The 57,671-nt window shown below is 68.0% G+C and carries 47 protein-coding genes and 2 pseudogenes (1 of these 49 running past the window's edge); 31 read left to right on the plus strand and 18 right to left on the minus strand.

Translation table 11 applies throughout. The annotated features are described in order from the left end of the window. The first annotated feature begins 520 nt into the window (after positions 1–520). Positions 521–1,279: a GntR family transcriptional regulator gene (locus KUM39_RS18820; RefSeq protein WP_217786868.1), complete on the plus strand. Its 759-nt coding sequence runs from the start codon at positions 521–523 to the stop codon at positions 1,277–1,279. A 29-nt stretch (positions 1,280–1,308) separates the two neighbouring features. Beyond that, positions 1,309–1,833, plus strand: coding sequence for a P-loop nucleotide/nucleoside kinase family protein (locus tag KUM39_RS18825; protein ID WP_246620386.1), 525 nt, complete (start codon positions 1,309–1,311; stop codon positions 1,831–1,833). Positions 1,834–2,251: 418 nt separating this feature from the next. Here the strand turns inward: KUM39_RS18825 and KUM39_RS18830 are convergent, their stop codons facing one another. Then, positions 2,252–3,715: a P-loop ATPase, Sll1717 family gene (locus KUM39_RS18830; protein ID WP_217786870.1), complete on the minus strand. Its 1,464-nt coding sequence runs from the start codon at positions 3,713–3,715 to the stop codon at positions 2,252–2,254. Between the two features lie 358 nt (positions 3,716–4,073). On the opposite strand from KUM39_RS18830, the gene KUM39_RS18835 reads away from it, so the two are divergent. The 4 genes from KUM39_RS18835 (at position 4,074) to KUM39_RS18850 (ending at position 11,681) form a co-directional block, all read left to right on the plus strand. Next, positions 4,074–4,700: a hypothetical protein gene (locus tag KUM39_RS18835; RefSeq protein WP_217786871.1), complete on the plus strand. Its 627-nt coding sequence runs from the start codon at positions 4,074–4,076 to the stop codon at positions 4,698–4,700. A 1,070-nt stretch (positions 4,701–5,770) separates the two neighbouring features. Continuing rightward, complete coding sequence (locus KUM39_RS18840; RefSeq protein ID WP_217786872.1) at positions 5,771–7,324, plus strand: type I restriction-modification system subunit M; 1,554 nt, start codon at positions 5,771–5,773, stop codon at positions 7,322–7,324. Then, on the plus strand, positions 7,317–8,600 hold the full coding sequence (locus KUM39_RS18845; RefSeq protein WP_246620383.1) for a restriction endonuclease subunit S: 1,284 nt from the start codon (positions 7,317–7,319) through the stop codon (positions 8,598–8,600). The genes KUM39_RS18840 and KUM39_RS18845 overlap by 8 nt, the downstream gene beginning before the upstream one ends. 3 nt (positions 8,601–8,603) lie before the next feature. Continuing rightward, positions 8,604–11,681 carry a type I restriction endonuclease subunit R gene (locus tag KUM39_RS18850; protein WP_217786873.1) on the plus strand — a complete coding sequence of 1,026 codons (3,078 nt, stop codon included), beginning with the start codon at positions 8,604–8,606 and terminating at the stop codon, positions 11,679–11,681. Positions 11,682–11,806: 125 nt separating this feature from the next. Here KUM39_RS18850 and KUM39_RS18855 read toward each other — a convergent pair whose 3' ends face one another. The 3 genes from KUM39_RS18855 to KUM39_RS18865 all read right to left on the minus strand — a co-directional run bounded on the left by KUM39_RS18855 (position 11,807) and on the right by KUM39_RS18865 (position 14,568). Next, a complete protein-coding gene (locus tag KUM39_RS18855; protein WP_217786874.1) occupies positions 11,807–13,573 on the minus strand; it encodes a tyrosine-type recombinase/integrase in 1,767 nt (588 codons plus the stop codon). After that, positions 13,570–13,866 (minus strand): helix-turn-helix domain-containing protein, encoded by a 297-nt coding sequence (locus tag KUM39_RS18860; RefSeq protein ID WP_217786875.1) that lies wholly within the window; start codon positions 13,864–13,866, stop codon positions 13,570–13,572. The genes KUM39_RS18855 and KUM39_RS18860 overlap by 4 nt, the downstream gene beginning before the upstream one ends. Positions 13,867–14,028: 162 nt before the next feature. Beyond that, positions 14,029–14,568, minus strand: a complete 540-nt coding sequence (locus KUM39_RS18865) for a helix-turn-helix transcriptional regulator (protein WP_217786876.1) — start codon at positions 14,566–14,568, stop codon at positions 14,029–14,031. Positions 14,569–14,847: 279 nt separating this feature from the next. Between KUM39_RS18865 and KUM39_RS18870 the strand changes: the two genes are divergently transcribed. The 5 genes from KUM39_RS18870 to KUM39_RS18890 all read left to right on the plus strand — a co-directional run bounded on the left by KUM39_RS18870 (position 14,848) and on the right by KUM39_RS18890 (position 20,644). Next, positions 14,848–16,368, plus strand: a complete 1,521-nt coding sequence (locus tag KUM39_RS18870) for a DnaB-like helicase N-terminal domain-containing protein (RefSeq protein WP_217786877.1) — start codon at positions 14,848–14,850, stop codon at positions 16,366–16,368. Positions 16,369–16,792: 424 nt separating this feature from the next. Continuing rightward, positions 16,793–17,737: a DUF2637 domain-containing protein gene (locus KUM39_RS18875; RefSeq protein ID WP_217786878.1), complete on the plus strand. Its 945-nt coding sequence runs from the start codon at positions 16,793–16,795 to the stop codon at positions 17,735–17,737. Between the two features lie 362 nt (positions 17,738–18,099). After that, positions 18,100–18,441, plus strand: coding sequence for a plasmid mobilization relaxosome protein MobC (locus KUM39_RS18880; protein WP_217786879.1), 342 nt, complete (start codon positions 18,100–18,102; stop codon positions 18,439–18,441). Beyond that, a complete protein-coding gene (locus KUM39_RS18885; protein WP_308288175.1) occupies positions 18,438–20,162 on the plus strand; it encodes a relaxase/mobilization nuclease domain-containing protein in 1,725 nt (574 codons plus the stop codon). Before KUM39_RS18880 ends, KUM39_RS18885 begins: the two co-directional genes overlap by 4 nt. Positions 20,163–20,269: 107 nt before the next feature. Then, the gene (locus KUM39_RS18890; protein WP_217786880.1) at positions 20,270–20,644 is read left to right on the plus strand and encodes a hypothetical protein; all 375 of its coding nucleotides are present in this window, start codon (positions 20,270–20,272) and stop codon (positions 20,642–20,644) included. 84 nt (positions 20,645–20,728) lie between these two features. On the opposite strand, the gene KUM39_RS18895 is transcribed toward KUM39_RS18890, so the two are convergent. From KUM39_RS18895 to KUM39_RS18905, 3 genes are all read right to left on the minus strand, one after another. Further along, entirely contained in the window at positions 20,729–21,133 is a 405-nt protein-coding gene (locus KUM39_RS18895; protein ID WP_217786881.1) for an NUDIX hydrolase, read from the minus strand. 61 nt (positions 21,134–21,194) lie between these two features. Beyond that, positions 21,195–22,148 (minus strand): FAD-dependent oxidoreductase, encoded by a 954-nt coding sequence (locus KUM39_RS18900; RefSeq protein WP_217786882.1) that lies wholly within the window; start codon positions 22,146–22,148, stop codon positions 21,195–21,197. 10 nt (positions 22,149–22,158) lie between these two features. Beyond that, positions 22,159–23,604 carry an NsdA family TPR-like regulatory protein gene (locus KUM39_RS18905; protein ID WP_217786883.1) on the minus strand — a complete coding sequence of 482 codons (1,446 nt, stop codon included), beginning with the start codon at positions 23,602–23,604 and terminating at the stop codon, positions 22,159–22,161. A 203-nt stretch (positions 23,605–23,807) separates the two neighbouring features. Here KUM39_RS18905 and KUM39_RS18910 point away from each other — a divergent pair, with 203 nt between their 5' ends. From KUM39_RS18910 to KUM39_RS18955, 10 genes are all read left to right on the plus strand, one after another. Then, the gene (locus KUM39_RS18910; protein WP_217786884.1) at positions 23,808–24,335 is read left to right on the plus strand and encodes an ATP-binding protein; all 528 of its coding nucleotides are present in this window, start codon (positions 23,808–23,810) and stop codon (positions 24,333–24,335) included. Between the two features lie 39 nt (positions 24,336–24,374). After that, on the plus strand, positions 24,375–25,685 hold the full coding sequence (locus tag KUM39_RS28700; RefSeq protein ID WP_217786885.1) for a glycosyltransferase family 4 protein: 1,311 nt from the start codon (positions 24,375–24,377) through the stop codon (positions 25,683–25,685). Beyond that, the gene (locus tag KUM39_RS18920) at positions 25,682–26,680 is read left to right on the plus strand and encodes a D-2-hydroxyacid dehydrogenase (protein ID WP_217786886.1); all 999 of its coding nucleotides are present in this window, start codon (positions 25,682–25,684) and stop codon (positions 26,678–26,680) included. The genes KUM39_RS28700 and KUM39_RS18920 overlap by 4 nt, the downstream gene beginning before the upstream one ends. A gap of 3 nt (positions 26,681–26,683) precedes the next feature. Then, positions 26,684–27,793 (plus strand): radical SAM protein, encoded by a 1,110-nt coding sequence (locus tag KUM39_RS18925; protein ID WP_217786887.1) that lies wholly within the window; start codon positions 26,684–26,686, stop codon positions 27,791–27,793. Next, positions 27,793–28,911 carry a hypothetical protein gene (locus tag KUM39_RS18930; RefSeq protein WP_217786888.1) on the plus strand — a complete coding sequence of 373 codons (1,119 nt, stop codon included), beginning with the start codon at positions 27,793–27,795 and terminating at the stop codon, positions 28,909–28,911. Before KUM39_RS18925 ends, KUM39_RS18930 begins: the two co-directional genes overlap by 1 nt. Positions 28,912–28,927: 16 nt before the next feature. After that, entirely contained in the window at positions 28,928–29,725 is a 798-nt protein-coding gene (locus KUM39_RS18935) for a radical SAM protein (protein ID WP_217786889.1), read from the plus strand. A 23-nt stretch (positions 29,726–29,748) separates the two neighbouring features. Further along, positions 29,749–31,467, plus strand: a complete 1,719-nt coding sequence (locus KUM39_RS18940) for a carbamoyltransferase C-terminal domain-containing protein (RefSeq protein ID WP_217786890.1) — start codon at positions 29,749–29,751, stop codon at positions 31,465–31,467. A gap of 4 nt (positions 31,468–31,471) precedes the next feature. Continuing rightward, the gene (locus tag KUM39_RS18945; RefSeq protein ID WP_217786891.1) at positions 31,472–32,086 is read left to right on the plus strand and encodes an HD domain-containing protein; all 615 of its coding nucleotides are present in this window, start codon (positions 31,472–31,474) and stop codon (positions 32,084–32,086) included. Further along, entirely contained in the window at positions 32,083–33,069 is a 987-nt protein-coding gene (locus tag KUM39_RS18950) for a glycosyltransferase (protein ID WP_217786892.1), read from the plus strand. Before KUM39_RS18945 ends, KUM39_RS18950 begins: the two co-directional genes overlap by 4 nt. 85 nt (positions 33,070–33,154) lie before the next feature. Further along, entirely contained in the window at positions 33,155–33,808 is a 654-nt protein-coding gene (locus tag KUM39_RS18955; RefSeq protein WP_217786893.1) for a hypothetical protein, read from the plus strand. Between the two features lie 70 nt (positions 33,809–33,878). On the opposite strand, the pseudogene KUM39_RS28800 reads toward KUM39_RS18955, so the two are convergent. The 7 genes and pseudogenes from KUM39_RS28800 to gltX all read right to left on the minus strand — a co-directional run. After that, positions 33,879–34,328: pseudogene (locus KUM39_RS28800) on the minus strand (IS3 family transposase); the annotation flags it as partial. Positions 34,329–34,349: 21 nt separating this feature from the next. Next, positions 34,350–34,742 carry an IS3 family transposase gene (locus KUM39_RS28805; protein WP_372455784.1) on the minus strand — a complete coding sequence of 131 codons (393 nt, stop codon included), beginning with the start codon at positions 34,740–34,742 and terminating at the stop codon, positions 34,350–34,352. A 26-nt stretch (positions 34,743–34,768) separates the two neighbouring features. After that, on the minus strand, positions 34,769–35,059 hold the full coding sequence (locus tag KUM39_RS28810) for a transposase (protein WP_372455785.1): 291 nt from the start codon (positions 35,057–35,059) through the stop codon (positions 34,769–34,771). 247 nt (positions 35,060–35,306) lie between these two features. After that, positions 35,307–36,353 carry an IS630 family transposase gene (locus KUM39_RS18965; RefSeq protein ID WP_443732239.1) on the minus strand — a complete coding sequence of 349 codons (1,047 nt, stop codon included), beginning with the start codon at positions 36,351–36,353 and terminating at the stop codon, positions 35,307–35,309. Further along, positions 36,346–36,798, minus strand: coding sequence for a plasmid transfer protein KilB (gene kilB / locus KUM39_RS18970; protein ID WP_217786894.1), 453 nt, complete (start codon positions 36,796–36,798; stop codon positions 36,346–36,348). The genes KUM39_RS18965 and kilB overlap by 8 nt, the downstream gene beginning before the upstream one ends. 526 nt (positions 36,799–37,324) lie before the next feature. Further along, a pseudogene (locus tag KUM39_RS18975) lies at positions 37,325–37,526 on the minus strand (cold-shock protein). Positions 37,527–37,575: 49 nt separating this feature from the next. Then, complete coding sequence (gene gltX / locus KUM39_RS18980) at positions 37,576–38,949, minus strand: glutamate--tRNA ligase (RefSeq protein WP_246620391.1); 1,374 nt, start codon at positions 38,947–38,949, stop codon at positions 37,576–37,578. 140 nt (positions 38,950–39,089) lie between these two features. Here gltX and KUM39_RS18985 point away from each other — a divergent pair, with 140 nt between their 5' ends. Next, a complete protein-coding gene (locus KUM39_RS18985) occupies positions 39,090–39,782 on the plus strand; it encodes a hypothetical protein (protein WP_217786896.1) in 693 nt (230 codons plus the stop codon). 705 nt (positions 39,783–40,487) lie between these two features. On the opposite strand, the gene KUM39_RS18990 is transcribed toward KUM39_RS18985, so the two are convergent. Continuing rightward, a complete protein-coding gene (locus tag KUM39_RS18990) occupies positions 40,488–41,144 on the minus strand; it encodes a Pycsar system effector family protein (RefSeq protein ID WP_217786897.1) in 657 nt (218 codons plus the stop codon). Continuing rightward, entirely contained in the window at positions 41,144–42,076 is a 933-nt protein-coding gene (locus tag KUM39_RS18995) for a hypothetical protein (RefSeq protein WP_217786898.1), read from the minus strand. Before KUM39_RS18995 ends, KUM39_RS18990 begins: the two co-directional genes overlap by 1 nt. A gap of 666 nt (positions 42,077–42,742) precedes the next feature. Here KUM39_RS18995 and KUM39_RS19000 point away from each other — a divergent pair. The 4 genes from KUM39_RS19000 to KUM39_RS19015 all read left to right on the plus strand — a co-directional run bounded on the left by KUM39_RS19000 (position 42,743) and on the right by KUM39_RS19015 (position 46,563). Beyond that, the gene (locus KUM39_RS19000) at positions 42,743–43,144 is read left to right on the plus strand and encodes a WXG100 family type VII secretion target (protein ID WP_217786899.1); all 402 of its coding nucleotides are present in this window, start codon (positions 42,743–42,745) and stop codon (positions 43,142–43,144) included. Further along, positions 43,141–44,409: an RNase A-like domain-containing protein gene (locus tag KUM39_RS28705; RefSeq protein ID WP_217786900.1), complete on the plus strand. Its 1,269-nt coding sequence runs from the start codon at positions 43,141–43,143 to the stop codon at positions 44,407–44,409. Before KUM39_RS19000 ends, KUM39_RS28705 begins: the two co-directional genes overlap by 4 nt. Positions 44,410–44,443: 34 nt before the next feature. Further along, positions 44,444–45,115, plus strand: coding sequence for a contact-dependent growth inhibition system immunity protein (locus tag KUM39_RS19010; protein ID WP_217786901.1), 672 nt, complete (start codon positions 44,444–44,446; stop codon positions 45,113–45,115). 428 nt (positions 45,116–45,543) lie between these two features. Beyond that, a complete protein-coding gene (locus KUM39_RS19015) occupies positions 45,544–46,563 on the plus strand; it encodes a tryptophan--tRNA ligase (protein ID WP_217786902.1) in 1,020 nt (339 codons plus the stop codon). Between the two features lie 546 nt (positions 46,564–47,109). Here the strand turns inward: KUM39_RS19015 and KUM39_RS19020 are convergent. Next, the gene (locus KUM39_RS19020) at positions 47,110–47,925 is read right to left on the minus strand and encodes a phosphotransferase family protein (RefSeq protein WP_217786903.1); all 816 of its coding nucleotides are present in this window, start codon (positions 47,923–47,925) and stop codon (positions 47,110–47,112) included. A gap of 69 nt (positions 47,926–47,994) precedes the next feature. Continuing rightward, positions 47,995–49,104 (minus strand): endonuclease NucS domain-containing protein, encoded by a 1,110-nt coding sequence (locus tag KUM39_RS19025; RefSeq protein WP_217786904.1) that lies wholly within the window; start codon positions 49,102–49,104, stop codon positions 47,995–47,997. 745 nt (positions 49,105–49,849) lie between these two features. Between KUM39_RS19025 and KUM39_RS19030 the strand changes: the two genes are divergently transcribed. The 5 genes from KUM39_RS19030 to KUM39_RS19050 form a co-directional block, all read left to right on the plus strand. After that, positions 49,850–50,212 carry a hypothetical protein gene (locus KUM39_RS19030; protein WP_217786905.1) on the plus strand — a complete coding sequence of 121 codons (363 nt, stop codon included), beginning with the start codon at positions 49,850–49,852 and terminating at the stop codon, positions 50,210–50,212. A gap of 35 nt (positions 50,213–50,247) precedes the next feature. Further along, positions 50,248–51,501 carry a WXG100 family type VII secretion target gene (locus KUM39_RS28265; protein WP_246620385.1) on the plus strand — a complete coding sequence of 418 codons (1,254 nt, stop codon included), beginning with the start codon at positions 50,248–50,250 and terminating at the stop codon, positions 51,499–51,501. A gap of 22 nt (positions 51,502–51,523) precedes the next feature. Further along, positions 51,524–52,513 carry a hypothetical protein gene (locus KUM39_RS19040; RefSeq protein WP_217786906.1) on the plus strand — a complete coding sequence of 330 codons (990 nt, stop codon included), beginning with the start codon at positions 51,524–51,526 and terminating at the stop codon, positions 52,511–52,513. Positions 52,514–52,873: 360 nt separating this feature from the next. Beyond that, positions 52,874–54,541: a hypothetical protein gene (locus KUM39_RS19045; RefSeq protein ID WP_217786907.1), complete on the plus strand. Its 1,668-nt coding sequence runs from the start codon at positions 52,874–52,876 to the stop codon at positions 54,539–54,541. Positions 54,542–54,734: 193 nt separating this feature from the next. Next, positions 54,735–57,671: the 5' portion of an FtsK/SpoIIIE domain-containing protein gene (locus KUM39_RS19050; RefSeq protein ID WP_217786908.1), read on the plus strand. It continues 1,845 nt past the right edge of the window; the window shows 2,937 of its 4,782 coding nt (coding positions 1–2,937); its start codon is at positions 54,735–54,737; its stop codon lies beyond the right edge, outside the window.

Genomic DNA, 57,671 nt, shown 5'->3' on the forward strand with positions numbered 1-57,671 from the left:
TGGAGCGTCGGACTGTCCGGCTCCCCTCGACGCCGCTCGTACGAGACGAGCAGCGCGGGCAACCGGCCGCAGCACTGCGGCTTCACCCTGCGTGCTGCGTAACCCGGCCAAAGTCGGACCACGGAGCACGCGGAGCGGGCTGAGATGACTCAGAGGGCATGGCCGCTCGCGCCGGTCCAGCGCGACGACGCCCACCTACTTCTTGTGATGTGCATGAAGCCTCCAAAGGTGGAAGCGGATGCGACAGATCTCCTTCGGGGACACGAGCCCCCGTTTCAGGCACATGGAGATGACCTCTCGGTCTAAGCCCTCCGGTTGACCAGGGGTCCGGGTCCCTCGGCCTGATCTGTCCCAGGCCCCTTGACCGTGACGAGCCGAGTGGAACAGGCACGTCAAGGTCCCGCGCCCTTCGGTCAGTTGGACTGACCGGCGGGCACATCCCTAAGGTTCCCTAGGGTTCCCTGCGGTGTCAAGCGGTAAGCTAGGGAACCTCAGGGAAGTTTCGGAGGGAGCAGCAGAAGTGGCAGGTCAGGCCGATAATCGGGCGCCGTACGCAAGGATTGCCGCTCACTACGCGGAGCAGATTTCGTCCGGCCAGCGCCAGCCGGGATCGCTCCTGCCCAGCATCAAGACGCTCGCGGAAGAGTGGAAAGTCAGCACCGCGACAGCCGAAAAGGCGTTGCGCAAGCTGCGCAACGACGGCTTCGTGCGGGGCATCCACGGCATTGGCACCGAAGTGCTGGACCGGCCGGGCTCCATGTCCTCGGGCTCGCAGCGCCTGGACCGGGGGCGGCGCACGGGATCGAGCTGGGGAGAAGGGGAGAGGTCCGACTCGCACGAAGCTGGCGTCGTTCCCGCGCCGGCCGACGTGGCACAGGCCCTAGACACCGAGACAGGGGCCGACGTGATCCGCCGCAGCAGGGTCTACCGGGACCGGCACGGCATCGTGGCTCACAGCACGTCGTGGATTCCGGCGAGGTACGGCAAGCTGATCCCCCAGCTAGCGGCGAGCGAACGCCTGACCGGCGGAACATCACTCCAACTCATCGCCCAAGCGACCGGCCACCCGATCAGTCACCGGATCGACACCGCGTCAGCACGCACGCTTACACCGGAGGATGCGCGCCTGTTGGAGCTTGACCCCGATGACCTGCCCTCGGAACCGGTGGTCGTGATGACCGCGAAATTCATCGACAGCCAGGGGGAAATCGTGGAGTACGGCGTGGACCTGGGCGGTCCCGGCCGCACATGGCGCACAGAGTCGGAGGTCTCTGCGTGACGGCTTCTCGCCCGCCGTTCTGTGTCCTGATGGTGGGACTACCCGGCTCCGGCAAGACGACCCTGTCCCGCGTCCTCACGGAACGCGGGTTTATGCGCCTGTGCCCGGACGAAGAGATGTACCGCCGTCATGGCGTCTACGGCGTGGACTTCCCGCGAGGCACCTTCCCTACCCTTGAGCGGCCGGTCCTCGAAGACGTGGCCGTCGAGCTGAGAAACCAGCTCAAGGCGGGGCACGACGTAGTGGTGGACCACGGCTTCTGGACCCCGGAGGAACGAGCCAGATGGAAGACCATCGCCCTCGACGCCGGCGCAGTTCCGATCCTCGTCTACCTCGCGGTCAGCCACGATGAGTTGTGGGCGAGGATCAGTAAGCGCAACGATTTCCACGAGGGCGATCCGAACTCCATCTACTTCTCAGAGAACGACCTCAAGCGCTACCGCACCCGGTTCATCCCGCCTCAGGATGACGAACCTCACCTGTTGTACGAGGGCGACGCTACAGCCGTGCTCGCGGCGCTGGAAACTCCCCCGCCTGGCAGCACAGAGAGCTGAGCTGCAGGTCATCTGGGGAACACTCGTCTCAGTCCCCGTCTTATTCAGAGCCGCGCAACCCGGCGCACACAGAAGCTAAGCCGCAGCAAGACTTTCCCTACCTCGCTCAAGGCCCGCGCACGGCGCGGGCGCGCGCCGCCTCTACGGCGCGGCCTGCCTCCTGTCTTCGCCCCGGCTGGCCGCGCCCGGCGGCGCGCTCGGCGGCTGCGGGCGGAAGTGGGGAGAGACCCTCTGTGGCTGGGGCGGTCGGTTCCACGGCTTTAGGCAGCCACTTTGGGGCGAGCCTCTAAGATCTTGGCCCCAACGTCGTGCTTTAACGGGCAGGTCCACAGACTGCCCGACTCGCCATCAGCTTACGGGGCCAAGATCACTCGCCCCAAAGCAGCTCCAGCCCAAAGCCGCTCCACCGACCTACATGTCAGCTTCGGCCGGTCAGTAGGTCCAGAGCTTCCTTGAAGCCAGGGTGCACACGGAATGATTCGGACGCCGCATTGAAGCGGGCACGGGGGTCCCGATAGCGCCATACGTATTCGGATCCGCCGCCACGTCCGCCAGGCTTCAAGTAACCGACCACCGAGAACTCGAACAGCTGCCCCAGGCCTACAGCGGGGTCGATATCGGTCAAGGTTGCCCTTCTCGACCAGGCGGTCGAAAAGTTATCCAACGTGAACGAAAGGGAGCCGAGCTCCTTCACGACCTCCAAGTATTCCTTGTACTGAGGAACATGCTTCGCGATTTCGTCGTCTAGCTCATTCAGTAGGTAGTCGGAGTAGCCGGATCGCGCCTCATGAATGGCTTGGTTATCGAACTGACCCTCACCGCCCATCAGCTTATACTGCTTCAGAATTTCGTTGCAAAACTTGATGATGTCACGCGGGCGCAGAAACGTACGGTCGCAAATGTGCTTGTATTTTGTCTGCCTGCTGGGCATCTCGCGAGTCTCATCAAAAATACTGTCCCAGCCGACTTGCCCGGATCCGTTACTCAGTGCTCGACTGAAGCGACTTTCCATCAGTCTTTTCAGTGTCAAGCCTCCCGATGATTCATGCCATTCAACCCGTTCCATCAGGTTTTCGGTGATCTTGTTTTTGTCCTCGAAGTGCAGATCTTGGTAAATGTCATCCCGTAGGAATACGACGATATTGAGCTTCTTGCCTCTATCCCGCCCAGAGAGGAAGAGGTCGCGGGCCGCAAGGATTAGACCGATAAGTCGCTGCGAGTATGCTTCGTCAGTCTTTCCGAACCCTAGGTCAAGCTCGTCAAAGCAAACATAGTATGAGTTTTCGGGATTTAGTGAGCGAAGCACGTGCTCCTGGATCACCTGGTTTACTTCCTGAATGTGAGGAGGAAGCTCCCTAACTCGAACTCGCTCGCCCGAAATTTCAAGGAATGGAATCTTTAGTGCCCCCTTGAATCGCAGTTCCTTCTCCGGGCTAAAGATCTGTCGCACATCAGGGTCGCGGGATCCGTACGAGTCGACCACGAAATCTTCAAGTGCCTGCATGGACTCGGAAGACTGCTCACTCCATGGCTGACTCTGGTCTTGATTCAAAAGAATTTTAGCGAGCCCCATAAGGATAAGATACTTCCAACTGTGAAAGAACCTCCTCTCCTCCGGGACGCCAGTCTGGGCTTGGAGGTCATGATGCTGCCACGGGTAATCGTTAAAGGAATGACCGTAGGAGAATTCGTTAGGGTTTCGTTCCGTAAGGAAGCGCTTGAAGATGGCGGTTTTCCCGGAACCCTTACGTCCGAGGATGAGCAATTTCTCATTCCTCTTCGCCGCAATGTAAGCCGGATGATCCTGGAAGCATTCCCGCAACAATGTGTCGGCATCCGCGTCAATCGCACCGAAGTTGCTGGCTTCCGAAATATTGAGCATTTCCCCCCCAGGGATACGCCGCGACCTTGAGTAGGCATGTTAGCGCTAGTCGTGACGATCGGGGGGCAGTTCATGACGGATCATCGTCGCGTTCGACATTACTTCAGATGTCTGCGTGCTCACTCATGGGCGCCCTCCCGGACCGTCCCCGGGATCCGGATCGGTGCTCAAGGCTGACCAGCGTCGAGTTGCTGCCGACGGCTCAGCAGCAGGTCAGTGAGTTGATCCGTGAGACGGCCGCAGGTGGTCAGCTCTGATCTGTTTTGAGGCACGGGAACCACCCGTGGCCGGATTGCCTCCTTGTGTCCCCTTCGTGGGCGTGTCACACAGAGGGTGGGGATCGGCGGAGGGGGAGGACGTGTCAGTACCGGAGGCTCACGTGGTGGGACCGTCGGCTTGGGCCGTCGAGCGGTTCGGGCGGCATGCTGGCGTGGTTGCCGCTGCTGTTCCGGAGCAGCTAGCCAAGGCGCACGCGAAGGCGCACGCTGCGCACCTTGCAGCGGGACTGAAGAAGCGGAGTCCCTACGGTGTAGCCCTGGCGGGGGTGGTGCGCGAGAACCTGGCGGAGACGGCGCGGGAGCTGGGTGAGTCCGTGCGGGATGTCCGCGGGTACGAGTATGCGGTGATCAACGGTTACGCGCTCTTCCCGTTTCGGTACGCCGACAGGCCGAGGCCTCTGGACCGAGCCCGGTTGCCTGCCAACGTGTCGCCCACTCGCCGACGGCTGTTCCAGGCACACGGGCCGGATTCCCCGGACGGTCTGTTCGAGGTCGACGGCGGCCTGGCGACGGAGGAGTACCTCGGACTGCACGAAGCCTTCGAGGAACTGGGATCCTCCACCCGACTCGTCTGCGTGTTCTTTACTGCGGACGCGGAGAAGGGCATCCACGTCATCCACTGGGGAGAGGCCCACCTCGAACCGGACCGCACCTTCACCTGGCCCTACAGGGAACAGCTCCCGGTCGCTCCTGTGCCGCTCCAATGAGGGGAAGCGGTCGGCTGGCGCTTGGCTGCTACGGCCGTGTCGGCTGAGTCCTGGGCCGTCTCTGGGCCGTCCGAGGCCGCTCAACAGTGACCACCGACGACCAGCAGTGACAGGGGTCCTACCCGACGACCCCAGGTCACGCCCATCTGTCTGCGACACTGGTACCACCATGCCCAAGCCCGGAGAACTCAGCAGACGCACGCTGCTCCCGCGCACCGGGAGCCGTACCAAGTGAGTGCATAACTGCGTGACAACGCCGACAGACAGCGGCGGACAAGCGCGGACGTCTGCGAACCATCGGAGCAGGTGAGAGACGCAGCGGCCTAGGGCAGACCTCCACTCAAGTTGCCTCGGGACGAAGAAGTCGCTGCACAGTGCCTCGCTACCGCGGCTTCGTCGTCGTAGCTTGCTCTGATAAACACCGATCGAGCAGCGTGGCTGATGCCGATAGGGATCGCGGTACACGCGCGGCTGATCGTCCGACGCACCCCCGTCGTGGCTGAGGTTGCCGCTGGAGGGCGTTGTCCTGGTTGTTGTCCAGTTCGCTGGTGGACAACCCCGTTCACCGTCGTACGCGCACCCCCTCTGAGCTGCCGGGCGAACGCTCGCGGACGCTGCCGGACTGCCGTGCGGACAGTTGGAAAGCGTGTTGGGGGCAACCCCTCACGAGTTCGAATCTCGTATCCTCCGCCAGTGCCTCACCGGGCACGATGTCGAAGGGCCCCACCGTTCGCGGTGGGGCCCTTCGACATGCGTGGTCTCAGTTTTGGTCTCAGTTGCGCAGGACGGACACCCGTGGACTTCCACGGACAGGCTCTGACTGCTCTTCGCTGACGATCAGGGCAACCGGGGTCATGATCGGCGGCCGCATGGAGCCCAAGATTTCCTGGGTGACCCACATGGAGCTTCGCGGCAACCTGCGTGCCGCAGCAGCCCACGCCTGCTCCTTGAACCGGTCAGCAGAGAGATCGACCACAGCCTCGCTGTCAGAGGGACAAAATAGGATGCCCGGCGGAAGCTCCACGGCCCTGAGATCGCCACCCGGACACGAGCAAGGACACCCCCAACTGATGGCAGTGACCCAGCAGGAGATCGAGAACCGGTTGTGGGACGCCGCCGACGAGCTGCGCGTGGCGATGCCCGAAGCGCAGTACTCCTCGGTCGTCTTCCCGCTGATGTTCTGGAAGTACCTGTCGGATACCTGGGAGCACAACCACCAGGAGTTCCTGGCCCAGTACGAGGGCCTGGACGGCCTCTCCCCCGAGGAAGCCCGCGAGATCGAGTACCGCGACCACCAGTCGTTCGAGATTCCGTTCATCCACGCTGGCACCGTCCAGGAGCGTCGCGCTTCTTGGTCGTCCATCCTCGCCACCGTCGCTCAGCACGGCCTTGGGCAGCGGGTTCGCGCTTCCCTCCAGGCCATCGAGTCGGCCAACCCTGACAAGTTCTCCCGTCTGTTCGGGTCCATGACCTGGACCTCTGAAGCGGTGCTGCCAGGGGAGGTGTTGGCGTCGGTCATGCGGGCGATGGACCGCACCCCCAAGATGCACGAGGGCAACATGTCCCACGACGTGCTCGGCGGAGCGTACGAGTACCTACTTAAGCGCTTCTCCGACGGGTCAGGCACCCGCGCGGGCCAGTTCTTCACCCCGCGTGAGGTCGTCGAGCTGATCATCGAGCTGCTGGACCCCAAGAACCACGAGTCGGTGTACGACCCGACCTGCGGGTCTGGTGGCATGCTCATTGCCGCCGCCAGCCTTCTGAAGGCCCGCGGCGGGCGTGGGTACACACTCAGCCTGAACGGTCAGGAGGCGGTAACGGATACCGCAGGTGTGGCCCGCATGAACCTCTTCATGCACAACCTGACTGAGTTCAAGGTCGAGGTCGGCGACACCTTGAGGGACCCGCGCTTCAAGAAGCCGGACGGGTCCGTCAAGCAGTTCGACGTGATTGTCGCCAATCCGCCCTACAGCCTGAAGTGGAAGCCCTGGACCAACGACTCGCGCGCCATCGGAGGGGTCGCCCCGCAGTCGTCGGCGGACTGGGCATTCGTGCAGCACATGATCGCCAGCATGGATCCGAAGAAGGGTCGTGCCGGCGTCGTCCTGCCTCACGGCGTCCTCTTCCGAGGTGGCCAGGAGGCAGCTATCCGCCGGCGTGTCCTGGACGATGACCTCTTGGAAGCCGTGATCGGGCTGCCGTCGAACCTCTTCTACAACACGACGATTCCGACCTGCATCCTCGTATTCCGTGCGCCTGGCACCAAGGCCCCAGAGCGGCAGGGCGGCGTGCTGTTCATCGACGCCTCCACACGGTTCACCAAGGCCAAGAACCGCAGTGTCCTCGCTCACGCAGACGTCGCCGACGTGGTGACGGCCTACCACTCGGACTCCGACGACAACGGAGAGGCTGGCCTTTCCGCACGGTTTGTCCCCGCCACAGAGATCGCGGCGCACGGATACGACCTCAACATCGGCCGCTACATCAAGCAGGCCGCCGCCGAGCAGGAGGACCTCGGCACCCTCATCGACGCCTACAACATCGCCCGCGCCGAGCGCCAGAAAACCGAGCAGCGCATGCTCGAAGTCCTCTCTGCCGCCGGGATCGAGGGCTTCGATGAGTGACTGGCAGCAAATCAGCATCGGCGACTTGGAGACTTCCGCACGTCGCAAGGTGGCCGTTCCACCGCAGAGACCGAAGGCTTCGGTGAGTAGCGGCTATCCGCTTCGTCCGCTCGGGGAAGTGATGCGCCTCGACATCCAGCGCACACCGATGAAGCCTGGAACTACCTACCGCCTAGCCGGGGTCCTGAATGCAGGAAAGGGGGTTATCACTAAAGGTGAACTCGACGGCGGAGACACAGAGTACGCAGCGATGAACGTCCTGCGCGCCAACCAGGTCGTAATGCGAAAACTGACTGCGTGGGAAGGACCAATCACCGTAGTACCTGCCGAGTTCGACGGATTCGTCGTCAGCAACGAATTCCCGACGTTCACGCTCGGGCCAGAACTGATGCCCGACTGGATGAGGCACGTCTGTGGCTCACCGCGGCTGTGGGCAGAGATGAAAAACCGAGTAAGCGGGACAGTTCAACGGCGCAAGCGTCTCAACCCAGAGCAACTCTTGCAGATCCAACTCCCGGTCCCGCCCTGCGAGGTACAAGCTCGGATCGTCGAGATGCTCGACGCAGTTGATGACCAGATTGCCGCGCTGGACGCTGAGTCCGAGGCGTTGGAGGGGGTTCTAGAGGCGCTGCGCTCTAACGTGCCAGACACGGATCATCAGCCCATCAGCGACGTACTGCTGGGAATCGACAGCGGTAAGAGCGTCCAGGCTGGAGGGGAAGCCTCTGCTGAGGACGAGTATCGAATCCTGAAGCTCAGCGCAGTGCAGCGTGGTTGGTTCAAAACTTCCGAGGCCAAGACCGTTACGGAGGTCGCCGCGTTCTCGCCTAGTCATGTGGTGAAGAACGGCGACCTACTCATCACGCGGGCCAACACTCCGGAGCGCGTTGGCTTCGTTGCTATCGCAAGGAACGTGCCCGCAGGGACATTCATGCCTGACCTCATCTGGCGCCTTCGTGTCGACGAGTCTCGCGTTCGCGCGGACTACCTGGAGCACGCCGTGTCGTCGCGCGAACTGCGGACCAGCATCTCCGGTACTGCCGGTGGAACGAGTAAGTCGATGGTCAAGATCAATAAGCGCGGTTTCGGTACTGTTCGGGTGCCCATTCCGTCGCTTCCAGAGCAGGGGGAGTACGTCCAGCGGTGCGACGCCGTGGCCCGCGGGATCATGGCAACCCGTGCTGAGGAGGCCCGTCTCCGTCGAGTCCGGGCGGGGCTGCTGTTGGGGTTGCTGGACCGCACTATCGAGATTGAGTCTGCCGAACTGGGGGTCTGAGCCGTGGCAAAGGGCATTCGGGAACGCGAGTTCCAGAACTTGATGATCCAATGGTCCTTGCCAATGGGCTGGAACTTCACAGCCGGTAGGTCGCTGCCGCGTGAGACGACCCAGACTGTGATCGTCGGTCACCTGCGGGACGCCATCGTCCGGCTTAACCCTGAGGTGATCGACGGGTTCGACGTGGACGCCGTGGTCGAGGAGATCGTCGCCACGGTCAACGCCGTCGAGGGCGGGCTGGTACGGGCCAATGAGCAGGTGCTGAAACTGCTGCGCGGGCAAAAGGAGTTCCGGCACGCCGACGGCGCGTGGCACGCCCTGAAGCTCGTCGACTTCGAGCATCCAATCGCCAACACGCTGGTCGTGTCGGACGAGGTGACCATAACCATCCCTGGCAAGACCCCCCGACGGTTCGACCTCGTCTACTGGGTCAACGGCCTGCCCCTAGTTGTCGTAGAGGTGAAGTCACCGACCGCGAAGTCCGGGTGGGCCGGCGCCGCCCGCGAGATCAACGAGGTGTACGCCACCGATTACCCATGGTTCTTCACCCCCAACGTCTTCGCCATCGCCTCCGACGGACTGAAGCTGCGATTCGGTGCCGCCGGTGCGCCCCTGAATTTGTGGCAGCCGTTCCGGTCCACTGCCGACGATGAAGCCCTTTCCGGGCAAGCCGACGTGCAACGCTCCGTCGAGCTGCTGCTCGCCCCGGCCACGGTCCTGGACATGCTCGCCAACTTCACCCTCTTCAGCACCTCCGGCGGCGGGGTGGACAAGAAGTACCTGCCCCGCTATCCGCAGATGGAGGCCGCGCATCTGATCCACGAGCGGGTTCTGGCCGACGGCCGGAAGGGTCTGATCTGGCACCACCAAGGCAGTGGAAAGACACTGCTGATGGTGTTCGCCGCCTCCCTGCTGCTGGCCGACACTCGCACCGATTCGCCAACGATCATCCTGCTCTCAGACCGCACCGACCTCGTCCGGCAGACCTCTGGAGTGTTCACCTCCGCGATGGGGGACGCCTACTTCCACCAGCCCGCCACTAGCAAGAAGCTGCGTTCCCTGTTGGCCGACGACGTACGCGGCGTTATTTCCACCACCGTCCACAAGTTCGCCGACGCCGGCAAGAATCTGTCGACCCGCCGCAACATCATCGTGCTGGTCGATGAGGCACACCGCACCCAGTCCTCCAAGGAGGACTCTCTGGCCGGACAGATGCGTGCAGCGTTGCCGCATGCGAAGTTCTTCGGCATGACCGGCACCCCGATCAGGAACCTCGCCACTGACACCTTCTCCCTCTTCGGCGAGGAGACCGACCCGGGCAGGGTGCTGCACCGATACTCGGTGTCCCGATCCCTGCATGATGAGGCCACCGTCCCGGTCATGCTGGACCCGCACCCGGTCACCTTCGAGATGAACGACCAAGAGCTGCAAGCGGAGTTCGACCAGTTCGCCGACGAATTCGACCTCGACGACCCCGACCGTGAAACCCTGTCCCGCAAGTTCGGACGCCTCACCTCGGTGTTCGCCAACCGCGGACGCATACACACGGTCTGCCAGGACATCGTGGACCACTACCTTGCCGGCGCCTACCGCAACGGCCTCAAGGCCCAGGTCGTCGCCTACAACCGTGAGCTGGCCGTGGCCTACACCGACAAGATCAACGAGCTGTTGGCCGGCTTCGAGGCGTCACAGGTGCTCGCCGAGGTCGGCAAGCATGGCCGGATCACCGCCGAGGTCAACATCCACGTCAAGGACTCCAAGGACGAGGACGCCGCCATGCGGCCCTACCGGCTCTCGGAGGTCGAGGAGGAGGAGCAGAAGCGGCGCTTCCTCGCCCCGGACGATCCGTTGTGCTTCCTGGTGGTGACCGCGAAGCTGATGACGGGGTTCGACGCCCCCAACGAGGGCGTCCTCTACCTAGACAAGCCGCTGAAGGCCCACAACCTATTCCAGACGATCACCCGGCCGAATCGCACCTGGGTCTCCCCGACCGGGTTCGTGAAGACCTCTGGTGTGGTCGTGGACTACATCAGCCTGGCCGAGGAGGTCCAGCGGGCCGTCGTCGACCCCACCGCCGAGGGGACCTCTGGCAAGGGTGGAGGGTTCGTCACCGACGTGACCGACCTGGTCGCCGAGTTCCGCACCACTTTCGCCCGTATCGAAGACCTATTTGCGAACGTGGACGGCCTGGACCTGACGGTCCACGGGTACGAGTCGGTACGAGCCATTAACGTCTTCCTGGACGCCGACCCTGTCGCCGCCGAGATGTTCTCCAAGGACTACCGGCTCTTGGCCCGCCTGTACCCGCTCATCAACACCGACAAGCGGATCGCCAAGTATCGGGACGGTTTCGGGCTGTTCGGATCCGTGTACACCACCCTGTTCAAGAAGTCCTCCGACGAGGAGAGGAAGGAACGCCTGGGCGAGCTGGGACCGCTGGTCTTGGAGATAATCAACGCTCACGTCCACTCCTTCTCTGTGGTCGCTTCTCAGGAGGAACCCCTCGTCCTCGACGCTCAGGGCATCACCATCCTCAAGGAGCTGCTGGTCCTTGTCCGCCCCAAGTCCGGCAAGGACGACAGCGAGGACAAGAGGCCGCCGTCTGCGGCGGAGATCCTGGACCAGATCAAGGCCGCCCTCGAGAAGGGCGTCGAACCGGGGTCCGCGAAGTACACCGCCTTGGCAGAGCGGATCAGGCAGCTGCGGGACCGAATCATTCAGAACGCCCAAGACGCCCTGGAGTTCCTGGCCGAAGCACTCCGGGTCGCCCGTGCCATCGTGAACGCCGAGAAGCACCCCGACGAAGCCGTCGTACTGGACGACGACCACGTGGGTGTCCTGTCGCGGATCATCCACGACCACGCGCCGCCCGGCCTCACCGTCACGGAGCGGAACCTGGCCGAGGAGATCGATCAGGTGGTCAAGCGCACCCTTGCCCAGTCATGGGACAACGCCGAGGCGCGCAACCGCGGCGTCCGCCGGGCCACCGCCGCGGTCTTCCGCCGGTACGTGTTGAAGCCGGTGGGGGAACCGTACGGCTCCACCGTCGCTTACATCGAAGCCCATTACCTCGTCGACTGACGGGCACGCGGAGGCCCGGCATTGGCGGTCGCCGGGCCTCGTCACGCTGTGGGGACTGATTCACCCCGTGACGCTCACCTAACGGTGCGCCCCGGCGCATCGGCCCCTGATGGCATTCCAGGGCGCTACCACTCGTCGGTATCGCCGTACTTCCCCGGATTCCGAGCCCGGTCCACAGCCTGTGCACACGCTTCGGCGAAGGCCGTCTCCACGGCCGCCTTGTCCGTGCCCCGCACCTGAGCCTCGACCTCCTGGCCCGCGCCAAGGCGTCGCGCAGTGCGCCAGGCCGAAGCACGGTCGGTGTAACGGTCGGTCTCGAAGTCCCAGGCCGGCATCGACCGCTGCTCGGGAAGCCCGGTCGCAATGCGTTCGCCGCCGGGGAGGAACAGAGCGCGAGCGTGGAAGACCACGGCCCGCTCCGGCATGCGGTCGTAAAGGGCGCTCGCGCCGCCAGGGGCCTGGTGTTCCCAGCGCCAGCGGTCCCACGCCTCGACCTCGGCTGGGTGGTCGGGCCAGTCCTCGCTCCACCGTGCGACGACCTCGTCGGCGTGTTCGCGGTGGAGGAAGGGAACGCGCCGCTCGCCGAGGCGAGCGACGTGGACCACCAGCTCGGCGGGGACGGGGCTCTGGCCGGTATCCGATGCGGCACTTCCCGCCACCTGGTCCGTGCCCCACAGCAGGCCACCGACCTTGGCCGCGGTGTCCTTGAGGACGCGGCTTGTCAGGTGCTGGTAGCGGCGGCGCATCCGGGCGGACTTGCCGGGTTCCCAGCCCATAATGGAGTCGACGACCGCGTCGGAGACGCCGAGGATGAGCAGGACCGTCGCCGCGGTGTGGCGGGCGTCGTGGAGGCGGGCGTCGCGAACACCGGCGGCCTTCAGCAACTCCTTCCACTTGTGGTAGTCCGTGTTCGGGTTCAGGGGCTCACCAGTCGGTGAGGTGAATACGTATCCCTTCTCCGTCCACAGGTCACGGGCCCGTGCTCGCTCGCGAGCCTGCGCCTCGCGGTGCTGCCGGAGAAGCTGGAGCAGCTCGCCGGGGACGCCGATGGGGCGCTGGCCGGCGCGGGACTTGGCGCTCTTCGTTTCGCGGCGGGTGTTGATTTTCTGGGGGCAGTAGCCGGGCTTGCGTCCGCAGCGGTCTCCGCAGCCGTGCTCGTAGCGGGGCCGCAGGCGACCACGGCGTACGCGGATGACTCCGAGGTCGAAGTCGACGTCGTCCCACTGCATGCCGAGGACCTCGCCTTGACGGAGGCCGAGAGCGAGCGCGATCACCCAGCGGGCGGTGTTGCGGTGTTTGGCGGCTTCGGCAAGCAGGTGCTGAACCTCCTCGACCGTGTATGGCTCGACCTCTTCCTCTTCGACCTTGGGGGCCTTGGCGATGGAGGCCGGGTTCGATGTCAGGTGTTGGCGGCGCACGGCCTCGTTCAGTGCCGTGCGGATCGTGCGGTGGGCCTGGTGGGCGGTGCCGGCGGCGCTGCCGTTGTCCTGCATCTTCTTGTAGAAGCGCTCCAGATGCTCGGGGTCGAGCTTCTCCAGGCGGTGGGAGCCGAGACCGGGGATGAGGTGGTGGTAGACCGCCACGCGATAGCCGTCGATCGTGTTCTCGGCGACGTGCGCGGCAGCGATGTTCTCGACCCAGTGGGTGAGCCAGGTCGTCACGGTCCACGACTGGCCGACCTTGCGGATGGCACCCTTGTCGCGCTGGCGCTCCAGTTCGCGGACGGCCTTCGTGACTTCGGCGCGGGTCTTTCGGCCGACGTGACGGCGGTCCGGAGTGCCGTCGTCCTTGACGCCGACGGTGACACGGCCATGCCAGCGGCCGTCCTTACCGACGTATATGGACGAGGCGCCATTGGGCTGACGGGACTTGGGTGCGGAGTCGCGCGTCATGCGGCGGCCCCGAAGTCGGCGGCCGACAGACGGCGGGCCATGAAGTCGTTAACCGCCTCGGCTGGGATGCGGCGCAGGCTGCCGATCTTGACGGAGGCGATCTCTCCGGAGGAGACGTACTCGTACAGCTTGGTGCGGCCGATGCCGATCCGGCGGGCCGCCTCGGCGACGGTCAGCGCGACCAGGGTCGTGTCGCCGACGGATCGCTGTTCGGCCATCAGGGCGCGCAGGGCGTCTTCGGGGACGTCCAGGAGCTGGGCTATCTGGGAAATGGGCAGGGCAGGCTGCGACAAGGGGTGCTCCTACCACCGGCATCACGGCGTCGCGGGAGCGGCAACTCCCGTCGGCCTGGCCGGTAGTGTCGTTCAGGGATGGATGGGTGATCGTTCGGCGACAGGGGTCGCCGAACGTTGGGTCTCTCGGCGTTCGTAGCGCCGGGAGAGGGCAATGACCGGTTACTCGCCGGCGGGTGGCTGCCCCTGATTGCGGTGGTGAGCCCGGGACGGGTGCATGCGTCTCATCAGGGCTCGTTCTTCGAGCCGGAGGAGTTCATCGACCTGCCCTCTTCGCTCGGGCCCCTTGTCCGCGTAGGCGTTGAGTTCCCTGTCGATCTCGCTCAGATGCATCTGGTTGCGGTCGATCGCCGCTCGCAGTTGGTGGTACTCACGCGTCATCTCGACGTACTCACGAGCGAGCTGGCGGACGCGAGGCGTGGCCAGCTCCCCCGGCGGCCCGGTCAGGTCATGCATGGTGATGTCGAAAACCTTGCAAAAGCCGAGCGCTTCATCGAGGTTGACCCTGCGGCGGGGTTTGCCGCTCTCGATACGCCAGATCGCCGACTGGTTGATCGGATGGCCGGCAGTAGCCATCTCCTCGGCAAGTTTCACCGTGCTCCAGCCCCGGACCTCGCGCTCCAGTTTGATGCGTGCGGCGACATGTTCCTCCGGTACCGGACGCCCAGGGCCGGCGCGCTCCGCACCTTCCTCATCGCTCATTCGCACCTCCCTTCACGCGACAACGGTCCACTGGGGCCAGCGTCCGCAACTAAACCTCGTTGCGGAACGAAATGCAAGCCGTTGCGTTGCCGAAAATCTCGGCTATGGTCAAGGTCCGCCGTACAGCGGTGGACGGATCCGCACACGCAAGCGGCCCCGGTGCTACGAACACCGGGGCCGAAGTAGAGGCTCCACCGCACAACCATCCATCCCTGAACGATCGAAACCGGCACCGGCCGGGGTTGCCGCCCCGTAATGGCCTGCCGGATGAGGAGCTCTATGCCTCAGGGTACGGCCCTGCCGCCCCAGATGCCATCCCACTTCGACGACGCCCCCGCGTTGTCGGAGCCGCCCTACAGCATGGATGCCGAGTGCGCGGTGCTCGGCGCCTGCATGCTCTATAGCCGTGTGATCGACACGGTCCGGCCTGTCCTGGGCGATGACGCCTTCTACCGGCCCGCGCACGAGACGATCTGGCGCGCGCTGCTCGCCCTGCACCGTGAGGGCAGGCCGACGGACCCGATCGTCCTGGCCGAGCTGCTCACAGGACAGGGGGACCTGACGCGCGTCGGTGGTCCCGCCTACCTGCACCAGCTCGCACGCATGCTCTACGACGAGGGCAGTGCGGAGTACCACGCGGAGATCGTCCGCAAGAAGGCGGACCTACGCCGTCTGCTCGCCTCCGCCGTGCGCACCGTGCAACGGGCTCAGGAGCCGGGTGCCGATCCCGAGGCGATACGCAGCGAAGTAGAAGCGGAGGTGCGTGCCGAGCGCGAGCGAGCGCTCGCCTCGGGCCAGGGACGCTTGTCCCGCTTCGCCGTCGACGGGTGGGCCTTCGTCAGGGAGACCGGCGCGGACGCCGAACCCCTGTGGGGCACACGCGAGAAAACCGTCTGGGCCCCCGGTGAGAGCCTGATGATCGTCGGTGCTCCCGGCGTCGGCAAGACCACTCTGGCCCACCAGGTGGTCTTCGCCCGCCTCGGGCTGCAGGAGACGGTCCTGGAGATGCCGGTCGCCCCCAGCAGGCGGGTGCTCTACCTCGCGATGGACCGACCCAAGCAGATCGCCAAGGCCATGAACCGGCGCGTCTTCCCCACCGACGAGAAGATCCTGCGCGAGCGGCTCGTGGTCTGGGAAGGCCCACTGCCCGCCACACTCGACAAGGAGCCTGACCTCCTCGCCGACCTCGCTGCCGCACACCAGGCCGACACCATCGTGATCGACAGCCTCAAGGACGCGGTCAGCACGATGGTCGACGACAGCCTCGCTGTCGCCTTCCACAACGCCCGCATGCGCGCCCTGCGAGGCGGCGTGGAGATCATGGAACTGCACCACCAGCGCAAGGCCACCGCCGACGCCCCGCGCGGCCAGCGCCCCAGCCTGGACCAGGTATACGGATCCACCTGGATCACCGCCGGCGCGGGCAGCGTCCTGTTCGTCGCCGGCCGGGCAGGCGACCCCGCCGTCACCCTGCACCACCTCAAGACCCCCACGGGGGAAGTCGGCCCCCTGGACGTCACCCACGACCACGTGCGCGGCACCACCACCCTCGACCCCACCAAGGACCCCGCCGTCCTGCTCCGCAACGCCCCCAACGGGCTGACCGCCCGCGACCTGGCGACCGTCCTCATCGGAGGCGGCGAGCCCGACCGCGCCGACGTGGAGAAGGCGCGACGCCACCTGGCCCGCCTCGTCGACAACGGCCTGGCCGCCAAGGCAGACGGGATCGCCGGAGGAGCCGGTGGCGGGCAGCAGACCCGCTACTACGCCACCGCACGCCACCTCACCGCCGTCGGCTGACCCCGCAGCGGACTCGCGTGAAGCGTTCACGCGACCGTTCACGCGACCCCCACGCCCAGACACCGCCGTGAACCACTCACAGCGTGCACGCAGACCACAAAACCGCAGGTCAAGCGATCACGCGAGCGCTCACGCCGTTCACACGCCCTGGCGTTCACGCGCGGGGCCCCCTTTAGAAGGGGGCCCGCGTGAACGCTCCCCGCGTGAACGCCTCCCCTCCCCACCCCCAAGAACCCCAGCGCGATACCCCCGGAGACCCGACTTGCCCTCCCCTGCCCCGACAACTCCGGCTGCCGTACCGCCGCAGACACAGGATCCGCGCCGGCACCGCACCGCTCCCACTCGCCCCGGCAACCAGATCTCCTCGGTCCTCGGAGGACATCGCACGAGCCGCAGTGGTCGCTTCGCCATCGTCGCCGGCCTGATGATCGTCGTCCTGATGGCCTTCCGGGTCTCCTGGAACGCGCTGTCCGACGTGGCCCGCGCCATCGGCGTCGACTCCACCGCCGCCCTGCTCTACCCGATCGTCGTCGACGGGCTGATGGCCCTCGCGCTGGTCGCCACCCTGGTACTGACCGGTGCCGACCGAAGGTTCGCCCTGAGGGTCCTGGCCGCCTACACGATCGCCAGCCTCCTGCTGAACTACGTGCACGGACTCATCCCAGCCCTGCACACCACGCCAACGCGGTGGGGCCGACTGGCCGACTGGGCACCCGCGAACTTGGCCCTGGTGCTGCTGGCGACCTCGCTCCCGGTCGGATCGATCTACTTCGGATCGGACCTCGTGGCGAAGGTGCTGCACCACAACCCCGAGTCGGGTGACCGAGCCGACGCGGCCCCGGCCCAGTCGGCAAATCGGCAAGCTGACGAGCAGGCCGCACGGTCGAGCTCTGACCAGGCCGAATCAGCACAGTCCACCGAGCCGCTCGTCGTGAAAGTCGCCAAGCCACCCGTCACAAGGCCGACCGTGGCCGACGAGTCGGCCACCACCACCCGACCGACCCGACCGACCGCCGCCACGGAGCCGACCGAAACCTTCCTGCATCCGGTGACGACCGGTCGGCTCCCCACCACCGCCGGGTCGACCGCCGACCGTGCCCGTCCCCGTACCGACGGCGAAGTCCTCGACGAGGCCCGGCTCCTGACCGCCGACTGGAGCGACGACCGACTGACCGCCGAGCGCCTGCGCATCGAACTGGGGGTCGGCCAGAAACGCGCCCGCGACGTACGCGACAAGCTGCGGGCCGAGCGCGGACTGGCCGAGCCCGCCGCATACAGCAGCTCTGAGACCGAGCCTCTCCACGGACACAGCGACACCGCCTCCCAGCAGCAAAGGGAACCCGGCACAGCCCCCGTCAGCGCCGCCTGACCCCGCACCCGAGCAGCCAAGCGCGAAACACACAGGGCCTCGGCAAGCAAAACGGCCAGCACCAGCACTCCACGGAGAACCGATCCATGTACGACCCCAACCACGTGTCCCGCACCCACCACATAGCGCCAACCACCACCCCTGCCCCAGGCGGAGCAAGTTGTCCCGGGAGCAATGCTCCCGGAGTTCCCGCCCCGGGGGTGGCGGGACCGGTCCTGCGCCGGGGGGCGCCGGACCGGCAGGCTGCGGCCGAGAGCGGACCGCGGCCTGGAGGGGGACGGCAGGCCGAGTCGCTTTCGCGGCGGCGACAGCGTCCCCGCCAGCCGAAGCCCCGCAAGCGCCTGCACCAGCCCAGCTGCCGCATGAACGACGCCGAGTACCAGCGTTTCACCGACGCAGCCGCCCAGTGCCAGATGACCAACGCCGCCTTCCTCGCCTACGCCGTCGACAGGGCAGCCCGCGACCTGAACCGCACCGCCGCGGAGATCGCCACCGAACGGGACGTCATCAACGAGCTGTTCACCGCGCGCCGGCACCTCGGCCGCATCCACGGCCTGTTCAACCAGGTCGCCAAAGCCCTCAACTCCGGTGCCGACGCACCCCACCTGGACGCCACCGCCAGGGCCGTCCTGGGCGCGGCCCGCCGGATGGAGGACGCCGCCGACGCCCTGCTCGCCCACCGGGACGGCGGTGCCCCGGCGTGATCCCCCGCCTCCACAAGCGCGGCAGCGCAACGATCGGGCTGATCCGCTACCTGTACGGCCCCGGCACCCACGAGGAGCACACCGACCCCCACCTGGTGGCCGCCTTCGACCCGCTCACCCCCGACCCCGGCCGCGACCCGCAGGCCACCTACCGCCAGCTTCAGCGGCTGCTCGACCAGCCCGTCAACGCCCTGCCCACCGGCCGCCGCCCCGACAAGCACGTGTGGCACCTCTCCGTACGCGCCAGCCCCGAGGACCCGGCCCTGTCCGACGACGACTGGGCCGCCATCGCCCGCCGCATGGTCACCGCCACCGGCATCGCCCCCGACGGCGACGACGCCGCGTGCCGCTGGGCCGCCGTCCGCCACGCCGACGACCACATCCACATCATCGCCACCCTGGTCCGCGACGACGGCCGACGCCCCCGCCTGCACAACGAAGCCCGCCGCGCCCAAGCCGAGGCCCGCCTCATCGAAACCGACTACAACCTGCGCAGGGTCGCTCCCGGCGACGGCACCGCCGCCAAGCGCCCCACCAGCGCCGAACGCCGCAAAGCCGAACGCCTCGGCCGGCAGCGCACTCCGCGCGAGGAGCTGCGCGAGGCGGTCCGCCGCTCGGTGGCCGGAGCGGCGAGCGAGGAGGAGTTCTTCGGCCGCCTGACCGCCTCCGGCCTCCTCGTCCGGCGCCGCATCGCGCCCTCGGGCGACACCCTCGGCTACACCGTCGCCCTCCCCGGAGACCGCAACAGCAACGGCGAGCCCGTCCACTACTCCGGATCCAAGCTCGCCCCGGACCTGTCCCTGCCCCGCATCCGCGCACGCTGGACCCACCCCGCGGACGGAAACGCCCCGCCCGTGGCGTCGACACCGGCCACCAAGCCTGCGACGGCCCGGCGCGGGACCATCGCCGCCGCCTGGCATGCGCTGCTCGTCATCGACCACGGCGACGACGCCGCCATCGCCGCGCTGCTCGCCGCCACCGGAGAGGTCCTCGACGCCCTCGCCACGACCTCCGCCGCACACACGCGCCGCGAACTACGAGACGCCGCCAACGCGTTCGAACGGGCCTCCCGCTCCCACGTCCACGCCGCACACGGCCACGGCAACGCCCTGCGCCAGGCCGCCCGCGACCTCATCCACAGCGGCCCGGCCCTCGGCCGCGCAGAGGACGGCGCCACCACGGCGATGGCCATCGACATGCTGCTCTTCCTGATCACCGCCGCCGCCCACTGGCACGCCAAGAAGCACCACGCCCAGCAAGCCGAAGCCGCCCACCGAGCGGCCGGGCACCTGCGCGCCGCCTACCAGGCAGCCGCCACCCAGCCCCTGAACGCGCTCCAACAGCAAGGCCGCCAGCTCGGCCCCTCGCTCCAGCGGCACCAGGCCGACATAGTGCGCCACGCCCTGCCCGACCTCGCCGACCGCGTCCTCGCCGAACCCGGCTGGCCCGCCCTCGCGGCCACGCTCACCGAAGCCCAGGCCGCAGGCCACGACGCCTCCCAGCTCCTCACCGAAGCAACTGCCCGAAGGGAACTGGACACAGCGGAAGGCATCAGCGACGTCCTCGTATGGCGGCTGCGGCGCACAGCCGGCCTCCCCGCAGACCCCCGACACACCCGCACCCGGCACACCCAGGGAACCCCCGTCACCTCCACCGCGGGCCTGTCGACCCGGCCCGCACACACCGGACCCAGGCCGGCCAACACCCCGCCGCGCCGCTGAACCACGACAGCGCGCCGCGGAAGTTAACCGGTGATCGCCGGTTAGCCAAACCGGCGATTCTCCGGACCCTTGATGTTTCCAGCCGACCACCGGAAGGAAACCGCCGCATGGCCCTCCCCCAGCCCCACATCGTCGCCCTCCTGTGCGACTCGGACTTCAAAAAGCGCCCCGACACCCACACCTGGTCCCACCGCGACGGACGCCCCTTCACCGACGAGGAGCAAGCGACCGCGCTCCGCGCCACCCGCTCCGACTTCGAAGAGCTCAACGCGCAGATGACCCGCTACAAGGCGTACGCGCAGGCGAAGAACGAAGCACCCGACACCCTGAACCAGTTCCTCGCCCCGTTCATGGAACGGCTCACCAAGAAGACCCTCGGCAACGCAGTGGAACTCATGACAGAGACCGAGCAAGCCGAGTTCAACCGCCTCCTCACTTTCGCGAGCGAACCCCTACGCCCCTTCACCGCCTACACCTTCTGACGAGAGACGGCACGGACCGCGAGCGCCCGGCGGACGGCCCTCAGCCGTCCCACCGGGCGCCCCTGGTTCACACGCCGCCGACTCTCACGGCCCGTCGGACAGGACCTCGTCGAGGTAGTCCTCTACCGGATCGAACAGTCCGTACGGCACGTACCGCAGGATCTCTCCGTGGGAAACCCAGGCCAACTCGACCACTTCCTCCGGGGCCGCGACATGAGCGGTGCCGCCCACGACTTCGCACACCGTGTACGACACCAGCCGACCCGTCTGCGGATGCACCCGCTCGCCGAGCAGTCGCACGGCCGCCACCGTCACCCCGGTCTCCTCCAAGGTCTCTCTCACGGCGGCCTCTTCACGGGCCTCACCGGGCTCGACCTTGCCGGCCGGGAACTGCCAGGAGAGCGAACCCTCGATCACCCGGCGGCGCACCATCAGCACGCACCCCGCGTGAACGACGACGGCCGCGGCAACGCCCGGTTTCTGCACCATCTTCCGCCCCCTCCGCAGACAACCAGCGCAACGCGTACCGGGTAACCGCCAGCCATCGACGTCACTCGCCGGAGAGCAGTCCCCGAACTTCCTCAGCGCACCCCCACGACAAGGTGACGCCAGCGCCCCCATGACCGTAGTTGTGCACGACCACCCCGCCGTCCTCTCCCCGCACGGACTCCACCCGGACCCGGGCCCGGGTCGGCCGGGCGCCGATCCGGTGGTCCAGGACGCGCGCCTGAGCGAGGCGCGGTTCGACCTCCGTACAGCGGGCGAGGATGCCGGCCGCCGCCTTGTCGTCGGGGCTCAGGTCGCCTTCGCCGTCGATCGCGGTGCCGCCCAGGACGACGGTGTCGCCGTGGGGGTAGAAGCACAGCAGGTCCGGCGATGTGCCGGTGTCCTCGGAGAAGAACTCGGTCAGTCCCGGATTGCTGACGACGACGTGCTGGCCCCGGATGGGCCGGAGGTCGGGATCCGGGACCAGGTCACGGGCACCGAGACCGGAGCAGTTGACGATCACCGAAGCCGGACCGGCATCCGCGAGCGAGGCCAGACCGCGGCGTTCGACCGTTCCATCGGCGGCCTGGAGACGGCGCAGGAGGTGGTCGAGATAGACGGGCATGTCGACCAACGGCACGGTGAATCGGTACCCCGCCGTGAAGCCGTCCGGAAGTTCATCCGCCTCGCAGGGCCGGAAGCCCGGCAGGGCACTGGCCCAGTCCGGTGCGGCCTCGGCCGTGCGGGACGCCTCGATGCCGCTGGTGAGCCGGACGCCTGTGGCCGGGTCCTCGGCCAGTTCCCGGAAGAGCTCCAGGGACCTCTGCCCCCAGTGGTCGACCTTGTCCTTCGGCTCGACCAGGTACGGACCCCACATGGCCCCGGCCGCCAAAGACGTGACCCCAGGAACCTGCTCGGCGACCACGTGCACCGAAGACCCGGCTTCGGCGAGAACGACGGCGGTGGTGAGCCCCGACACCCCAGCCCCGACTACGACAACGCGCTCCGATGCGGACATGACACCGACCCTATGCGCGGGCCGCCGTCAGTGGAGCGTGTTGAGCCAGCGCGTCCTCCAGGACGGGCAGGAAGCCGCGTACGTGAGGGTTGCGCTGTCGGCGGCGCAGGTCTGCGGCAAGTTGGTGGAGCAGTGCCGCGCTGCGGGGTGAGCGCACGGCGGCGAGGCGGTCGGCGGCGATCCGGCCGATCTCACAGGCCGCCTCCAGGTCGCCGTGGGCGCTGTGTCCCAGCGCGAGCCAGGCGCCTTCGAACATGGCGCGGCGCTGGCTGGGGTCTCCATGGGGGACGTCGTATGCCCCGGACTGGAGCAACTCCGTTCCACGGGCAAGGAAGTGGCGCCCCTTCGTGCCCCTGTCCGCCTTCTGCTGCGCGCGGCCCATCTGGATGAGGCCGTAACCGGCCTGACAGTCCAAGTGATTGTCGGTGAGGAAGTACATCCAGCGGGGCTCTTCCCGAGTGCCGTCACGGTCGGCGATCAGTTCGCGGGCTGAGGCGCGGGTGTGGGCGAAGTCGTTGTCGCGGCCGGCGGCGGCGTACGCGTAGGCGAGCCGGGACAGGACGGAGGCCCGGACAACCGGTGGAGCGGCGTCACCGGCACGTCGGGCGGCTTCGCCGAGGGCGATGGCGTCCGCGGGGTGGCCTCGGCTCGCGGCTTGGAAGGAGAGGTCGCCGAGGATGTGCGCACAGAGGGGCAGGTCGTTGACCTGGTGTGCCGCACGCAGTGCCGTGGCGAAGTAGCGCTGGGCGAGTCCGTGGTCGGCTGCGTCGAAGGCCATCCAGCCGGCCAGCTGACCGATCTCCGCGAGAGCGCGGATCAGGCGGCTCGCCACGGCGGGGGCGAGGCCGCCTTCGCGGATGAGGAGCCCGACCGCGCGGAACTGGGCGCTGACGTAGGGGAGATGCCGTGCCCCTCCGTGCTCGTCGTCGAGCAACTGAAGCACGGGCAGATGCTGCTCCACTTGCTGTACGAGTGGATCGCCACCCAGCGACGACGTCATGCGGGGCGTGTACTGGCCGCGCCCCGCGGTGCCGTCGAGGTACTGGGCGACGATCGCGAGGAGTCCCGCGCCGGAGATCGCGAGAAAACGGCGGCGGTCGACAAGGCCGCCCAGCACCCAGTCCTCCACGATCGCCTCCATGCCCTGCACGGTCCAGGGCCGTGCGAGATCCGTGTCGGCCGGGACGAGCGATGCGGAGTCGCCCACCCGGCCCTGCCAGAGGTCTGCCACGGACACGGATCTGCCCAGTTCCTGGGAGAGCACATAGGCGGCCATCATCGGCAGCGGTGAACGCGGCAGCGAGCCGGAGTCACGCCAGTGGTACGGCGCCGACTCGGCCACCGTCCCCGCTCCGAAAACCCTGTTGAGCTTGCGAGCGAGCGCCTTGGGGCTCCATCCGAGTTCGTCGAGGCAACCCGCCAGTACGGCGTTGGGTTCCCCTGCCTGCGGTGCCACGTGCGACCACCTCTTCGCCAGTGGTTCGTCCATCACTTCTCGCACGCCCATGGTGAGGCCCACGGGCGATCTATTCACCCTCATCGCAACGAAGTTGACCGAGTTGACCCACTGATCGGGTCCTGCGGGACTGCCCTTCTCCGGTGTTCTTGGAGTCCGGCGGCAAGTGTCGCCGTGGATGTCGACGGAGAAAGAGGTGGACCTTGAGTCACCACACGAGCACCTCCCGGGATCGTCCGGGCGGTGCGACGGACCTCGGACCCGGCTTGCCGCCGGTCTCCGTCCTCGAACTCGGATACACCGGCGGCAACGGCACGACCACGCTGATCACGGATCTGCCGTACGGGCCGAAAGTCGCCGAGGTCGCTCGGGACGCCGTGACCGTCGCGCTCCACGACACCGAGACGGAAGTCCTCGACGACGCCCGCCTGGTCGGATCGGAGCTCGCGACGAACGCGTTCGTCTCGGGCAGCCCGCCCCTGGTCCTGTGCGTCGACCGTCGGATCCCGCCCGCCGGCGGCCTGGAAGTCGAGATCACCATCACGGACGGCGGCAGCGATCACCCGGCGCCCGCCCCTCTCTCAGGTGCCCAGGACGAGGCCGAATCAGGACGGGGACTGGTCATCGTCGCCGCCCTGGCCGACGCCTGGTCACTGACCACAGGGGCCCGTGGCACCCGTGCTTGGTGCCGGCTCGTCCGCGGGCACCGCCCTTCGGCCGGCAGCGCCTGAACCCGCTCTCCTCGCACTCTTCGAAGGAGGAACCACTCAGTGCGCATCGATCACGTGCCCCCGCCCCCTCCCACGACAGCCGTAGGACAGTCGGTCCGACAGCCACGTGTCATCGTCGCCCTCCACGAGGGCCTCTACGGCGCGATGTCGGGCAGCGGCTTCAGCAACCGCGCCTTCATCACGGCGCTTGCCCGTCTTCTCCCGGCGGGCCGCCTCTCCGTGATCGCTGCCCGTCTGCCGGAGACGGCGCGAGGGCACGACCGACGGTGGACGAGCGAGGTCCACCAGATGCTGCGACAGGCTGAGGCCGACGTGACCACGTTCCCCGGACCCCGGGCACCGGCCGGCTCGGTCCACGGCTCCGTCCAGCTGTGCGACCTGGCGGGTGAGGCCGCGCAGCGCGTCGCCGATCGTGCGAGCCGATGCCTCCTCGTCGGCCTCGACATTCCGTTTCTCGGCCTTGCCCCGTCCGTCTCACCGACCATGGATCTGCTGCTCGTACCGCGCTCCACGACCGCCCTGACACAGCCCAAGGACGTCTCCCGGGTCCGCTGGGAGCGCGACGCTCTACGGGCGGCGACACTTCGGGGAGGGTGGATCGGCGCGATCTCCTCTCACATGCGAGGCCACCTCACCGCCGACTACGGCGTCCCCCGGGCCAGCATCGTGAGCGTCCCGAACGGACTGCTCCGGGAAGAGATGACCAAGCCGGAGAGCCTGCCACCGCTGCCCTTCAGGGCACGCGCCGGATTCCTCCTGGCCATGGGCCGCTCCGTGCCGACCAAGGGCTTCGACGACCTCCTGGACGCACTGCGTGCACTGAAGGAGCGCGGAGTCCGCACACCACACCTGCTCCTAGCGGCCGTTACCTCCGCCGATCACAGGCACTCGTCTTCGTACCAGGAGGACCTGGCGGCACGCATCCGAGCGTACGACCTGGACGCGACCTTGATCACACGCTTCTCGCCCGCGATCCGCGGCTGGCTGTACAGCCCGGCCCTGCGCGCGGTCGTCGTTCCGTCGCGTGAGGAACCTTTCGGGCGGATCCCTCTGGAGGCATTCGCGGCAGGAGCGGGTCCCGTGGTCGCGACCAGCGCCGGCGGACTGGCTCAGACCGTCATCGAAGGCGAGACCGGCTTCGCCTGCGCGCCGGGAGACCCCCGGTCCCTGGCCTCCGCCCTTCAGCGCGCCCTGACCGCCCTACCCCACGAACGGGAGCGCCTCCGGAACTCCGGGAAGGCCCTGGTGCGCTCGCACCACGACTACGAGGCCACCATCGGCGCCGTCATCAACCGCATCGCGCCCTGGGCCCTGCCCCCGTCGCCTGTCGCCGAAGGCCGAGTCCGATGAACCGGCCGGTGGTGCTGATCGCCCTGGAGTCCCCGCACACCTTCTGGCGGATGTCCTTCGAACACGAGCGCTACTTGTCTGCCGCGTTCCCGGGCGTGGCGTTCCGTGCGGCCGGCGAGGGGAACCTGGCGCAGCGGCTGGCCGATGCGCACGTCTATTTCGGCTGGAGGTTCGAACCGTCGTGGCTGTCCTCCGCGCCCCACCTGCGGTGGATCGCCTCTCCTGCCGCCGGGACCGACCATCTGCCCGTCGCGGAGGCCCACTCCGCCGGAGTGGCACTGACTCGCTCGTACGGGTTCCACGGACGTCCCATGGCCGAGCACGCCATGGGGCTGGTCCTCGGATTCTCCAGAGGGCTGTTCATGAGCCAGCGGCTCCAGCGGAACCGGACCTGGTGGAAGGACGACCTCGCCGAGGAGTTCTTCGACCTGTCCGGGGCGACGATGGCCATCGTCGGCTGCGGCAGCATCGGAGGGCACCTCGCACGTACGGCCCGAGCCTTCGGCATGGACGTGATCGGAGTACGCCGGACACCACCTGCGGCCTCCGAGGGTGGGATCACCTGGATGCACGCGTCGGCGGTACGCCAGGCCGTGTCCATCGCCGATGTCGTGGTCGACCTGCTGCCCACCACCCAGGCCACGCACCACTTCTTCGACCACGATCTCTTCACGGCCTGCAAGCCCGGCTCCCTCTTCGTCAACCTCGGGCGTGCGTGGACCGTCGACCAGTCGGCTCTTCTCGCCGCCCTCGACACCGGTCATCTTCGCGGCGCAGCCCTTGACGTCCACGACCCGAAGCCCCTGCCCGTCCGTCATCCGCTGCGGCTCCACCCCCGGGTCGTCCTCACGCCGAAGAGCTCGACGCTCTGCCGCACGTACATGGACGACGCGGTCGCGTTCTTCGCCGACAACCTGCACCGCTACCTCGCCGGTCAGCCCCTCAACGGCCTGGCCGAGGTCCCCAGCGCACACGTTCACCTGACCGGAGGCTGACCGATGCTCACCGCACCCCACCGTGACCTGGCCGCGGCTTTCACGGCGGCCGGCCGCAACCACCCCTACCTGGCCTTCACGCTGAACTCGCTCTGCAACCTGGACTGCGTGTTCTGCAAGCCCCGGTGCATGCCGGACTACGGGCACAAGGACCGTCCCCTGACAGCGTCCGACTACGCGGCCATCGCCGCCGAGGCCGGCACCTGGGGGATCAGGAAGGCGCACTGCTCGGGCGGTGAGCCGACTCTCCGCGCGGACATCCTCGACGTGCTCGGGGGCCTCGCCGACGGGCTCGGGCCCGAAGCCTCGATCGGCATGACCAGCCACGGCAACCTGCGTCGCGGGCTGAGCGTCGAGAAACTCCATGGCGCCGGCCTGACGTACCTCAACCTCAGCCTCCACAGCCTCGACCCGGCCCGGTCCGCCGACATCATGGGCGGCGGCGACCCGCGCGTCACCCGGCGCACCCTCGACACCGCACTCGCTCTCGGCCTGCGAGTGAAGATCAACTGTGTTCTCCAGCGCACCTACGTGGCGGACGCCCTCACCGTCGCCGAGCTCGCCCGCGACCTGCCCATCGCCGTCCGGCTGATCGAACTCCAGAACATCGGCCCCGCCCAAGCACTGTTCGACACCGAGTTCATCAGCGAGGCGGAGGTGCGCGGGCGCCTCCAGGAGTGGTTCGCGGACGCCGGCGAGGTGGGCCGAGACGAACTCGGGGTGCGCAGCCCCGGACAGTACCTCCGCCCCGACGGCTGGGCGGGCTCCATCGGGTTCATCTCCAACTCCAGCTGCGCCACCTGCTCCGACGCCAACCGCATCAAGATCACGCCCACCGGTGTGGCCCGGCCGTGCATCCTCCACAACCGGGACATCCCCCTGAAGCCCCACCTCTCCGACGGCACCCTCGGCGACGCCTTCGCCCACCTCTTCCGGGCCATGCTCGACCGCAACTCGAACGACGCCTGGCAGGGCTTCCACTACGTCGACTACGACCTGCGCTGGGACCGGATGGAGCGACCGGAAGGAACTCCGGTCCTCCCCCTGCTCCCGCTCGTCACCACGGACGCGGCCCAGCCCGCCTGCAACCGCGCCTCCACCGGGGAGCGGTGATGACCGCCGTCGTAGCGCCGTCCCTCTACTCGGGGCTCGGCTCGCTCTACGAACGCGAACTGGACTCCCACGGCGTCGGGACGGAGATGCTCACCCACAAGTGGCAGCCGGCCGACCTGTTGGCTCCCCATTCGGACATGGACGTGCGCGTCCTCCTCTCCCAAGCCCCCGCGGACTGGGAGGAGTGGAACCACCGTCTGGCCGCCGCGCACACCGCAGCGGTCGGCCGGGAGGCCGTCCACCGCCGTCTGCTGGAGCATCCGCCCGGCTTCGCGTTCACCGTGGCCGAGGCGGACGGACGGCTCGTCTCCGCACCCGAGCTCGCGACCTGGTCGCTGATGAGCGGGAGCGCCCGGGACTTCCAGCGCTGGAAGTCCCGGGCGCAGATGGCGTCGTGGTGCGAGGTCGACGAACGGTTCTACCAGGGAATCCTTCAGACCCGGCTGGGCGGCCGGTACCGGTTGGCGGCGGACAGCACGGACAACGTGCTGGAGGACATCGCCGCGTACCAGCGCCACTGCGTGGCCTGGCACTACCTCGCCCCGTGTTGGTTCGCCGCAGCCGCGCTCGCGACACGGACCCGCTGTCCCGGCAAGACGGCCGCCCTCACCCAGTGGCGACCGGACGGACTGGACGGGTACGCCGAATTGTTCCTCCGCCACGCCGAGGACCGACCCGATGCCCGCCCTCGCAGCGCGCGCCACCTGCTCCGTGCGGCCCACGTCGCTCTGGAGGCGGCCATGCGCCGCGTTCCCGACCCGGGCCGCCCCGTCGGCCAGGCCGAGGGCCACGCCCGCACCGACTGGGTGATGACCGCCGGGATGCTCCGCGTACGCGTCGCCCGCTGGCTGTACTACCTCGACCCGCCGCCAGGCGTGGCGACCGAGTACCTGATCCGGCGGGAGACGAAGGAACTCCACTCCGCCGCGCGGACGCTGCACGCGCTCGCGGAGGACGAGACGACACCCTCCCGACGGCTGGCCGCCCGGATGGCGTCGCTGATCCCCGACGGACCGACCACCGCCGGCACCCTGCGTGCCGCCCTCGCTCACTGGCACCGGCGGAAGTCCACCGTGCAGGACTTCCTCAGCCTCTCCCCCGATGACATCCGCCCCTGACACGAGGAGTCCCGCCATGCCCGCGCGTGCGCCCCTGCCCCGCACCCTCAAGACGGCGAAGATCAAGATCACGACGAAGTGCAACCGGTCCTGCGACTTCTGCATCTTCGCCGACGGCGCCCAGGGCGAGAACATGTCCCTGGAACTGTTCTCCACCGTCCTGACCCGGCTGGAGACCATCCCCTTCCAGCAGTTGCACATCAACGGCGGCGAGCCCACCGTGCACCGGGACTTCCCCTCCCTCAGCGACGCGGCCCGCACCCGCCTGCCGGACAAGGTCCTGGTCCTGGGAACGAACGGCATCACCCTGGCCCGCAACAAGCGGATCATGGAGGTCGTCCTCCGCTCTTACGACCAGGTCCTCATCGGCTGCGACGACGAACACGAGAACTACGACGAGGTCCACGCCGTCGTCCCCCGCCTCCGCGAGGCCGGCAAGACCGTGGTCATCAACAGCGTCCTGGAAGGCATCAGTGCCACCCGCCTCGCGCAGCTCGCGAAGCTGTGCGCCACGTACGGCGCCATCCACGTCACCAACCACGTCCACCACGTCGACGTCGGCCAGCCGGAGAACGAGCTGCGCGGCCTCTGCGACCGCTACCTCGACCAGCACCTGATGATCGAGATGGACGGCTCCTGCTACCGCTGCTTCAACGCCATGGCGAAGGACGACAGCGAATTCAGCGTCTGGGACGAGGACTTCGCGGCGAAGGTGTTCGCGCCCCGAGGCCACCACTTCCGCTTCTGCCTGCGCTGCCACGAGTACACCGACTCCGGCGCAACCCTCCTCCCCGTCCCGGCCCTCGCAGTCTGACCCCAGACCGGAGGTACACGACCATGCCCGCAGTCCTCGGACTGAACTTCCACCACGACACCGCCGCCGCCTTGATCGTCGACGGCCGCCTCTACGCCGCCGAAGAGGAACGCTGGAGCGGCGTCAAGCACCATCACCCCGCGCGCAAGGGCACACTCACCGTCCCGACCCGCGCGCTCCAGTGGTGCCTGGAGGCCGCAGGCATCGAGCCGGAGGACATCGACGCCGTCTGGGCCGCCTCCATGCGCCCCAACCCCGCCGCCGGCTGGTGGCTGGCAGAGGAGCGGGACGAACTCGCCGCCCTCCTGCCCGCCCCGCTCGGCGAACACCTCCGCCTCCTGTCCCACCACACGGCCCACGCGCTCTCCGGCTACCTGCTCTCCGGCCACGACCACGCGGCCGGCCTCGTCATCGACGCCGGCGGCTCCTCCCTCGGCTCCGACTTCGGCCCCGGCCGCGAGCGCATCACCGGGTACGACCTGCGACCCGATCGCATCGACCGCCTCCACCAGGGCATGCCGACCGTCGTGCCCAGCCCGGCCGGCCCCCGGCGCGTCCACTCCTCCCTCGGGCACTTCTACCGCAACCTCGCCTGCCGGGTGATCCCGCCCGGTGACGAACCCGAGGGCAGCATGATGGCCCTCGCGGCTTTCGGCGATCCCCAGCGCTACGGATCCCAGGTCCGGGACCTCGTGCGGCTCGGTACCGAAGGGACGGTCCGTATCGGCCACCCGTGGGGTGCGGCGGACAGCGGCACACCGCTGCTGCTCGGCAATCGGGCCTGGACAGCGGACAACGTCGCGGAGCAACCGGAACACGAGCGGGCCGACCTGGCCGCCGCCGTCCAGGAGGTCTTCGCCGAGTCCGTCGTCCACATCGCCCGTCACATGCAACGCCTCACGGGAGCTTCGGCGTTGGTGTTCTCGGGCGGATGTGCGTTGAACTCCCACCTCAACGGACAGCTGGCCGCCGACAGCGGATTCGACACCCTCTTCGTGGCGCCTGCACCGCACGACGCGGGCACCGCCGTGGGCGCCGCTTTGTACGGATGGCACTACCAACTCGGTCAGGGGCGACTGCCCGAGCCGACCGACGCGGCCTGGGGCCCACTCCCCGGTGCCCTGACGACGACGCCGACCGGGTACCGCGCGTTGACCGGCCTCGGGCCGGAACTGGCGCCCACGGTGGCCGCGCTGCTCTCGGAGCACCGCATCGTCGGCTGGGTACAGGGGCAGCTCGAGTTCGGGCCGCGCGCCCTCGGACATCGCTCGATCCTCGCCCACCCCGGCCACGCCGCCACGCGAGACCGACTCAACTCGATCAAGAAGCGGGCCTCGTACCGCCCGTTCGCCCCGGCGGTCCTCGCCGAGCACGCCACACAGTGGTTCATGTCGACCGGAGACCCGTTCATGAACCGAGTAGCAACCGTCCGCCGGTGCCGCGCCGACCGCATCCCCGCGGTCACCCACCACGACGGCACCGCCCGCGTCCAGTCCGTCGTCACCGACCACCAGGGCCTGGGCGAGCTCCTGGAGCACTTCCACGACCGCACCGGACTGCCGCTGCTGCTGAACACGTCCTTCAACCGGAAGGGCAGCCCGATCCTGCGGACCGCCGAGCAGGCCGCCGCAGCCACGGCCGACCTCGGACTCGACGCACTCGCGGTCGGCGACACCCTGCTGCTCGCCGACTGCGTGCCCGACCCCCGCGCCACACCCCTCCGCCCGCTCCGAACGAGGTGAAGCGATGAAGCCCGTCGACCTGGTCCACGTACTGACCGTGCTCGGCACCGCCGCGTGGAGTGCGGACGAGCAGTCCCGTGCCCGCGCGGCCGGCGATCTCGCCCTCACCGTCTACGACGGCCACACCCGCGACCAGGGCACGCCCTACCTGGAACACCCCCTCGCCGTCATCACGCTTCTGAGAACCGAGATCGGCGTCAGCCACCACGAGACACTCCTCCTCGCCCTCCTTCACGACGCCCTGGAGGTGGCCCCCGAATCCGAGGCACTGCTCGTCCAGCACCTCGGCGGCCCGTTCACTGCCCGCCTTCGTGCCATGACGGCGGACCACCGCCTCGAACAGCGCCCCAAGGCCGCAGGCGACGAAACCCACTGGCGTGCCAAGCAGGCCGCGCTCCCGCCCGAGGACCTTCTCGTCCGGCTCGCCGACCGCATCCACAACCTGCGCGATCTCGCCGCCTCACCGAACCACGACCGACGCCGGCGCTTCCTCCAGAGCCTCGGAGACTTCCACCTCCCGCTCGCCGAGGCCGCCTGTGGTCTCGGCCCTCACCTGAAGGCCGCGCACGCGCTGCTCCACTCCGAGTACGTCCGCCACCAACAGGAGGTACGTCCGTGAAGCGGGTCGTCTACTCGATGGAACCGATCGGCCGGACCGGTGGCCGGGTGTACCTGCGGATGCTGCACGAGGCGACGGCCGACGACGTGGAGTGGCGCACGATCCCGGACCACAAGCGCACCTACCGCGTCCGCCGCTGGCGCAAGCTCCGCCACCTCGCCCACCTGGCCCCGACCGTCCGGGCTCTGAACGGCACCAGCGGCACCCTCGTGTGGGACGACCTGAGCCTGCTGCTCTTCACGCCGGAGATGCGGACCCGCACGGTGTTCCTCCTCCACCACTACGAGCCACTGCAGCACGACTCCGCCCCCGTCGAAGCCATGCTCTGGGAACGGCTGTTCCGGGTACTCCCGGAGTGCGCCGCCGTGGTCTGCGTCGCCCCCTACTGGGCCGCATTCCTCCGCGCCCGAGGCGTGCGCAACATACGGGTGATCTACAACGCCTTCGACACGACCGAGGTCGAACGGGCACGCGGCTTCGACCGAACCGCATGCCGCGCCGAGTTCGGCCTGCCTCCGGACGTACTCGGCGTGTACGCGGGCAAGGCCGTGCACTGGAAGGGCACCGAAGAGGTCTCCGCGGCCCTGTCCGAAGCTCCCGGGATACGCGTGATCACCAGCGGCAGCAACACCATCGGATTCGACGGCGCGCACTACGACGTGGACCGAGCGCGCTACCTACGGCTGCTGTGCGCGTGCGACGTCGGTGTCTTCCTCCCGCGGATGCGGGAGGGCTGGAGCCGCTGCGCGGCCGAGGCGCTGCTGCTCGGCCTGCCCTGCCTGATCCGCCCTGTGGCCGGCCTCGGGGACCTCGCCGCGCTGACCGGCCAGCCCGCCCCGGACATCACCCGCCTGGCGACGCAGGTTCGGGAGCGCGCGGCAGCGGGGCGGGCCGAGACCAAGGCCGCGTACGAGGCCCTGGCCCGATTCGATCTGAACTACTTCGGCAACGCCTGGGGCGACCTCCTCACGAAGGTCGCCTGACCAGTAGTCACTAGCGCGCTTGACTCTCAGTAACGGTTCAACATCATCACAACAGCCACTCCAGTGCGCATGTGATGATCTTGTGATGACGAGTGAAGAAACCTCAACTCAAGACAGCGGCGCGACTGCGGGCACATCGGCAGAAGCAACTTCGGCAGTCGCGAAGTACCGTCGTAGCCCTGCAAAGAGCCTGCTGGCCGTCATCGCAGTGGTGTCGCTCACTCTCGGCGCCAGCCTGGGCTATGGCGCTTCTCGCCTCTCCAGTTCCGCGAGCGCCTCGACGCCTGATGACGCCCCGATCATCACCGGTGTCAGTAAGGCGAACGTCTGCCAGCTCGTGAGTGAGGCAACGCAAGAGCAGCTGAGCATCAGAGAGGCATCCCCTGTGGCTGAGGAGAAGGGTGGTGCTTCCTGCTACCTGCTGATGACGCCAGACGATGCGGCTGAGTCGGCCGGATACGTGGTCGCCTTCTACCCCACGTCAGCTTCTTTGCAGCAGACGGTGGACGGTACCGACGTGATCCCGGAGAAGGCCGAGCCAGCGCTGATTGAGGGGCGTGCCGCTGCTCGCCAAGTGCTTTACGGCGACGTCTGGAAGGCTCAGCTCACTCTCGACGCAGGGGATGGGTCGATGCTCTACGTCGAGCGGTTCGGCCCAAAGGACTCAATGTCAGACCATGAACTTCGGCGATCTGTGGACGAGCTAGCCGCGAGCGTCGTCAAGAACCGCAGAGCATAGAGACAAGCGACGTGGCGTTCTGCGGGGTGAGGAGCCTCGCATTTTCCGGACAGTGATCTGACCGTTTATCTCACGCGACTATACGCAACTCCACGTATTCGGCGTGAACTTCTCGCGGCGAGCGGTATCCGATAGCCGAGTGGAGGCGTTTGTGATTGTACCAGAGTTCGATGTATCGGGTGATGTCCTGTCGGGCGGCCTCTCGGGTCAGGTAAGTCATGCGGGAAACCCGCTCGTTCTTCAGAGCACCGAAGAAGGATTCCGCCATCGCGTTATCCCAGCAGACGCCGGTACGCCCGGATGACCGGCGGATTCCGAACTGTTTCAGCGTCGCCGCGAACTCGGCGGACATGTAGTTCGATCCGCGATCGGAGTGGAATATCGCACCGCTCGCGAGTTTCCTGTTCCGCGCCGCGTTACGGATGGCCTGAGATATGAGAGGAGTTTGGTAGTGGTCGTCCATCGCGTAGCCGATGACCTCCTTCGTGCAGCAGTCGATGACGGTCGCGAGATAAAGCCAGCCTTCTCCGGTTTACATAGGTTATGTCACCGACGAGTTTTTCGCCGGGCGCGTCGGCGGTGAAGTTCCGACTGACAAGGTCCGGCACACCGCCGGCCGCGGCCTGGGTGAGCGACCACACCGCTTCGGCTTGGGCTGGCAGGACACCAGACCCAGCTCACGCATCAGCAGACGGACCAGCTCCAGGCCGGCGCGGCGGCCCCAGCGCGCGAGCTGGGCGTGGACACGCCGGTATCCGTAGGTGCTGTCCGACATGTCGAATGCCTTCTTGATGAGCAGCTTCAATTCCTCGCGCCGCTGGGCTGTGGCGGAATCCGGGCGGTTCCGCCATTCGTAGTAGCCGGACTTGGACACGTTGAGCCGTTTACACATGAACTCGACGGAATGCGCGTACTCCGTGGTGCCGAGCCGCATCGTTTCGATGAACTCGTACCTGCTCGCTACCGGGGATCCTTCGCGAAGTACGCCGCGCATTTTTTCAGGAAGGCGTTCTCCATCTCCAGTTCATGGATACGCCGGTCTTGTTCCTTCAGACGTGCCCGCTCATCTAGCGTCAACGGCGCACCGGCCGCTGGCTCGTTCTGCTTCTGGTGCTTCTTCACCCAACCCCGGAGCGTCTCCGGATTCAAATCGAGCTCGCGGGCCGTCTCAGAGATGGTCCTACTGGACTGGAGTGCGACCCGGACAGCTTCCTCACGGAACTCCCGGGTGTACTTACTGGGTGGCGCCACTTCCTGCTTCCTCGTTTCCTTGACAGGACAACCCTATTGGGTCCCTGTCCGGAAGCATCGGGGCACCTCAGGGGTCTGCCCTTACGCCCGGCTGGGGCACGTCATTCTCCGGCAGCCAGTACCTCTCTGGCGCGGACCACGAAGGCTTCGCAAGCGTGCTCCGCAGCCTCGCCGCGGACCAGCATGTCGGTCTTGTCCATGGCGAAGAGAATTTCTCGTGTCGCTATTGATCAGAAACTCATTAGGTTCACTCGTCGAGGATGTAGCGGACGTGTGAGCCTCCGAAGTAACCGCGCACGATGTGTGGCTGGCGTTGTCGGCGGTGGAAAAACCGGCGGGTTTCGGTGGCGAGTTCGGCCTGGTTCCTGGCCCTGTGGGTTTGGGGCAGGCTGCGTTTGAGGTCGGCGTTGACCAGCTCGTCGGGGTTCAGCTCGGGTGAGTACGACGGCAGGAAGTGCAGCTCGATCACGTCCTTGTGGTCGGCGAGCCAGGTCCGTGCGGTCTTCGAGCGGTGGGCCGAGTGCCGGTCGATGACCAGGTGGACCTTGCGGTCGAAGTGCCCGACGAGCCGGTCAAGGAATCGGCACATGACCTTCGCGTCGAACGACTCGGTGAAGACCATGAAATGCATCCGGCCCTTCGTGCTGATCGCGGACATCGCGTTCACGGAGAACCGGTTCCCGGTGCGGCGGACGACCGGCGTCGTGCCTTTGGCGCCCCAGGTGCGGCCCGTGACCTGGTCCGAGCGGACCCCGACCTGGTCGGCGAAGAGAACTTCGCCGTTCTCCGCCTTCGCTCTGGCCCGGATCGCCGGCCAGGTCTCCTCGTGCCAGAGACGGACCGCTTCCGCATCCTGCTCGACGGCCCGCTTGTCCGGACGCTGGAACGTCAGTCCCCAGCGTTTGAGGTACTTGCCCACGCCGGGGTCGGTGAAGCGGATCCGGTACAGCCTGAAGATCAGCTCGCCTATCAGCCCCCGTGTCCACAGCTGACCGGAAAGTCCCAGGCCGGAAGGGGTGTGATCGAGGACGGCCTGCCGAACGGCGGCCTGCTCGGCCTCGGACAGAACCTGATGCTCGCCCACCCGACGGCCCCGCGGACGCGACAGCAACGCGTCCCGGCCACCCGTCTGCCACCTCGTCCACCAGTTGTCCACGGCCCTGACCGACACCTTGAACAGGGTCGCGACCTCTGCCCGGTCCCGCCCGTCCACCAGCGCGGACACCGCCAGCATCCGCACAACCTCCTGCGCGTCCGGCGACCAGGTCCGCCCATCCCCCACCAGATCACTCACACACCATCAACGAGCGTGAACCCAAAGCGTTTCGGATCAATATGTGGATCTCGGCAGCCTGTTCGGCGAGGCGCTGTGCCGGTGCGCTGAGAGCTATGAGGCGGAGCCGGAAGATGCTGCTGCGGACCTCGACGTGGAGCCGGTACGACTCTGCCCGGGCCGAGAGGGCCCCCTCGGAGTCGGGCTGCGCGTGCTGGCTTGTCCACCGGTCGTACTGCGCCCGCCGGTAGTCCTCTGCCAGGGCAATGAAGTCGGCACAGGCGTCGAAGAGGCGCTGGTGGCGTCGCTCGCGGTCGGCGCGGTCCGCTGACCGCGCCGCGCTCTTCTCCTGGTACCGGTGTGCGACGACGGCACCGAACAATGTTCCGATGACGGCGATGGCCGCCGCAATGACCCCCGACATGTCGACCAGTTCACCATCAGGCGGGTGCGCTGGATAGAGCACGGATCCGACTCCCACCCTCCCGACCCGGTCCGCGTACTCCGGCCGGGAAGTAGCCCGCCGGCTGCCACCGCCCGACGCGCATCCGCCGGAATCAGGCTGTGGCGGGCAACTCAGTGCGGGTGCGGTGGATGAGGTCGGCGACCTCGGGGCGCCCCTTCCACGATGTGAGGACGCGTGTGACGTCATGGAGGTAGCTGTGGGCACGGGCGGAGTGAACGTTGCCGAGATACGCAGCGAGATGTTCGCGGCGGTGAGGCAGCGTTCGAGTTCCTGGTTTTAGAAGTGGCTGGCGGCCAGAACGGCCATGCGGATGCCGGTGGCGCGGGTGAAGCAGTCCGCCGGCACGGGCTGTCGAGTTCCGCCGGCGTCCAGCCAGTGACATCCACGAACAGCCCCTCCAGAGGGCCCGCCCGGCAGTTCGACCGGGGAACACCAGGGGCGCCGGCCCGCGGGGCGGAAGTAGCCGCTCACGTCATCTGTACGGGGCAGGTCCCGGCACCGTCCCGGGGCCTGCCCCCGCACGGAGTCAGGCGAGGGTGATGTTCTCCGCCTGCGGGCCCTTCTGCCCCTGGGTGACGTCGAAGGTCACCTTCTGGCCCTCCTGGAGCTCACGGACACCGGAGGAGTTGATGTTGGAGTAGTGCGAAGACGTCCGGGCCGCCGCCGTCCTGGGAGATGAAGCCGAAACCCTTTTCGGCGTTGAACCACTCGACGGTTCCGCTGGTCATACTGAGCTTCCAGTCGATATCGGACCCACACCGCGCAGACCCGAAGTGGCTACGCCTGAGCGGCCAGCTTCGCGGCTGCGGCGTCCAGACGGGCCAGCACGCGGTCCCGGCCGAGCAGCTCCATGGACTCGAAGAGCGGGAGTCCGATCGTCCGGCCGGTGACCGCGACCCGGACAGGCGCCTGGGCCTTGCCCAGCTTGAGCCCGTGCTTCTCACCGACCGCAAGCAGGATGTCCTTCAGGCCGTCCGCCTTCCAGTCCGCGACATCGGCCAGTTCGGCACGGGTGTCGGACAGGATGTCGCCGGCGCCCGGCTTCATCGCCTTGTTCCACGACACCTCGTCGTCGACCGGCTCGTCGAGGAACAGGAAGTCCACATAGCTGGTGATCTCCGACAGCAGAGCCAGCCGGGTCTGAGCCAGCACCGCCGCCGCCTCGAACACGTCCTTGTCGAACGCCTCCGGGGCCCACGGCGCGTGCGGAGCGACGAGCCACGGCGCGCAGGCGTTCGCAAACTGCTCCGGGGACAGCGCGCGGCTGTAGTCGCCGTTGAACGCGGTCAGCTTCTTCACGTCGAAGAAGGCCGGGGCGGTGTTGACGTCCTCGATCCGGAAGAGCTGCTCCAGCTCCTCGTACGGCATGATCTCCCGGTCGTCGCCGGGGCCCCAGCCCAGGAGCATGAGGTAGTTCACCATCGCCTCGGGCAGGAAGCCCTCGGCGAGGTAGTCCTCCAGCGCGACCTTGTCACGGCGCTTCGACAGCTTCTGCCGCTTCTCGTTCACGATCACCGGCAGGTGCGCCCACACGGGCGGCTGGGCGCCGAGCGCCTCCCACAGCAGCTGCTGCTTCGGCGTGTTCGACAGGTGTTCCTCGCCTCGGATGACCTGCGTGATTCCCTCGTCGAGGTCGTCGACCACGTTCGCGATCAGGAAGACCGGGGACCCGTCACCACGGGCGATCACGAAGTCCTCGATCGCACTGTTCGGGAACGCCGGCTCCCCGCGGATCAGGTCGACCACGACGGTCTCGCCCTCGTCCGGCGTCCGGAACCGCAGCGCCCGGCCCTCTTCGAAGGCCAACCCCCGCTCCCGACAGAACCCGTCGTACCCGAGGTGATCCGAACCCGTGCGCTCCTTCAGCTGCTCCCGGGTGCAGTCGCAGTAGTACGCCCGGCCGGCCGCGAAGAGCTGCTGAGCGGCTTCCCGATGCCGTTCGGCGTTGTGCGACTGGAAGTACGGGCCCTCGAAGGCCGCGTCCTCGCCGTGGATGCCGATCGCCGCGAGCGCGTTGATGATCCCGTCGATCCACTCCGGCTTGTTCCGGGCCGCGTCGGTGTCTTCGATCCGCAGGACGAACGTGCCACCGGACTGTCGCGCCACCGCCCAGTTGTAGAGAGCGGACCGTGCACCACCGACATGGAACATGCCGGTCGGAGACGGGGCGAAACGAACGCGAACCGGGGCAGTAGACATGCGCTCCAGGGTACCGATACCGGACACCTGCGCCGGGCCACTCCGCCTACCCCCGCACCATCCTTTTCCGGCCGTCCTCGCCTTCTACCCGCATGTCTCCCTCTGCTGCTCCCGAAGCCCCGCCGGTCCCCTTCCCCAGGCCGTTCACCGCACCGAGCATCGCGGTCACGGGCTCGACCCATACCCGTGACATCCGGCTGCTGGAACACCAGCGGCCGGTCTTCGGCGCGGTCGCATCTCACCCCACCGTATGGCGGACGCTGAAAGAGGCCGACGCGCAGCGACTTTCCCGGATCGAGCGGGCCCGTGGGGCGGTGCGGCGGCGCGTGTACGAACTGCTGCGCGAGCGGCCCGAGGGGTTCCCCGAGGTGGAGGTCGAAGGGGTGTCGCTGGCGGGCCGGCTGGACCGTGATCGACAGCGACGGCACCCTGATCCCGGCACCGTCGGAGAAGGAGGGAGCCCGCGGCACCTACAAGGGGTTCCTCGGACACCACATATTCGTCGCCACCTGCGACAACACCGGCGAACAGCTCGCCGCGACGCTCACCCGGGCATCGTCAGTGCCAACGACACAGGCGTGAACATCGACATCCTGACCCGGGCGGTGGCCCAACTTCCCTGGTGGCGAAGGCAGAAGATTCTCTTCCGGGTGGATGGGGCGGGCTTCTCCCACCAGCTGATCGACTGGATCGCCTCTGCCAGTGGCCGCAAGAGCCCCACCTTCCGCTGGGAGAACTCCGTCGGCTGGGCACCCCCACTACGTCAAGGACGCCAGCGCCTATGAGATCAAGCAGGAGGCGCGCTACCAGACCTTCGCGACCAACCACCGAAACGGGCAGATCGCCCACCTCGATGGCCGGCACCGCAAACACGCCCGGGTCGAGCCCAAGATCCGCGATCAGAAGGCACCCGGGAACGGCCTGCTGCCCTCGCGTGAGCTGGAGGTGAACGCCGCCTGACTCACCGCCACCACCCTCGCCGCCGATCTCCGCTGCTGGCTCCAGCTCCTCGCCCTGGACGGCGAGCTCGCCAAGGCCACCCCGAAGACCCTGCGCTACCGCATCCTCCACGTCCCCGCCGCCTCGTGCGCGGCCAGCGCAAACGCCGCCTGAAACTCCCCGACACCTGGCCCTGGGCCACAGCGATCATCCGCGCCTTCGAACGGATCCTCGCCCTGCCCCACCCCACCTGACCAGCACGAACAAACCCGTCGAGCATCGAGAGGAGGCTCACCCGCAAGCTTCGGGACCGTGGAACCCGACGCCATCCGGCACGTCAGCCGACGCGCACCCCTGACCGGAACCGTCCCCGGACGGGGATCAACGCGACATCACGGACGCACGGCCAACAGGACGTCGCCTGAAACAACGAGGCCAGCGGGAATGCAGGACGTTGGGACACCCCAGGTTCAGCTCCGGCGAACTGGAAGCCGCTGCACCGGAAGGACACGCTGCCGACCCGACACATATGCGTCAAGTACGCCTCTTCATTAGTGAGTGGCAATGATCAATGCAATCAGGGCCAAGCAGACGAGACCTACACGCAGCGCCCGGATCGCACGGTTAGCCCATAGATATTTCCTGTTCGCGACGAGGGAGTTTGCGTGCACCTGAAGAGCGATGTGATCAGTGATCTCTCGGTCGTTGCCCGTGAGTGCAGCCAGCACCTGCGCATACGTCGGCGCATCGTGCTCGTATAGACGCTTGACGTCGCCGTAGAACAGCAGGTTCGTGGGGCTGCGCTCAGCCTCAGACTGCGCTGGCTCGGTCTCGTCTTCGCTAGGAGGTACACGCCGCCCCGCCCACATGCCTCGCAACTTCGCGCGCAGCGCACCACTCAAAGGAGGTTTCAGCTGGGGTGCAAGGGCTGCCATGGCAAACAGTCCGGCAAGAAAGATCGCGAGACAGCCGACAACCGCAACGAGGTCAAGGATGATTCCGGGGCTGCTCTGGTCTTTGAGCAAGTTGTAGGCGACCCCGCCGGCGACTCCAGCAGCGGCCAGGGTTGCAACGCTCTTAGTCTCGGCGTGCTTCACCCAGTCGTTGACCAGGCTTAGCGCCTTCCATGCGTGCTCCGGCTGGAGGGTACTCGGGGCAAGGGCGCTTTGCCCGTCCTCCCCACCATCTAGGGAGGCTTGCTGCGGCATCACGAGGAGAGCCCGGCACGTCGCGCCCGGAGCGCTTCGCGTTCCTGTTGTGCCTTTGACCAGATGGCCTCGCGCATGCGCTCTGAAGTGGCCGCCTTTTTCAAGTGACTGACGTCGTCACGCCTCTTCTCGCCGCGCAAGACGGCTGCGCAGTACTCCTCCCCATGGACCGCGCACCAAGATGAATGCAATACACGCCCCTGAGCCTCTGCATCTCCGTCAGGGAGCCGATCGATGGTGTGGTCTACCCACAGCGTGTCGGACGGTCCCTCGCCGCAAGGACAGGTGTAGGCCAGGTAATCGTTCTTCTCGATTCGATCCCACACGCTGCCGGTAACGGCCATAAGGTGTCGATCAACTGACTGTGCTGCTTTGGCTGCGTAGTTGACAGCCTTGCCTGCCCAAACGGGCTCCTGCTGATTGACGTTGCGCGGCGTACCGACCCGCTTGACGAGGAGACGACTGGAGGCGACGCCGACCTTGTATCCCGTGCTAGGCAATTCGGGGTCGTTCGGCCACCGGGCTTCAAGCCGCTTCACCAAGTCAATGCTGAACCGTTCGACTGTGATTCCGGCGGTCAGCGCGCGCTCGTACCGACGGTCCCCCCAGAAGAGCGCAAAGGCGCCGTCACCCTGAATCGCCAGGAAGTCAGCCTCGAACTCATCGAAGATCCTGACGACTCCACCTGTGCTGGCCTCGTAGATGCTGGCGGTGCTCGCAGCCCATTTTCCGGTGCCCAACTTGGTGGAGCCCTTCAAGTCCGCGACGACGGCAACCGCATCCGTGACCTTGTGCCATTTCCGCGCGGTGATCGGCAGTGCCGACACGTCGAGGCCGTGCCCCTTGTCCACCACTTCCGGGGTGGACGCGAACTCATCCTTCGCCTTCTGGTCGAGCTCCTCGATCAGGTCCTCGAGTTTTACGTCAGTCACGGACATCCCCTCCCGCTCGGTCTCACGGCTTCCACGGTACGGGAGGGGTGTGACAAAGCCTGGCGAGCGCAAACCAGCTCGTCCCAACCAGCCGTGGACCGCGAGGCCATGGCCCACGCCCCTCCTACCGCCCGCGTGGACGTGGGAGGTACCTGGCAGCCCGGTCGAACAGAGAGCGTTCTGGTCTCAGTTGTGGTCTCGTTCACCTCCGTCCAGGGGCACCCGGAGGCCCTTCCGCCTCCCGCTCCGTCGCAGGCCAGAACGTACACACCCTCCCCCGAACCCCCAGACGAACATTTGGAAAGCGTGTTGGGGGCAACCCCTCACGAGTTCGAATCTCGTATCCTCCGCCAGTGCCTCACCGGGCACGATGTCGAAGGGCCCCGCTGCTTACAGCGGGGCCCTTCGACGTGCGTGGTCTCAGTTGGCTCGGCTCACACCATCCAGACCATGCGGTCCAGGCGGCAGATTGGAGCTGTTCCTGGGTTCACCGCCACGCCCCACTGTCCACGTCCGCGGTCTCGGCAGAGGGAAGGAGTGGGACGCCACACAACGTCTCCCGGCGATGAGGGCCTGCGTGACCCCGCGGAGGCACGCGCCTGAGTCGAACTTTGCGCTCTCTTGGCTGAGGTCGCAGTCGGACATTCCGTCGATCAACTAGCGTCGATGGGCCGAACAGCCGACTCAAGGGGAGGAGACGCCGCCGTGGGCGAACCGGGCGGCGGCAAGATACTCGACATCAAGATCCACGATCTCAAGGCGACGGCCCCGCATTTCCACGCGCACAGCCACGACCTGGCCAAGGCCCTGACCAAGCTCAGGACCAGCCTGGCGGCGGCCGGATCACCGTGGGGTGACGACGAACAGGGCACCCAGTTCCACGGCCACTACGGCCCGCTCGTGCAGAGGATGGAGAGCGCCGCCGACATCCTCGCCCAGGGCCTGCAGAGCATCCACGACGCCATGTCTGACATGGCCGACGGCCACATCGACAACGAACAGCTTGTTCGCTCGATGTTCAGCAAGATCGACGCCACACCGCACGACACCCGCGGGAACGGCCGGTGAGCGCGGCCGACAAGGCCAAAAAGATCGTCCAGGACATGACCGGCATGTGGTGGCCGGACGCCGACGAGGGCGGTCTGCGCGACGCGGCCAAGGCGTGGCGCCACTTCGCCGACGACCTGGAAGACGTGACGGCCGCAGCGAACAAGACGGCCCGCGGCATCATCACGCACAACAAAGGCGAGGCGATATCCGCCTTCGACGACCCGTACTGGCGCCGCTACTACTACGACGGCCACGGCTGGCTCCAGGACATGACTGACGCTGCCCGCGACATGGCCAAGGCCCTTGACCAGTACGCCGACACGGTGCACCACGCGGTCAAGAAGCTGGAGCACGAGCTGGAGATCGTCGGCGCCACGATCGTGGCCGGCACCGCCCTGGCCATCTTCACCGCCGGCATTTCCGAAGCCGCCGCCGCCACAGCCGCCGTGACCGTCGTAGACCTGGCCGCCACCCTCGGAGTGACCGTCTCCACCGAGATCGCCACCATCGCCGCCACCACGCTCACCACGGCCGCCATTGCAGGCATCGAGTCGATCACCGTGGACCTCGCCGTCACCCAACCCTTCGCCCTGGCCACGGGCGAGAGCAAGGGCCTCAACCTCGACGAGGCACACCAGGCCATGCTCTACGGCGCCCTCACCGGCGGCGCCCTCGGCTGCGCGGGCGCCACGTACAGGGGCTTCAAGAACGCGGGCGGCATGACCGAACTCCTCGGCGGCGTACGCGTACCTGGCCTCGGACCACAGTTCGCCATCGCCGGCGGCGATGCGGCAGGCCTCGACGACCTCGGCCTGCTCATCAAGGGCGACGGGGACCCCAACGCCTGGCCACGGAGCAAACGCAAGGGAGCACAGAGGCCGAAGTACAGAGGCGACCTCGCCGGTGATGAGGGGAAGAAGGGCGCTCACACCATCGAGCGGCACGTGGAGAAGACAGACCACGAACTGCGCAGCCGACTGCGATCCGACAAGACGATCACCGGTAGCTCCAGCTTCATCGACGAGCAGTCGGCGCAGGACCTCACCGACCGGGCGATCGTCAACAAACAGCACGATGTACGGCGCTGGCTGGAGAACACATCCAGCGGGCAGAAGGTGATCAAGGTGGACTTCGGTGACGAAGTCACCGGCCGTAGCATCACCCGGGAGGACTTCATCCGTGGCACCGGGCCCCACGACGTGCATCAGGTACAGCTCGTCCTGCGTCGAGATCCTGACATGCCCAGCGGCTTCCGCATCCACACGTCGTACCCCGTCGCCTGACCGCGAGCACCAACAAGCCACCAAGGACCGGCCCATGATCCACTCCGAAGACTTCCTGGATCACATCCGATTCCCCGAAGTCCACGACCTCCTCCACGCCTACGCCTCAGCGGGATACGCCTTCACGGACACACCCCAAGAACCAGGCGAGGCCCTCCAGTCCTACATCCGCCAGGCCGTCCGCGCTCCCGGCCTGCTGGACACGGTGATCGCCGAGATCGACGACCTACTGGCCGTCGGCCTGTTCAGCGAGCAGATCGCAGACGAGGTCGCCACTCTCCCGCACATCAAGCCACCCGCCGATCGCACCGTCGAGCAGTGCCTGGCCCTCGCCCGAGACCATCTGGACCGGATCCGGCACGGCGGCGACTACGAACACGCGGAGACTCCCCGCACACATTGGGAGTGGGCCAAGCAGTTCCCTGAGGTCCAGGACCTGCTGGGTGGCTACTTCCACCAGAACTTCTCAAAGTTCTACGCGTCCCACCGAGAAGCCCTGGCCGACTACCTCGACGCCAACGGTCCGGAGACGATCGACGAAGCAGCCAAGGAAATCGGCACCCTCCTGGCCCTGGTCGAGGGCGACAACGAACTCGACCAGGCGACACAGATCCTCGGCCTCCAGGTCTACCCGCCAGAGGACGTCCCTCTGCGCCGCTGGCTCCGAGACATGCAAGGCATCCTTCAACACCGACCGCGTCCGTAGTCCGGCCGAGCGAGGGCATGTGCCATCGCCCCGGCGCACCGCGTGGGCAGCATAGGAGCGCGCCTCTCATGCGCGTCCTGGTCTCATTTCTGGTCTCATTCACCCCCGTCCGGCCCCATCCGGACGGGCCCGCCCCGAACGCTCCGCCGCAGGTCAGGACGGGTACGGCCTCCGCCGGACCCTCGGACGAACATGTGGAAGGCGTGTTGGGGGCAACCCCTCACGAGTTCGAATCTCGTATCCTCCGCCAGTGCCTCACCGGGCACGATGTCGAAGGGCCATCCCACCGGACACGGGGGAGGGGAGACCGCCGTGGTCCCGGATGCGCTGCACGAGAGTCGTCGAAGACCGAACTGCCGGAATGGATCAGGATCGGCTGGGTCAATTCGCCTTTGTTGCAGTGCGGATGACCCCGTTAGGCTCCGCGCATGCTGACTGCTGAAGCGAAGGTGTCGCTCACCGGGATCAAGCCGACCGGTGAGCCGCACCTCGGCAACTACATCGGGGCGATCAAGCCCGCGCTGGAGTTGGCGTCGGGTGCGGAGTCGATCTACTTCATCGCGGACCATCACGCGCTCACCTCGGTGCGTGACCCCGAGCTCCTGCGCCGGTGGACCCGCTCCGTGGCGGCTACCTGGCTGGCGGCCGGCCTGGACCCCGAACGCACGATCTTCTACCGGCAGTCGGACGTCCCCGAGATCTTCGAGCTGCACTGGATCCTGTCCTGCTTCAGCGCCAAGGGGCTGATGAACCGCGCCCACGCCTACAAGGCCGCACGCGACCGCAACCGCGAGGCCGGGAACGAGGACCTGGACGCCGGGGTCAACATGGGGCTGTTCAACTACCCCGTCCTCATGGCGGTGGACATCCTCATCATGGACACCGACCTGGTGCCGGTCGGCAAGGACCAGCTGCAACACGTCGAGTACGCGGCGGACATCGCCGGCGCGTTCAACGCGGTGTACGGCGACACGTTCAGCCTGAAGCTGCCGAAGGCGGTGGTGCCGCAGGAGGACAGCGGCCGCACCCTGCCGGGGACCGACGGACGCAAGATGAGCAAGTCCTACGGCAACACCATCCCGCTGTTCGCGCCGACCGCGGAGCTGCGCAAGGTCGTGCGGAAGATCCCGACCGACAGCACTCCGGTCGAGCAGCCGAAGGACCCGGACACCTCCGCCGTCTTCCAGATCCTGCAGCACTTCGCGACGCCCGAGGACACCGCGGCGGTCCGGTCCCGACTGGAGGCCGGCGGGATGGGCTGGGGCGACCTGAAGAACACACTGCTGGTCACGCTGGACGGCAGGCTCGCCCCCATGCGGGAGCGTTACGACGCGCTCATGGCCCCCGGCAGCGAGCTGGACGAGCTGCTGGCGGTCGGGGCGTCCAAGGCCCGGGCGCGGGCCAAGCCCGTACTGGAGCAGGTCAGGAAGGCAATCGGCATCGGCTGAGCACGCTCCTCAACCGCGCCGCACTACGGCTTCGGCGACCAGGTCCGCGCCGTGCCAAGCGGTGGTCCACTTGCCCGGCAGGCAGACGACCAGGTTGCCGACCCGTCCCCAGCCAGGGGCGGGTCCGCCCGGGTCGGCAACAACTACCGACGGATTCGGCGTCCGGCCCTGGGCTTCCGCCACCTTGCCCCGCGTCGAGGTCCGCGTCCTCCCAGTGCAGACCCAGTGCCAAGGTCACGACCCACCGCGCGCTGTTGCGAAGCTTGGCCACCTCTACAAGAAGGCTCTGCACCTTCTCGATCGTGTGCGGCTCGATGTCCTCCTCTTCGATGCGGGGCGCCTTGGCCATCTCCGCCGCGTTCGTGACGACGTGCCCCCGCCGTACGGCTTCACCACGGGCGACCCGGATGGTGCGGTGGACGTGGTGGGCAGTACCGGCGGAGCTGCCGGACTCCCGCATCCTCCGGTGGAAGGCTTCGAGGTGTTCCGGCTCCAAGCGGGCGAGCTTGTGCGCGTCGAGGCCGGGAACGAGATGCGGCACACATCTCAGGCAAGCAGATCCAGCAACCGACTGGCTTGCCGCTCTGCGGTGCCGGGCGGGTTTCTCGGGTTGTCGGCGTCGTCGGAGGCCAGCAGGAACAACCAGACAAGTGCGAGAAGCCGACGGCAGTCCACCAGCCGTACCGATTCGGTTCTTGTCAGGTCGAAGTGCGCGAGGAATGCCTCGACAGCCAGCGGGTGTTCCACCCAGCTGCCCACGTGCTCAGTGATCTCCGCAAGCTCGAAGGCACGATCGCTGAGACCCGAGTCCTCGAAATCGACGACCTGGACCTGGTCGCCGTCCCACAGGTAGTTCGCGAGGTTGCCGTCTCCGGGCCCGAAGACGTTGGGGACCTCTGGGCGACCAGCGGATTCCAAGGGTGACTGGGCGAGCCAATCCATGCCACGGTCCATAGCGCGGCCCACCTCGTGGTTGACCCGGGGCCGAGCTTTCGGGAACCAGGAGTGCAGGTGGGCGATGAGCTCGTCCTGGCGCCCCGGCCTGAGAGGTACCTCGGCCAGAACCTCAGGCGGCACGGCCTCGTGCATCCTCGTCACCGCGGCCGCCAGCGCCTTGATCTGGCCGCCTTCGAGAGAGCGTCCCCGCAAAGGCATGCCGACCAGCCTGGACATGACCACCGTAGGGTTTGCCGCTGAAAGATCCGACTCCCACGGATCAGGAGCCAGGCCAGGCGCATAGGTTGCGAGCAACGTCAAAGCCCGCCACTCGCGCTCACCTCGCTGACGATCCCCGCTCCGGAACCGCTTGGTCACCGAATCGGGCCGCAATTCGATTTCGTGAGTGCTCCGTTGACCGGACATGAGAGCGATCCTGTCGTCGCTGCCACGAACCGCGTGCCCCACCTCGCTCCTCGGGGCTGTCGGTATGGGTCAACCGATGTCGAAGTGGCGGGACACCTCGTCGATCGTGAAGCGGGCTCGCAGCTTGCAGGCGGAGTTCTGGTTCGCGAAGAGGCCCGGCCGCCAGAACGCCCTCGCCCTCGGCACCGACCGCTCCCAGACGACGGGGACGATCCACTCCCGGCGGTCCCCGGTGGTGCCGCTCTCCGCCGCCGGTCCGCTGTCGGGCCGGTAGCCGCCTTGGAGCGGGAGGTCGGACATCTGCCGACTCTCGTCGGCCACGGTGAGGACAGCTTCGTCAAAGGGGCGGGGCTCACCGGACACCGTTCCCACGCCCACGTAACCCACCTTGGGGATATGGGTGAACAGCCGGGCTCCCACGGGCAGGGAGCGGATCGTCCGGGAGAACCACTCCCCGCCGCCGGCCGACACAAAGCCGTACTGGCGGGCGTCCTCCCAGCTGCGGCCTCCTGGTTCGTCGCCGAAGGAGACGTACCAATCCGTGCCGTTCCACAGCTCCTGCTTGGCCCGCCTCGTGGTTCCCACGGGCGCCACGGACGCATCGGCATCGTCGATCAGCCAGGTGCGGGCCAGGTAGGACCGGCCCTCGTCCTCGAAGTAGCGGAAGAACAGCACGTTGAGGGGGACCTGGTAGCCGGAGGCCAGGTAGGTGACCATCCGCTCGGTCGCCGCGTCAACCTCGCTCGCGACGACCGTGAGGGTGTGGGTGCTGTTCAGCTCCTCCGGCGGGCTGCCGCCGAAGCGCAGCGCGAACGCCTCGTCAAGCTTTTCCGCCAACCCTCGGCTTCGAGCGTAGACACTGTAGATCTCACGCACCTGCTCATTGCTGAGGTCCTGCACCCAGGAGCCGTAGTCGAGCAGCTGGGCGACGACCTCGCGGGGCGTGCGGTCACGTTTGAGTTCCAAGACGTGCAGTGTGCCCTCGGCATCCACGCCGAGCAGGTCGATGACCTTGCCGTGGTCGGTCTGCACCTGCCGACCGATGAGAAGCAGCGGCTTCCCCAGGATCTCCGGGTCTGCCTCTATGAGCTCCTCCAGCCGGGCCTCCAACCGCATCGGCCGCATAGCGACCCGCACCGGCTTGTCGTCCACCCTCCACAACCCGAACTCCAACGGCACCGTGCGCCCCTCCCTCGATCCGGAATCCGCGACAAGCCTGCTGAACTTGCCGCGAGATCCCGTAGATTGGCATGCCCTGCCACAGGGCTACCAGCCCGTGCGAGTTCTTCTCTGTCTGCCCAGGACCAACTGGCGAACGCCTCGGACCAGCCACTTCGCGCCAGACCGATCCGCTGCACGCGGCACCCAGTGATGCCGCCCGGTACTGGCCCCCCATGACTTCGCCCGCACAGAAAGACTTCGCGCAGGCCGCACGAGCCGTTGCGGGTAGGCGCATGGCAGCGGTCTTCGATGAGGGCATGCAGGCGGCCGACCACGCCGCTGCCAATCTCGGTTCGGGGGCTGGGATCTCGGTCGCACCCACCGGGATCCAGCAACTGATCAACAATGCCATCCAAGTCGGCTACGCCACCGCTCTTCAGAATGTACGCGACGGCAATTTCGACGGAGATATCCGAACGTGGCCACGCCGACCTGTCCGCCGAATGAGGCAGGGCCGACACCCGACGAGCACTGGCCCACTGCCGCACTACCGTGGGCGTCAACGTCCATCGTGAGCGCAGGTCCGCATAGCCACACCGGCGCAAGCGCGCCAACAACCTTCCGGTTCAGGCCACGCTCTCTTGCCTTTTGCCGCACTCGGTCGAAACTTTGCCCTCCTTTTGCCAGCATCGCGACCGCAAACCGCTTGAGTTCATTAGCGTCTTCTGGCCGATCAGCCGACTCAGGGGGAACAGACGACGACATGGGCGACCACAGCGACGGCAAGATACTCGACATCAAGATCGCCGATCTGAAGGCTACGGCCCCACATTTCCACACGCACAGCTCCGACCTGGCGAAGGCGCTGACCAAGCTGAAGACCGGTCTGGCGGCGGCCGGTTCGCCGTGGGGCGATGACGAGCAGGGGCAGAAGTTCCACGAGCACTACGGCCCGCGCGTGACGAAGATGGAGGCCGCTGCCGGGATTCTCGCGCTCGGCCTGGCCAGCATCGAGGCAGCCATGACCGATATGGCCGACGGCCATATCGACAACGAACTGCTCGTCCGGTCGATGTTCGGCAAGATCAAGCCCGCCCCGCACGACGGCAACGGGACCGCGCAGTGAGTGCAGCCGACAAGACCAAAAAGATCGTCCAAGACATGACCGGCATGTGGTGGCCGGATGCCGACGAGGGCGGTCTGCGGGATGCGGCCACGGTGTGGCGGGGCTTCGCCGACGACTTGGAGAAGGTCACCGCGGCCGCGAACAAGTCGGCGCGCGGCATCATCGAACACAACAAGGGCGAGGCGATATCCGCCTTCGACGACCCGTTCTGGCGCCGTTACTACTCTGACGGCCACGGCTGGCTGCAGGACATGATCGACGGCGCCCGTGACATGGCCAAGGCCCTCGACCAGTACGCCGACGTCGTCCACGAGGCCGTCAAGCACCTCGAACACGAACTGGAGATCGTCGGCGCCACCATCGTCGCCGGCACCGCCCTCGCGGTCTTCACCCTCGGCATCTCCGAAGGCGCCGCAGCAGCAGCCACCGTCTCCATCCTCGAACTCTCCGCCACCCTCGGTGTGACCGTCTCCACCGAGATCGCCACCATCGCCGGCACCACCCTCGCCACCGCGGCCATCGGTGGCCTCGAATCGATCACCATCGACCTGGCCGTCACCCAGCCCGTCGCCGTGGCCACCGGAGAGAGCAAGGGCCTCAGCCTCGACGAGGTCAGTAACTCCGCTCTTTACGGCATGGCGTACGGCGGCGCCTTCGGAGCAGGCGGAAGCACCGCCCGAATCGTCGCCGAGAACGGCGGTATGGAGGGCCTGTTCAGCGGCTTCCGCCTGAACAGCGCGGCCCTCGACGAGATGGGCAAGTCCCGTACCTGGAAGCTGATCCAGTCCCCGGACTCAAAGATCCCCGCAGCCCCGGCGCGGGCCGGGGACTACGAGTTGGTCTCGGGCGACCCGGTCTACTTCGGCAGGAACACCACCACGGTGGGCTACGACGAGCGCACCCTGAACAACCTGCAACGGGTCGCCCGCGTCCCCGGCGTCCACGACGTGGTCATCCACGGCACGGACGAGGGGGTGTTCGTCCCCGGCCGCGTCAACGCCGCGGGAAAGACCCTGACGGACTTCGAAGTGCACCCCAACCACATCGCGGACGCCATCCGCAGCAATCCCAACTATCACGGTGAACCGGTGCGCCTCATCTCCTGCTACTCCGGCGCCGACGCGAGACCGCCCGAGCTGCCCCTCGCGCAGTCCCTCGCCAACGAGCTCGGCGTGGCCGTGACGGCGCCCACGAGCAAGGTGGGGACGTCCCCCCAGCTCGGCCTCAACCAGACCCCCACCATCGGCAACAATGGCTACTGGCGCACCTACCTGCCCGTGGTCCACTAGCGGCAGGCTCACAGGAGTGAACATGATCAAGCGAGCGGGCTTCTACCGGGAGATCGGCGGCCGGTCGGCGACGCCGGACGACGCGCCGTCCCTCCGTGATGCCGTGCAGGACAGTGGGCCCTGGGACGAGGACCGCATCCTCGCCTACCTGGAATCGGCCCCGGAGATCTACACCACGATGGGCGCCGAGCGTGATGCCCTCACCGGCGACGAATGGATCACGGGCGCCGGCTCGCTCGTGACCGATGGCACCTGGCTGTGGCCGACCGACCTGGTGCACTACGTACGCCGACACCACGCGGCCCTGCCGCAGGAGTTCCTGGACCACATCCGGGCCACCAACTACACGGTCCCCACCGTGCCCGACGAACAGGCGCGGTACATCTTCCGGGGGGAGTTCCCGGAGAGCGCTCCTGCCGCGAGCACGTCCAAGGCCGCGGGGTTCTTCACCTGGTACGTGCCGAAGCTGAACAGTGCGCGAGCCCGACAACTCCTCACGCGTCTGGAGACCGCCGGGCTCTCCGTCGTGCACCCCCTCACGAACGCCCTCTTCGGATTCCGTGAGACGCCGACCGGAAACCGTGATCCGCTGATGGGCGACGGCACGGCCTTGGCCGACGCCTTGGCCGACGACCGCTGCTCACGGGCCGAGTTCACCTGCTGGAAGGGCTACGACCAGTCCCTCACCGGCGTCGTGCGACGCACGGACGAGACGACGCAGAGCATCACGCTGCGCCTCAGCGATGTCCCCGCGACCGATCGTGAGGAAGCGGTCGCGGCACTGGTGCACACGCTCGACCAGAACACGGCCGAGTGCCTCGGGTTCGTCATCGACCGGACCGGCGCTTCGGCGTCCCAGGACTGGGACCGCATCCTCGTCGGCAGCGGAGGGCACTTCACCGTGTGGCCCGACACCGTCGGCATCCTGCGGGACCGCGTCGGCAACCACCCCGAGCTGGCCGACAGCAGGCCAACCGCTTACGGACCACTCGACGTCTTCCACCGCGCCTGAACCCTCGACCGTCCCTCCCGGGGCCTGCCCACGCTGCTCAGGAGGTGACAGCACCGGCATCACCGCCCGGTGCCGGTGGTCTCGGTCCTGGTCTCGTTCACGGCCGTCCGACGCCGTTCTAAGGGGTCTCCTCCACCAGCTCCGCTCCAGGTCGGGACACACGCGTCCCCCGCCGTAGGTCCCGCAGATCTCGGGGTCGGAGCAGGGCACTTCGCACCCGGGTGAACCGTTGTGGGGGCCGGGCTCGTGTAGGGGGCAGCGGGTTTGGGGTGGGGCGGTGCGGGTGGGGGCGGTGGTGGTCCCTTCGTGCGGTTGCCGCCTCGGGTCCGTTCCGGCCGGTATTTCCGTCGAGAGGTCGTCGTGCACATCCACCCCGTGAGCCCGGCGGACGCGCCGCGGACCGTCGCCTTGCAGTGGAACTCCGCCACCAGCACGCTGATCGTCGCGCTCGCCGAGCTGCTCCTCATCCTCTTTCTGCTGCTGCGCTGGCTGGTCAAGCGGCAGGGTGGCATACGGCGGGCCTGGCGGCGGCTGAAGCGGGAGGTGCGGCTGACGCTGTCCGCGTTCTCCGCGCCCGTACGGGAGTTCCTGCGGTTCCGCGCGCAGATACGGCAGCTCCACCGGCTCGTCGCCGCCCCCGCTCCCGCCGCCGTCGTCCACCGCGCCCTCGACGGCGCCGACAGCTCCCTCTCCCCCGCCGGTTCCGGCGCCCACTCCTTCGCCGCGCGCGTACGGCCCGGCACCCGGTCCCTCGCGGGCGAGGTCACCGTCTACGTCGCCGGGCGCGGTCTCGCCCGGCCCGCCCCGCCCTGGACCCCCGACCACACCGGGCTCGTCTGGTCCGCCCGGCCCGAGGACTTTCCCGAGATCGACCCCGAGGACCTCCCCGAGGACGCACCCGAGATCGACCCCGAGTCCGAGTCCGGGGCCGCTCCCCTCACTCGCGCCCTCATCCCCCTCGGGCTCGACGGCGGGGCTCTCGTTCTCCTGGATCTGCTGCGCGGGCCACGGGTGCTGAGTGCCTACGGGGACCGTCGTGCCGGGCGTTCCTTCGTGCAGGCCGTCGCCGCCTACCTGGATCTCGTCGGCGGGTCCGTCGAGGTCGTCGTCACCCGTGGAGTTCAACCCCGTTACGACGGGCCCGAGTTGAGTGACGTGCTCGACCGGCTGGAGGCGTCGGCGCTCGCCGGGGCCGACGCGGAGTCCCCGGCCGTACGGCCCGTGGTCGTCGTCTGTGTCTCCCCCGACGCCGAGCAGGGCGCCCGGCTGACCCGGCTCGCCGCCGGTGGCGTGCTCCTCGCCGTCGTCGCCGGGTCCGTCGCCGGGCACCGGCTCGACGTACGGGTCACCGGGCGCGGTGAGATCCGCGCGCCCGGTCTCGGCCTCGCCGCCGACGCGGCACCGCTCGCCCCCGCCGTCGCCCGCCTCGCCCGACGCACGCGGCGCCGCCCGACCGGTCCGGGTGGACCCCCGGGGCCTTCGGGTCCCGCCGTGCCCAAGGAGCCGGGAGGCGGCGCCCATGTCGCCGAGGCCGTCGGTTCCGATCAGCGGGACGTGCCGTCGGAGGCCGCCGACTCCGGTGCCGACACGGGGACACCGGATACGAGGACACCGGACACCGGGACACCGGACACCGGGACACCTGACACAGGGACACCGGTTACGGTCACGACCACTGCCGCGACCGCCGATGAGGTCGAGGTCGCCTCAATCCCCGTGCCGGTGAACGGACGTGAGTCCGGCGCCCCCGCCGGAACTAGCGTCCCCGCCGGGACCAGCGTCCCCGCCGGAACCGGCGTCCCCAGTCCCCGTGGTCTCGGTCCCGGCTCCCGCGCCTTCAACGCCTCGCTGCGGCGGCCCCGGCCCGCTGTTCCCCGCCCGTCGCAGGGCCCCGTCGAGCCGCCCGCCGACGCGATCCGGGAACTGTTCGCCGAGCCCGAGGTGTCCCACGCGTCCGCCCCGCCCGCGCCGGAGCGCAACGCCGAGGGGCGTACCGGTGCCGTGGCGGAGAGGCCGGAGCGGCCGTGAGGTGCCCGCCCGGCGGCCCCGCGCCGTACCGGGGCCGCCGGAGTACGGCGCGGACGCCCGGGCCGCGCACGCCGTCCCGCTCCGGGTCGTACCGTCCCGGCACCGGTCCCCCACCCGCACCGCACCCCACCCCGTACCGCCCCATCCCCACCACCCCCGTCGGGTGCCGTCGTCCGAGGAAGGACATCCGGTTGTGAAGCTTCTGGTCAGTACTGTCGCCGGTGGGCGGGGGGAGACGCGGGACGTGCTGGTGCACGCGGCGCCCGGGACAGCGGTGCGTCGGCTGGCGCCGCAGTTGGTCGCCGCGCACCAAGGGGTGGACCCGGAACCCGGAACGGCCGCCGAGGACGTGGCGCTGTATCTCGGGGACCGGCTGCTCGACCCCGACAGCACGCTCGCGTCGGCCGGGGTGCGGGACGGCAGCACCATCGGTATCGGCGGACCCGTGCGGCCGTCCGGCGGGCGGTTCGGGCCGGAGCGGCACGCCATGCCGACGCCCGCCCGGCCGGGTGCCGCCCCGGTCGTCGAGTTGCAGGTGATCGGCGGCCCGGAGGCGGGCCAGGTGTACGAGCTGGCACTCGGCACGCATCTGGTGGGCCCGGCCGAGGGCGGTTCGGTGCGGCTGGCCGGACCGGGTGTGCCGGACACCGGAGTGCGGCTGACCGTACGCCCGGACGGCACCGTGATCGCCCTGCTGCCCGAGAACGACGCGCAGGTGCGGCTGTCGCTGCCCGAGCCGCCGCCGCCGCGTCCGCGCGCCGACGTGACCGCGCTGCCGCCGGAGCCGCCCGCGCCGGAGCGGCCTCCGGTGGACACGGACGCGCCCGGTGCCGTACCGGAGGGCTGGACCGAGTGGCCCCTCGACGGTGAACTCGTCCTGGGCGAGCACCTGTTGCGCGTGGCGCGGCCGACGCTCGCGGACGCGGCCGTGGTGCCCTCCCCCAAGGGCACCGGGCTGGACTTCAACCGGCCGCCGCGCCTGCTGCCGCCGCTCCAGCCGGAGACGTTCCGGCTGCCGGGTCCGCCGTCGCAGCCGAGCCGCCGGCCCATCCCCTTCCTCATGATGATCGCGCCGATGTTCCTCGGTTTCGCGATGGTCTACTTCTTCCACTCGTACTACTTCCTGATGTTCATCCTGCTCAGCCCGATCATGGGCTTCGGCAACTGGATCAGCGGGCGGCGCAGCGGCCGGAAGGACTTCGTGCAGTCGGTCGCCAACTACCGGCTGCGCCGCTCCTCCCTGGAGGCCGACGTACGCGCCAAGGTGGACGCCGAGCGCCGCGTCCGGGTGGCGTCCTCGCCCGACCCGGCGACCGTGGGCCTGATGGCGGTCGGGCCCGGCGCCCGGCTGTGGGAGCGGCGCCGCAGCGACCCCGACAACCTGATCCTGCGCATCGGCACCACCGGCCAGCAGTCCCTGCTCCAGGTGGACGACAGCTCGCGTGAGGACAACCACCGGACGGTCTTCTGGCAGATCCCGGACGTGCCGATCGGTGTGGACATGGCCGGGAGCCTGGTCGTCGGCATCGCCGGCGCCGAGGCGCCCGCCCGCTCGGTGGCCCGCTGGGCGGTGGCGCAGGCCGCCGTCCTGCACAGCCCGCGTGACCTGCGCGTCTGCATCCTCACCGACAGCGGGGCGGCCGACGCCTGGGAGTGGGCGCGCTGGCTGCCGCACGCCCGGTCCCAGGCCGGTCCGGGCGGGGACGACGCGCCGGTCATCCTGCTGGGCAACGACGCGGAGACGGTCGCCAACCGCGTCACCGAGCTGATCAACACGATCCGGGTCCGCTCGATGTCCCGGCAGGCCACCCTGCGCGGCGCGCTGCTCAGCGAGCCGGACATGCTGGTCGTGCTGGACGGGGCGCGCGAGCTGCGGGACGTGCCCGGCATGGTGCAGGTCCTCAAGGAGGGCCCGCAGTACGGCATCTACCTCCTCTGCATCGACCGCGAGGAGCGGATGCTGCCGGAGGAGGCCAACGCGGTCGTCGCCGTCGGCCGGGACACCCTGACCCTGCGCCGTACCGGTATGCCGGACGTCACCGGCATCCGGCCCGACCACGTCACCCCCGAGTGGGCCGAGCGGCTGGCGCGCGGGCTGGCGCCGGTGCACGACGTGACCCCGGAGGCGACCGGCGGGCTGCCCGACCGGGTGTCGCTGCTGGACCTGCTGGACCTGGAGCCGCCGACCGGCGAGGTGATCGCGGAGCGCTGGAAGCGGCGGCCCGCGTCCACCTCGGCCCTGGTCGGCCAGGGCTTCGACCGGCCGACCGTGCTGGACCTCGTCAAGGACGGCCCGCACGCGCTGATCGCGGGCACCACCGGCTCGGGCAAGTCCGAGCTGCTCCAGACCTTCGTGGCCTCGCTCGCGGCCGTGAACCGGCCGGACGAACTGTCCTTCGTGCTCGTGGACTACAAGGGCGGCAGCGCCTTCAAGGACTGCGTGCGGCTGCCGCACACCCTCGGCATGGTGACGGACCTCGACAGCCACCTCGTGGAACGGGCGCTCACCTCGCTGACCGCCGAACTGATGCGGCGCGAGCACATGCTCGCCGAGGCGGGCGCGAAGGACCACCCGGAGTACCGGGCGATGCGCCGCCGTGATCCCGCGCTGCGCGCGATGCCGAGGCTGCTGCTGATCGTGGACGAGTTCGCCACCCTGGCACGGGAGTTCCCGAACTTCCTGCCCGGTCTGGTCGGCATCGCCCAGCGGGGCCGTTCGCTCGGTCTGCACATGGTGCTGGCCACCCAGCGGCCCGCAGGTGTCGTCACCAACGACATCCGCGCCAACACCAACCTGCGCATCTCGCTGCGCGTCACGGACGCCGGGGACAGCCTCGACGTGCTCGACGTGCCGGACGCGGCGAGCATCTCCACGGCCACTCCGGGCCGGGCGCTGATCCGGCAGGGCCACCGCTCCGCGCTGAGCTTCCAGACCGCGTTCGTGGGCGCGCCGCGCCCGGTGGACGAGACGGCTCCGGGCGGGGGCGCCGCTCCGGCGGACGCGGCCGTGGAGCGTACGGAGGGCGCGGCGCCGGAGCCGGCCGCGCAGGGCACCCCGGCGTCACCCCCGGCCGGTTCCCCCGCCCCCTCCTCCTCCCGCTCCGCCGCGCCGGGTTCCCCGGCCGCCGAC

It is taken from the genome of Streptomyces corallincola (assembly GCF_019104725.1).
Lineage (GTDB): Bacteria > Actinomycetota > Actinomycetes > Streptomycetales > Streptomycetaceae > Streptomyces > Streptomyces corallincola.

Coding starts and splice junctions, on each gene's coding strand:
- KUM39_RS18825 (WP_246620386.1), top strand. CDS start 1,309: ATGGTGGGACTACCCGGCTCCGGCAAGACGACCCTGTCCCGCGTCCTC.
- KUM39_RS18830 (WP_217786870.1), bottom strand. CDS start 3,715: ATGCTCAATATTTCGGAAGCCAGCAACTTCGGTGCGATTGACGCGGAT.
- KUM39_RS18840 (WP_217786872.1), top strand. CDS start 5,771: ATGGCAGTGACCCAGCAGGAGATCGAGAACCGGTTGTGGGACGCCGCC.
- KUM39_RS18845 (WP_246620383.1), top strand. CDS start 7,317: ATGAGTGACTGGCAGCAAATCAGCATCGGCGACTTGGAGACTTCCGCA.
- KUM39_RS18855 (WP_217786874.1), bottom strand. CDS start 13,573: ATGACGCGCGACTCCGCACCCAAGTCCCGTCAGCCCAATGGCGCCTCG.
- KUM39_RS18865 (WP_217786876.1), bottom strand. CDS start 14,568: ATGAGCGATGAGGAAGGTGCGGAGCGCGCCGGCCCTGGGCGTCCGGTA.
- KUM39_RS18870 (WP_217786877.1), top strand. CDS start 14,848: ATGCCTCAGGGTACGGCCCTGCCGCCCCAGATGCCATCCCACTTCGAC.
- KUM39_RS18875 (WP_217786878.1), top strand. CDS start 16,793: ATGATCGTCGTCCTGATGGCCTTCCGGGTCTCCTGGAACGCGCTGTCC.
- KUM39_RS18880 (WP_217786879.1), top strand. CDS start 18,100: ATGAACGACGCCGAGTACCAGCGTTTCACCGACGCAGCCGCCCAGTGC.
- KUM39_RS18890 (WP_217786880.1), top strand. CDS start 20,270: ATGGCCCTCCCCCAGCCCCACATCGTCGCCCTCCTGTGCGACTCGGAC.
- KUM39_RS18895 (WP_217786881.1), bottom strand. CDS start 21,133: ATGGTGCAGAAACCGGGCGTTGCCGCGGCCGTCGTCGTTCACGCGGGG.
- KUM39_RS18900 (WP_217786882.1), bottom strand. CDS start 22,148: ATGTCCGCATCGGAGCGCGTTGTCGTAGTCGGGGCTGGGGTGTCGGGG.
- KUM39_RS18920 (WP_217786886.1), top strand. CDS start 25,682: ATGAACCGGCCGGTGGTGCTGATCGCCCTGGAGTCCCCGCACACCTTC.
- KUM39_RS18925 (WP_217786887.1), top strand. CDS start 26,684: ATGCTCACCGCACCCCACCGTGACCTGGCCGCGGCTTTCACGGCGGCC.
- KUM39_RS18930 (WP_217786888.1), top strand. CDS start 27,793: ATGACCGCCGTCGTAGCGCCGTCCCTCTACTCGGGGCTCGGCTCGCTC.
- KUM39_RS18935 (WP_217786889.1), top strand. CDS start 28,928: ATGCCCGCGCGTGCGCCCCTGCCCCGCACCCTCAAGACGGCGAAGATC.
- KUM39_RS18940 (WP_217786890.1), top strand. CDS start 29,749: ATGCCCGCAGTCCTCGGACTGAACTTCCACCACGACACCGCCGCCGCC.
- KUM39_RS18945 (WP_217786891.1), top strand. CDS start 31,472: ATGAAGCCCGTCGACCTGGTCCACGTACTGACCGTGCTCGGCACCGCC.
- KUM39_RS18955 (WP_217786893.1), top strand. CDS start 33,155: ATGACGAGTGAAGAAACCTCAACTCAAGACAGCGGCGCGACTGCGGGC.
- KUM39_RS28805 (WP_372455784.1), bottom strand. CDS start 34,742: ATGCGGCTCGGCACCACGGAGTACGCGCATTCCGTCGAGTTCATGTGT.
- gltX (WP_246620391.1), bottom strand. CDS start 38,949: ATGTTCCATGTCGGTGGTGCACGGTCCGCTCTCTACAACTGGGCGGTG.
- KUM39_RS18985 (WP_217786896.1), top strand. CDS start 39,090: ATGTCTCCCTCTGCTGCTCCCGAAGCCCCGCCGGTCCCCTTCCCCAGG.
- KUM39_RS18990 (WP_217786897.1), bottom strand. CDS start 41,144: ATGCCGCAGCAAGCCTCCCTAGATGGTGGGGAGGACGGGCAAAGCGCC.
- KUM39_RS19000 (WP_217786899.1), top strand. CDS start 42,743: ATGGGCCGAACAGCCGACTCAAGGGGAGGAGACGCCGCCGTGGGCGAA.
- KUM39_RS19010 (WP_217786901.1), top strand. CDS start 44,444: ATGATCCACTCCGAAGACTTCCTGGATCACATCCGATTCCCCGAAGTC.
- KUM39_RS19015 (WP_217786902.1), top strand. CDS start 45,544: ATGCTGACTGCTGAAGCGAAGGTGTCGCTCACCGGGATCAAGCCGACC.
- KUM39_RS19020 (WP_217786903.1), bottom strand. CDS start 47,925: ATGTCCGGTCAACGGAGCACTCACGAAATCGAATTGCGGCCCGATTCG.
- KUM39_RS19030 (WP_217786905.1), top strand. CDS start 49,850: ATGGGCGACCACAGCGACGGCAAGATACTCGACATCAAGATCGCCGAT.
- KUM39_RS28265 (WP_246620385.1), top strand. CDS start 50,248: ATGACCGGCATGTGGTGGCCGGATGCCGACGAGGGCGGTCTGCGGGAT.
- KUM39_RS19040 (WP_217786906.1), top strand. CDS start 51,524: ATGATCAAGCGAGCGGGCTTCTACCGGGAGATCGGCGGCCGGTCGGCG.